The organism is Amycolatopsis halotolerans (assembly GCF_042647905.1).
GTDB lineage: Bacteria > Actinomycetota > Actinomycetes > Mycobacteriales > Pseudonocardiaceae > Amycolatopsis > Amycolatopsis halotolerans.
The window spans coordinates 56410-111256 of sequence record NZ_JBHRWI010000013.1; the positions used below are offsets into that span (position 1 = coordinate 56410).

Here is a 54847-nt window from a genome sequence, read left to right on the forward strand (position 1 = left end):
GGCGCGGGGCAGCGCGGGCCAATGGGGCACCGAGCCGTGGAGCAAGATCCCGAAGCGGGTCGAGCGGGTGCGCGAGTACGCGGCCGATCCCGAGTTCCGGATGGCGGAGGTCGATGGAAAGCCCGCCGGAGCGCTGATCCTCGGCCAAGCGATGCCGTACGCGCCGCAGGTCGACGAGCCCGAACTGTACGTGCGGCTGCTGATCACTTCGCGCCAGTTCACCGGGCACCGGGTCGGCTCGCGGCTGCTGCGGCACGCGATGGACGAGGCGAAGCGGCGCGGGATCGACCTCGTGCGCGTCGACTGCTGGGCGGGCGGCGACGGCGATCTGCCGCGCTATTACGAGAGCCAGGGTTTCAAGCCGACCGAGCAGTTCACTGTCGACGGCTGGCTCGGCCAGGTCCTCGAGCAACGGGTTGGGGGATAGCGGCAGGGCCGGACCCGGAGGACGATATTGGCTAGATGTCAATAGACCGAGGAGTCCGCCATGGCCAGGCAGTCGCTCTCCGGAAAGGTCGTCGTCGTCACGGGCGGCGCGCAGGGCATCGGGGCGGCGACGGCCGCCGCGCTGCACCGGCGCGGCGCCCGGCTCGTGCTCGGCGACCTCGACCGGGTCCGGGCCGAGAAAACCGCTGGTGAGCTCGGTCCGGACGTGGTCGCGTCGCCGCTGGACGTCACGGACACGGCCGCCTTCACCGCGTTCCTGGACGACGTCGAAAGCACTGTCGGGCTGATCGACGTGCTGATCAACAACGCCGGGATCATGCCGCTCTCGCCGCTGGACGAGGAGGACGACGCGTCCACGCGGCGGCTGCTGGAGATCAACGTGCACGCGGTCGTGCACGGCACGCGCGAGGCCGTCAAGCGGATGAAGCCGCGCGGGCGCGGGCACATCGTGAACGTGGCGTCGATGGCCGGAAAGTCCGGATTCGCCGGTGCGGCCACATATTGCGCTACGAAACACGCGGTGGTCGGGCTGTCCGAAGCGGTGCATCTGGAGCTGCGCAGTACCGGCGTCGAGGTGTCGTGCGTGATGCCCGCGGTGGTGCGCACGGAACTCGCGTCGGGGCTGGGCGAAGCGCGGTTCATCAAATCGGTCGGGCCGGAAGACGTCGCGGCGGCGATCGTCGACGCGCTGGAGCGGCCGAAGTTCGACGTATTCGTACCGAAATCGCTTGATCTGACCGGCCGGATCACGCGGTTGTTCCCGCGCGCGTTCGGCGAATGGCTGGTGCGCGCGCTCGGCGGCGATCAGCTGCTGGCGTCCGCCGCGCATTCGCCCGAGCGCGCCGAGTACGAGGGCCGGGCCGCCCGCAGCGCGCCGTCGGCCGTCCCGCCTGGTGGGAGCGTCTGACGGGGACGTGCGCTTGCCGGGTGCTTGCGGGAGTGGCGTGTTGATGCCGCGCCCGCGCGCACGGCAAGATGCCCGGCAGACGACGAGTTCCAGGAGGCGCTGAATGGTTTCCCCACCGGCCCGGTTGGCTGCCGCGGCGGCCAATGTCGTGGGCAAGGTTTTCCAGGGTGGGGTCGCCGATCTGCGGCCGATGCCGAGGGTCTTGATCGACCAGGGGCCCAACCGGTCGGTGTACCGGATGACGCACGGCGCGTCCGAGGTCTCCGGCCCGCCGGTGCTGCTGGTGCCGCCGCTGGCCGCGCCCGCGCTGTGCTTCGACCTGCGCCGCGGCTGCAGCCTCATCGAGCACCTGGTGGAGGGCGGACGGCCGACCTACCTGGTGGACTACGGCATGGTCGCGTTCTCCGACCGCCGCCTCGGCATCGAGCACTGGATCGACGAGGTGCTGCCGAGGGCGATCCGGAAGGTCAGCGAGGACGCCGGCGGACAGGGCGTGCACCTGGTGTCGTGGTCGCTCGGCGGGATTTTCTCCATGCTCGTCAGCGCGGACCAGCCGGAGCTGCCGATCGAATCGATCACCGCGGTCGGCTCGCCGGTCGATTTCACCGCGATCCCGATCGTCGCGCCGTTCCGCCCGCTCGTGGACCTGACCGGCGGGCACCTGCTCACCCCGGTGTACCGGGTGTTCGGCGGCGCACCGTCCTATTTGGTCACCCGGGTGTTCCGGGCCACCGGGATCTCCAAGGAGATCACGAAACCGCTGGCGATCCTGAAAAACCTCGACGACCGCGACTACCTCGCGCAGATCGAGGCGGTGGACCACTTCATGGGCAACATGTACGCCTACCCCGGGCGGACGTTCGGCCAGCTGTACCACCGCTTGTTCCGCACCAACGACCTCGCCGAGGGCACCGTCGACCTGAACGGGCGCAAGATCAGCCTGTCCGACGTGAAGACGCCGATGCTGGTGGTGGCGGGCGAAAACGACACCATCGCGCCGCGGGCGTCGGTGGAACGCGTGGTGCAGCTGCTGGAAAACGCGCCGGAGGTCCGGTTCCGGACCGCGCCCGGCGGGCACCTCGGCGTGCTCACCGGCCGTCGCGCCCGGGGCACGACCTGGCGGTACCTCGACGAATTCCTGGACGACCGGTCAGCTGGCTGAAGGCTGCTGCGGGAAGAACCACGTCCGCACGTCGCGGGTGAGCAGCGCGCGGAGCGCGAGCCCGGCGAAAATCAGCGGCAGAATGCCGGGCAGGCCCTTGCTGAGCAGCGTGACCAGGCTGTTCAGCACCAACAGGCCTTCGATGACCGCGGCGGTCACGTAGGCCCATTGCTGGCGCTTCGGCAATACGACCGCGCACACCGCGAGCGCGATGGCGGTCGCGTAGGTGATCACGATGTAGAGCTGGGTGAGGCTGATCAGGTCGACCAGCGAAACGCCGGCCATCCCGGCCAGCAGCAGCGGCCCGATCGCGCTCAGCGCGACCTGGATCCACATGAAGATGCGGGCCTGTTTGAGGTCGGCCGGCGCCACCGGAGCGGTCATGCCGGGCAGATTAGGGCATTTACGCGGCTTTGCGCGCGGATTCCGGGCAGCGGAGATCAATCCGATATGCGCGCGAAGTCGGTAATAAACCGGCGGTACCGTGGGCCGGTGATCGCTGCATACGTGACGTCGCTCGGCGACAGTTCCGAGATCAAGGTCGGTCAGCTTCCAGACCCCGAGCCGGGGCCGCGCGAAGTGCTGGTGAAAGTGTCCGCGGTGACGGTGAACCACGTCGACACCTTCATCCGTTCCGGCGCGTATCCCACCGAGGTTTCTTTCCCATTCGTCATCGGCCGGGACTTGGTGGGCACGGTTGTTTCCTCGCCGGTGAACCGCTTCACGCCCGGCGACCGCGTGTGGTGCAACAGCCTCGGCCACGACGGTCGGCAGGGTTCGTTCGCGGAGTACTGCGCGGTTCCCGAGGACCGGCTGTATCTCTTGCCGGACGGGGTTTCCGACGACGCTGTCGCCGTACTGCACACCGCCGCCACTGCGTATCTGGGCCTTTTCGAGCACGCCGACGCCGGTTACGGCGAGACGATTGCCGTGCTCGGCGCGGGCGGCGGTGTCGGCAGCGCGGTCGTCCAACTTGCTTCGACCGCTGGCCTGCGCGTCATCGCGACCGCTCGCGCCGACGACGCGGAATGGTGCCGGGAATGCGGTGCCGACGAGGTTTTCGACTACGCCGATCCCGACCTCTATCGCAAACTCCCGGCGGTGGATCTTTTGTGGGACAACGCAGGCAGCCATGATCTGATCTCGGCAGTGCCGCTCTTGTCCCGTGGCGGCCGCATCGTCGCGATGGCTGGAATGCAATCGACCCCGACGCTGCCGATCGGCGAGTTGTACACGCGTGACGCGAGCATTCGCGGTTTCGCCATCAGCAACGCCGGTGTCTCCGCGCTGGGTTCCGCTGCCCGGGTCATCAACCGGGCCCTGTCCACCGGAATCCTTCGCCCTCGCGTCGGCACTCGCCTGCCCCTGTCGTCGGCCGCCGAAGCGCACCGATTGCAGGAATCAGGCGAGGCGCGAGGCCGGATTGTGCTGGAGGTTTAGCCGACTGTGAGGACGACCTTGCCCTGGAGATGACCGCCGTCGAGCAGCCGATGCGCGTCGGCGACGCGCTCGAACGGGAACGTCTCCTGCACGTGGACCCGGAGCTTGCCCTGCTCGACGAGCCCGACGAGTTGCCGCAGCGCGACCGGATCCGGATCGACCCCGATCCCGCTGAACCGCATTCCCGCCGCCTCGAACTTCGCGATCAGCGCGGTGTCTTCGTCGGCGACCGCCGTCACCAGGTGCCCGCCTGGCCGGAGTACTCCGAGGGACCGCTCGACGGTGTCGCCGCCGAGAGTGTCGAGCACAACGTCGATTTCGCTGACCACTTCACTGAAGTCGACCTTCTTATAGTCGATGACTTCATCGGCGCCAAGCCCCTCGACGAACTCCCGCTTGCTCTCGCTGGCCGTGGCAATTACGTGCGCACCAAGGGCTTTCGCGATCTGGATCGCGACGTGCCCGACTCCGCCACCGCCGCCGTGAATCAGAACGCGGTCGCCTGCGCTCACTCCGCCAAGGTCGACCAGCCCCTGCCACGCCGTCAGCCCGACGATCGGCAAAGCGGCGGCCTCGACGTGCGAAAGCTTCTCCGGCTTGCGGACCAGATGCAACGCCGGCGCCGCCACTGCTTCGGCATACGCGTTGGCCGCGCGGGGAAACAGCGGCATCCCGAATACTTCGTCGCCGGGCCGGAACCGCCAGGTCAACGCCTCTTCGACCACGCCGCTGACATCCCAGCCGAGCACGAACGGCGGCTGGCCGAGCAGGGGGAATTCGCCGTCCCGCAGCCGTGCTTCCAACGGATTCAGCCCAATCGCCTTGACGCGCACGAGGACTTCGGTCGGCAACGGGCGGGGTTCGGGCACGTCCGCGATCGTGAGCACTTCGGGACCGCCGAGTTTCTGCTGGGTGATGACTCGCATGACTCTCCTGGTTTCTGGAGGGGTACGAAAACCAGGCTAGGATCCCGATAGGTACCAGCAGGTACCTTGGACTCCATGAGCGGTTCCCGCGGCATCTTCCTCGCCGATTGCCCGGCGCGGCTGGCAGTAGAGCTGATCGCCGACAAGTGGACGGTGGTCGTGCTCGCCGGTCTCAGCAAGGGGCCGGTCCGGCATGGGGACCTGGTTGACCTGATCGGCGGGATCTCCCGGAAGGTGCTCACTCAGACGCTGCGTCGGCTAGAAGCGCACGGACTCGTCCGGCGCCAGGCGTATGCCGAGGCTCCGCCGCGGGTGGAGTACGAGCTGACGCCGCTGGGAGCGACGCTGATCGAGCCGATCCACACCCTGACGGAGTGGGCCCGCGCGAATGGGGACGCGGTTCTGGATGCGTTGGATTCTGCCGCCCAAAACGATTGAACGAGATCTCTTGGCTGCGCATTCACTGGTGAATAGCTGCTGAAACTGCACTATTCGTAATCAGTGGTGCTGTTGTCGTTGTCACGATTCGGGTTCAGAACGGCGACGGCTGACGACAGTGCGCAACAGCGGCTCGCCCGCGAGCGATCCGCATGTCACCGCAGGCGGCAGAGGGGCTGCGCAACTCGATCAAACGGACAATAACTATGAGCGTTCCAGAAGATCGCAGTGTTGTCGAGTTCGAAGAACCGGATCACCGGGACGGCCGGTTGAGACGGCGGATGGAGCTGGAGTTCATCGACAGCGGGCTCGACAGCTCGTCGCTTGAGAAGCAGTCCGTCGACGACCTCCGTGCGTCGCTGGACCGGCTTGACGCCTTTATTGTCCGGCAGCAGAAGAAACTAGAGCTGCACGAGGAAGCGCTGGCGACGGAAAGCGGGTCGAAAGGGCGTGCGGACGCCCTCCGCAAGGTGAACGCCCATCGCAGTGCCTTGAAGATCTCTCTGGAGCGACGTGAGCAGATCCTCGAGCTGATCAACGGGCTGACCGTCGGGCAGGAGATCGGCAAGCTGAGAAACGCGGTGTCCGGGGTAGACGACGCCGGAACCAAAGGGGAATTCCACCGGCTGCTCGGCGAATTCGAAAGCAAGACCGGTCAGATCGACGGCGAGCTGAAGGAAACCAGCCGGAAGATCGCCGAAGTCGAAGTCGAGGCGGCGGCGATGGCCACCGACATCGACAAGTACGAGCGGAAAGCCAAGGTGTGGCAGAACTTCCTGGCGAAGGAATCCGTCGCGACCTATGTCGGAGCCGCGATTCTGCTGATCATGTGTCTGGCGGTGGTGGCCGCGATGTTCGCCGCGGTGGAGATCAACCAGGTGCTGTCGAGCGCGTTCCTGCTGGTTCTGGGGTACTTCTTCGGGCAATCCACCGGGAAGAGAAAAGTGGACTGAGAAAGACCGCTCGGCCCGCCTTCGCGAAAGCGGGCCGAGCGGCTGGATTACTTGAGTTGAGCGCTGGTCTTCCCCAGCACCCGCCGAGCCACGATCAACTGCTGGATCTGCTGCGTCCCCTCAAAGATGTCCAGGATCTTGGCATCCCGGGACCACTTCTCCAGCAGCGATTCCTCCGTATACCCATACGCCCCGGCAAGCTCGACGCACTTCAACGTCACATCGACCACGGTCCGGCCAGCCTTCGCCTTCGCCATGGAAGCCTGCAGCGAGTTCGGCTCACGGTTGTCCGCCATCCACGCCGACTCCAGTGTCAGCAGGTAAGCCGCCTCGTAGTCCGCTTCCAGTTGAAGGAAAGTTGCGGCGGCAGCGTGCTGCGTCAAAGCCGGGCGGTCGTAGTCGATGACAACCCCGGCTTCGGTCAGGACGCGGCGGGTTTCGTCCAACGCCGCGCGTGCGACGCCGATCGCCATGGCGGCCACCAGCGGGCGGGTGTTGTCGAAGGTCTGCATGACCCCGGCGAAACCCTTGGCGGTGTCGATTTCCGGCGTGCCCAAGAGGTTTTCGCGCGGAACCCGGCAGTTCTCGAAGCGCAGCACGGCGGTGTCGGACGCGCGGATGCCCAGCTTGTGCTCCACGCGCACGACCTCGAAGCCCGGCGTGCCCTTCTCCACCACGAAAGACTTGATCGCGGCGCGGCCCTTCGTGCGGTCCAGCGTCGCCCAGACCACCACGGCGTCCGCGCGCTGGCCGGACGTCACGAAGATCTTTTCGCCGTTCAGGATGTAGTCGTCGCCGTCCTCGGTGGCCGTCGTGGTGATGGCGGCCGAGTCCGAACCGCAGCCGGGTTCGGTGATCGCCATCGCGGCCCACAGGCCCTTGAAGCGCTCAAGCTGCTCGTCGGTCGCGACGGAGCCGATCGCGGCGTTGCCGAGGCCCTGGCGCGGCATGGACAGCAGCAGGCCGACGTCGCCCCAGCACATCTCAATGGTGCCGAGCACCACGTTCAGGTTGGCGCCGTTGCGGTTTCCCTTGGGTCCACTGTCCTTTTCGGACCGGCGCACGCCAGCCGCGCCGGCCCCGCCCTCGCCGGAGGAGTTCAGGCCGTCCAGCAGTGCGGCGAACATGTCCAATTCGGACGGATAGGTGTGCTCGGCGCGGTCGTACTTGCGCGAGATCGGCCGGAACACCTCGGCCGCGGCCTGGTACGCCTGGTTGATCAGGGCGCCGGCCTTCTTCGGAGCTTCCAGGTTGATCATGAGTTGCCTTTCGGAGCAAGAAAAAGGATCAGAGGAGGACGGCGCCTTCCATCACGCCGATCGCCCGCAGGTCGCGGTACCAGCGCTCCACCGGGTGCTCCTTCACGAACCCGTGCCCGCCCAGCAACTGCACGCCGGCGTTGCCGATCTGCATGCCCTTGTCCGTCGCGAGCTTCCGGGCGAGCGCCGCTTCCCGCGCGTATTCCTTGCCCTGCTCGGCCCGCGAAGCCGCGCGCAATGTGACCAGGCGCAGGCCTTCCAGTTCGATCGCGATGTCCGCCACCGAGAACGCGACCGCCTGCCGGTGGCTGATCGGCTCGCCGAACGCGGTGCGCTCGTTCACGTAAGGCACGACGTAGTCCAGCACGGCCTTGCCGACACCGGCGGCGAGCGCCGCCCAGCCGAGCCGGGAAAGCCTTACGACCTCAGTGAAAACGTCCGCCTTGCCGCCGCCGAGCAGCGCGCCCGCGGGCAGCGAAACCTTCTCCAGATGCAGCTTTCCGGTCGCCGCGCCGCGCAGGCCCATCGCGGGTTCGGACTCGATCGTCACGCCCGCGTTGGACGATTCGACCAGGAACAGCGCCGGTCCGCGGCCTTCCAGATCGGCCGAGACGAGGAACAGCTCGGCCTCCGCCGCGCGCGGGACGAGCGACTTCACGCCGTCGAGCTGGTAGCCCTTCGGGGTGCGCTTCGCCTTGGTGGCGGGCTTGAACGGGTCGAACAGCGGAGTCCGCTCCAGGAGCGCGAGCGCTGCGGCGGGCACCTGCTCGCCGGTGAACGCGGGCACGTAATCGGCTTGCTGCTGCTCGTCGCCCCACGCGACCAGCGCGGTGCTCACCGCCGACGGGGCCAGCACGGCTACCGCGAGCCCGAGGTCGCCGTGCGCGAGCGCCTCCGCGACCAGCGCGTTCGTGACGACCGAACGCTCCGTGCCCGCGCCGCCCAGCTCCTCCGGGATGCCGACGAGGCTGATCCCCAGCTCGGCCGCGCGGCTCAGCAGACCCTCCGGCGCGGCGAGCTTCTCGTCGGCGTCCGCGGCGGCCGGGCGCAGCTGCTCGGCGGCGAACTCGCCGACCGTCTCGACGATGAGCTTCTGGTCCTCGTCCGGCGTCAGATCGAACAGCCCGCGGTCGTCCGGCCTCGCCAGCCGCGCCGGCTTGCCCAGCCGCTGGACCGAGGTGAACGACCTGGTCGCCGCCCCCGCCGCGCGGAAACCGCTCCGGGTTCCCGTCTTGACCAGGTTCTGCACCGGTCCGCGCAGCCCGACCCGGTCGATCGCCTTGCTCCCGGCCAACCGGGTGAGCGCGGCCAGCCCGAGGCCCATCGCGTCTCGTTTCCTTGGCGCAGCCATGCAGCATCTCCCTCGCGTTACCTACTCACGAGTAGGTTAACGCGGCGACGCGGAATCCGCCAGTGCGGCCCGGCTCACTCGACCACCGGCCGCCTGGCCAGCGACGTGCGTTCGAACGCGATGAGCAGCAGGACCGAGGCCGTGACGATCAGCAGCAGCAAGGCCGCGGGCACGTGTCCGAGCAGCGGCGTGAGCGCGAGCAGCGCGGCGGCGAGCACGAGCCGCTGCCGGTTCCAGGTGCCGAGGTTGCGTCGCCGAAGCGAGCTGAGCGCGACTAGATAAAGCGCGAGCCCGCCGGTCAGCGACCACAGCGCGACGCCGTGCAGCGCGTCCGTCGGACTGTGGTGCACGCTGTCGGACAGCGTGAGGAACGTCTTCTTCAGTCCGAGCGAGATGAGCACGATGCCGGCGATGAGCGGCAGGTGCAGATAGGTGTAGGAGTCGGTCGCGATCTTGGCGCGCGCGATGCCCTCGGCGCGGGCGAGCCGTCGCTCGGCGACGTGCGCGACCAGGTCGAAGTACGTCCACCACATCCCGGCGGCGAGCGCGATCCCGCAGATCGACGACCCGGCGATGAGCCAGGTGATCGGCACGTGCCCGATCCCGATGCCGATCGCCACGACCGATTCGCCCAGCGCGATGATCACGATCAGCCCGAACCGCTCGGCGAAGTGCGCGGGCGAGTGCACCCGCCAGCCCGTCGGTCCGGAGAGATAGACGTTGACGTAGTCCACCAGCAGCGCGACCACCCACAGCACCGGCTGCCACGCCCCGCCCACGACGTCGGCGACGGCCAGCAAGGCCAGGCTCGGGATGAGCCCGCGCAACATCCGCAGCAGCACCTGGCGCAGTTCGGCGTCGTGCCGCGCGGCCCCGAGGTAGGCGACGATGTGCAGCAGCCGCACGACGCCGTAACAAGCGACGAACAGCAACGGCCCGTCGAGCCCGCCCGGTTCGTTGGTGAGTGCCTGCGGCACCGCGAGCGCGACGAGGAACATCACCGCCATCGCGCCGAACATCGCCAGCCGCGCGATGCCGTGGTCGACGTGGATCGTGGTGCCGAGCCACGCGTAACTGCACCAGCACCACCACAGCACCATCAGCACCAGCAGCCCCTCGCCGACGCCGAGCAGGCTCAGGTGCCCAGACATCAGCTCGGTCGTCTGCGTGATGGCGTAGACGAAGACCAGGTCGAAGAAAAGCTCGAGGGTCGTGACGCGGTGGCCTTCGTCCGCGCGAACCAGATGCAACCGTCTCGTGGGCACGGCAGATGCTTACACGTCCGGGGGAGCGGCAGGGACGGTTTCGCGCAGAGCGTGCGCGGGGTGCGGAGCGCCCCAATGCCACATTGGGTGCGTCAGATGCACCCAATGTGGCGTTCGGTGCGTCAGATGCACCCAATGCCACATTGGGGCGTTCGGCAGCGCGCAAACCTCAGCTGAGTCCGAGGACCGCGTGCAGCACTGCCGTCAGCTCAGCTTGCAGATGCGGCCTGCTTTTGATCCGCCCGGTGCGGCTCAGGTCGTTCGCGATAGTCAGCGCCGCGTGCACCCGGATCTTCGCCTCGCGCGCCGGAAGCTCCGGAAACACCGCGCACAGCAGCGAAACCCACTGATCGACATAGTCACGCTGGACCCGCCGCAGATCAGCTTTGTCCCGCTCCGGCATGGTCACCCGGTCCGCAGTGAACGACACCAGCAGTTCCGGGGTGCGCAGCAGAATGTGCACATACGACGCGGCAAGCCGTCCCAGTGCGGACCGCTCGTCGGGTGCCTGCAGCGCTTGCTCGGCGGCCAGCGCGAGGCGGTCCGCCGCGCGGTGTCCGATCGCGACCATCAGCGCGCCCTTGCTGGGGAAGTGCCGGTACACGCTGGGCCCGGCGATGCCCGCCGCCGCGCCGATGTCTTCCATGCTCACCGTGTGGAAGCCGCGTTCGGCGAAAAGCCCGGTCGCGGCGCTCAGCACCTGCTCGCGGCGGGACGGCGTGCCGAGGCTGCTCGCGACCGGTGCCGCAGGCTCGGCGGGGACTGGCAGCGAGACGTTGAGCACCTTCAACGCCAGCTCGACCAGCAGCGGAACGAAGCGTTTGCGCGCCACCGACGTGTGGTGCACCGCGACGCTCCCGAACACCGACAGCGCGGCCCAGCACAGCAGCTCAGCCTCGTCCACCGACAGCTCCGGACGCAGCGTGAGCAGGGCTTTCGTCCACGCGTCGAGCACCGCGCCGGACCGGCGGCGGATCTCACGGCGCTGCTCGCGCGGCAGATGCGGACCTTCCCAGCGCCACAGCGCGGCGATCTCCCGGCGCTCGACCGCCTGCGTCGCGAGGCCGGTGAGCAGGGCGTCCAACTGCTCCAGCGGCGGCGCGGAATCGGCGAGCGCGGCCGCGGTGGCCGATTCCATGTCGTCGATCCCGGCGAGCACGACGTAGGCGAGGATCGCCTGCTTGTCGGCGAAATGCCGGTACAGCGCGGGCCCGGTCACGCCCGCCGCAGCGGCGATGTCGATGACCGCGACGCCGTGGAACCCCCGCGCGCGAAACAGCTCGGCCGCGACGGCGGCCAGCTGGGCCTTGCGGTCGCGAGGCCGCGCGCTGCGGGAGGGAGACGTACTCATGGTGAACTGACCATAGCGTGAATCGAAACTACGGCAACCCATTGACACCATGGGGTTCATCGGGCTTATGTTAATGGCCATTAGCACCTACTGGCCGGTATAGTCGGCGGCGAGATACACCGCAGTGTCCAACCACGCCGCTTCGCGGAGGAGTGTTCAGTGAGTAGCGAGGCCTACATCTACGAGGCGTTGCGCACGCCCCGGGGCAAGAACAAGGGCGGTGCCCTGCACGGCACCAAGCCGGTCGACCTGGTGGTCGGCCTCATCCAGGAGCTGAAGGTCCGCCACCCGAACCTCGATCCGCAGGCGATCGACGACATCGTGCTCGGCGTCGTGTCCCCGGTGGGCGAGCAGGGCGCGGACATCGCGCGCACCGCCGCGCTCGTCGCGGGCCTGCCGCAGACGGTCGCGGGCGTGCAGCTCAACCGGTTCTGCGCGTCCGGGCTCGAGGCCACGAACGTCGCGGCGCAGAAGGTCCGCTCCGGCTGGGACCAGTTGATCATCGCGGGCGGCGTCGAGTCGATGTCGCGGGTGCCGATGGGTTCGGACGGCGGCGCGCTGTTCATGGACCCGGCCACCGCGTACGACCAGTACATCGCCCCGCAGGGCATCGGCGCGGACCTCATCGCGACGATGGAGGGCTTCTCCCGCGAGGACGTGGACGCGTTCGCGGTCCGCTCGCAGGAGAAGGCCGAGGCGGCCTGGTCCGGCGGCTACTTCGCGAAGTCCGTGGTGCCGGTGAAGGACATGAACGGCGTCACGATCCTCGACCACGACGAGCACCGCCGTCCGGGGTCCACTGTGGAGGGTCTGGCGAAGCTCAAGCCGGCCTTCACCACGATCGGCGAGATGGGCGGCTTCGACGCCGTCGCGCTCCAGAAGTACCACCAGGTCGAGAAGATCGACCACGTGCACACCGGCGGCAACTCGTCGGGCATCGTCGACGGTTCGGCGATCGTCCTGGTCGGTTCCGAGCAGGCGGGCAAGACCTTCGGCCTCACGCCGCGGGCGCGCATCGTCGCCACCGCCTCGATCGGCTCCGAGCCCACCATCATGCTGACCGGTCCGACGCCGGCCACCGAAAAGGTCCTGAAGACCGCGGGCCTGACCCCGGACGACATCGACCTGTGGGAGCTCAACGAGGCGTTCGCGTCCGTCGTGCTCAAGTGGCAGAAGGACTTCGACCTGCCGGACGAGAAGATCAACGTCAACGGCGGCGCGATCGCCATGGGCCACCCGCTCGGCGCCACCGGCGCGATGCTGGTCGGCACCGTCGTGGACGAGCTGGAACGCCGCGAGGCGCGCCGGGCCCTGGTGACCCTGTGCATCGGCGGCGGCATGGGCGTCGCGACCATCATCGAGCGGGTGTGAGGACCTGATGACCGAGAGCAAGACCATCCGCTGGGACAAGGATTCCGACGGCATCGTCACGCTGACCCTGGACGACCCGGACCAGTCGGCCAACACGATGAACCAGGCCTTCCGCGAATCGCTCGCCGCGACCGTGGACCGGCTCGAGGCGGAGAAGGACGACATCGCCGGCGTCGTGCTCACCTCGGCGAAGAAGACCTTCTTCGCCGGCGGCGACCTGCGCGACCTGATCCAGGCGCAGCCGGAGCACGCGGCCGAGATCACCGCGTCCAGCACCGCGATGAAGGGCCAGATGCGCCGGCTCGAGCAGCTGGGCAAGCCGGTCGTCGCGGCCATCAACGGCGCGGCGCTCGGCGGCGGTCTCGAGATCGCGCTGGCGACGCACCACCGCATCGCGGCCGACGCCAAGGGCAGCCAGATCGGCCTGCCCGAGGTCACCCTGGGCCTGCTGCCCGGCGGCGGCGGCGTGGTCCGCACCGTGCGGCTGCTCGGCATCCAGAGCGCGCTGCTGAACGTGCTGCTGCAGGGCCAGCGGCTCAAGCCGCGCAAGGCGCTGGAGCTGGGCCTGGTGCACGAGGTCGTGGACACCGTCGACGAGCTGGTGCCCGCCGCGAAGGCGTGGATCAAGGCCAACCCCGAGGGCGGCGTGCAGCCGTGGGACGTCAAGGGATACAAGATCCCGGGCGGCACCCCGTCGAACCCGAGCTTCGCGGCGAACCTGCCCGCGTTCCCGGCGAACCTGCGCAAGCAGCTCAAGGGCGCGCCGATGCCCGCGCCGCGCGCGATCCTCGCCGCCGCGATCGAGGGTTCGCAGGTCGACTTCGACACCGCGATCCAGGTCGAGACGCGCTACTTCGTCAGCCTCGCCATCGGGCAGGTTTCGAAGAACATGACCAAGGCGTTCTTCTTCGACCTGCAGTCGATCAACTCCGGCGGTTCGCGTCCGGACGGGTTCGAGAAGTACACCGCCAAGAAGGTCGGCGTGCTCGGCGCCGGGATGATGGGCGCCGCGATCGCGTACGTGTCCGCGAAGGCGGGCATCGACGTCGTGCTCAAGGACGTCTCACAGGAGGCGGCCGACAAGGGCAAGGGCTACGCGGTCAAGCTCGAGGAGAAGGCGCTCTCGCGCGGCAAGACCACGCAGGAGAAGTCGGACGCGCTGCTGGCGCGGATCAAGCCGACCGCCGACCCGGCCGACTTCGCGGGCGTCGACTTCGTGATCGAGGCCGTGTTCGAGAGCGTCGAGCTGAAGCACAAGGTGTTCGGCGAGATCGAGAGCATCGTCAACGCCGACGCGGTGCTGGGCTCCAACACCTCGACCCTGCCGATCACCGCGCTGGCCGAGGGCGTGCAGCGGACCGAGGACTTCATCGGGATCCACTTCTTCTCGCCGGTGGACAAGATGCCGCTGGTCGAGATCATCTGCGGGGAGAAGACGTCGCCGGCCACGCTGGCGAAGGTCTTCGACTACACCCTGCAGATCCGCAAGACCCCGATCGTCGTCAACGACAGCCGCGGCTTCTTCACCTCGCGGGTCATCGGCACCTTCATCAACGAGGCCGTGGCCGCGCTGGGCGAGGGCGTCGAGCCGGCGTCGATCGAGCAGGCGGGTTCGCAGGCCGGGTACCCGGCGCCGCCGCTGCAGCTGATGGACGAGCTGACCCTGACGCTGCCGCGCAAGATCCGCGCGGAAACCCGCGCCGCGATCGAGGCCGAGGGCGGCACCTGGACGCCGCACGCGTCCGAGGCCGTCATCGACACGATGCTCGACAAGTACGACCGCAAGGGCCGCTCCACCGGAGCGGGCTTCTACGAGTACGACGAGAACGGCAAGCGCACCGGGCTGTGGCCGGGCCTGCGCGAGGCGTTCGGCTCGGGTTCGGCGGACGTGCCGTTCGAGGACCTCAAGGAGCGCATGCTCTTCGCCGAGGCGCTGGAAACGGTGAAGTGCTTCGACGAGGGCGTCCTGACCACGGTCGCGGACGCCAACATCGGGTCCATCTTCGGCATCGGCTTCCCGGCCTGGACCGGCGGCGTGATCCAGTACATCAACCAGTACGAGGGCGGCCTGCAGGGCTTTGCGGACCGGGCCCGCGAACTGGCGGCGCGGTACGGCAGCCACTTCGAGCCGCCGCAGTCGCTGGTGGAGAAGGCCGCCAAGGGCGAGATTTACGAATAAGGCCTGATCTTGTGGCAGCGGGGCCGTTCCGGGGATTTTCCCGGAGCGGCCCCGTTTTTCGTGCGTGCCGGGCGTGGGACGATCCCCCTGGGCTCCGGAGGTGATGATGACAGCGGAACAGCTGCCGGTCTTGGACGAACACCGGGTCGTCGTGCGGGCGGACGCCGAGGCGACCTGGCGGGCGATCAACCAGGTCGTCGAGCGCGTCTCCGGCCGATTGGCGACTGGCTACGCCTGGGCGGTCGGCGCCGCCGACTGGAAAGCGACCGGCCCTCGTCCGCTCGCTGAAGGCTCGACCGTCCCTGGCTTCCGGGTCGTCGAGGCCGAACCGCACGAGCTGCTCGCCCTCGCCGGACGGCATCGGTTTTCCGAGTACCGCCTTACTTTCCGGCTCGAAGCTGTCTCGGATGGACAGACCCTCGTCCGTGCCGAGAGCCGAGCCCGGTTTCCTGGAATATTCGGGTCCGGCTACCGCTTGCTAGTCATCGGAAGCGGTGGGCACGCGGTCGGCATGCGGAGGTTGCTGGGAACGATCGCGCGCCTCGCGAACAATTAATTCCCGGTTCCGGAATCGATCTACGATTTTCGTAGCAAGACGGGAAATTGATCTACGCCCGCCCGGGAATCCGTCGCTCAGCGCAACCGCGCGTCCAGCGAACGGCTGAACCGGCCGCCACCCGAACGGCCGCAAGCCGACCGCGTCAAACCGGGAAACCGTTGCCATGACGGGACAATTCCGGGACCCCTCCCGCGCGGCGCGTGGGATACTTCGGCATGGACCAGACGGTGGCCGTCGCTGGGGAACAACTCGCGTTCGCTGGGGCAGATCGGCTTGTCAAACTCATCGGGGCGCTTTATCAGCGGCCCCGCATCGGCGACCGGCCGCGGGAATTGCGGGGCGACGGGGAATGGCGGCCCGGTTATCACCGGGAACGCGCGGGGCGGCGCGGGCTGCCCATGGTGTGCCTCGTCGGCGACGCGCGCGAGGGGGCGCTCGAGGAGCTGGGCTCGCGGTTGCAGAACGCGAAACCGGCGGGCACGGTGCGGTCCGTCTATCTCTCGCTCGCTGATCGGCCGGACGTCGACCCGCCGGGCAAGGCGACCGAGGCGACCGTCGAGGTGGTGCGCGACATTCTGTGGCGCGTTCGCAACACCCTCGTCCGCAGCTCTCGCACGCGGGAAAGCCGGTTGCGGTTCCGGCTGTTCACGCTGGTCGACCAGCTCATGGCGAAGCGGTTCCCGGACGGCGAAACCGATACCGAGGCCATCCTGCTGCGCGAACTGCAGGAGAACGGCCTGCTGGTGCGCTTCCGCTCGGCCATCGACAACGTCAGCCGCGAGCTGGTGCCGCAGCATCCGGCGTGGCGGTTTCCGTTGCTGCTGCTGCGCTGGCTGACGATCGGCTTCTTCCGGATCGCCGTCACCGGGCGCGTGCCGGGGCTGTCCGGACGGTACCGCTGGTTCCTGCGCCAGCCGCATCTCGCGCCGGAGATGTCCGGCAGCTTCGTCCGCTTCGCGATGCGGCTCACCGACGGCGAATGGCAGCACGAATCGCCCCAGTACGTCGCGCGGCTGCTGGTCAACGCGTTCCTGGAGGACCTGCGCCGCGAGTACCGGCTGCGGCCGTGGCAGTTCTGGCGGCGGCGCCGGATGACGTATCCGGTGCTGCTGCTCGACGAGGTCGGCCCGGCCAACGGCGGCTACCGGCTGCTTGAGCTGATCAACGAGGTCCGCAACCAGGTCGGCCTCTTCGACCCGTTGCTCGTGGTGAGCGCGAGCCAGGCGCCGCCGCCGGACGCCGCGCCGAGCGAGGACCGGCCGAAGTACCACGCCGCCGATGCCGCCGACGCGTACCGGGTGTGGCAGAACCGGCTCAGCGCCGACCGGCGTGCCCGCCGCCCGACCGCGTGGTACCTGCCGATCGGCCTCGACGCGCCGCACAGCGAAACCGAAAAAACCGAGGTGCGCAAGCGAATGCTGGCGCTGGGCGAACACTACGACCTGTCCGGCGGACGCGCCCGGGCGGCGTGGTGGACGACGCGCTGGGTCCGGGCCGGGGTGCCCGCGGTGGTGCTCGTGCTGGTCGCCGGATTCGCCGTCGTGCGCTATCAGTCCGTTTTGGACAGTCACTGCGGTACTTCGAGCGAATGGCTGACCCGGGTGGACGACCAGTGCGTCGGCGTGTCCGACGGCACTTTCACGCTGTTCTCCCCGGTCGACAAGGAGGGGACGATCCAGCAGGTCGAAGCGGTGGTCGCGGACCAGAACCGGCGGGCCGAGGAACTGCACCAGCAGCATCCGGAACGGCCGTACATCACGCTGGTCGACCTGGAGGCGCTGACGTCGTCGAACGGCACTGCCGAAGGGCTCACCGCGGAACGGGAATCGCTGGAGGGCTTCGCCGTCGCACAGTCGCGGCAACTCGACGCGACCGCCGCGGCCGAGCCGATCGTGCGCATGCTGATCGCCAACGGCGGCAAGGGAATGCTGCAGGGAGCCGCGGTCGCGAAGACGCTGCTGGAAATGGCGAAACAGGATCCCAGCATCGTCGGAGTAGTCGGGCTCGACATGAGCAGCGCGCCGACGTCCGAAACGATCCGCGCGCTGGGCGACGCGGGCATTCCCGTGGTCGCCGCGACGCTCACCGCCGACCAGCTCGCGGACCAGAACCCGATCTACTTCCAGGTCGCGCCGCAGAACCGCCGGGAAGCCGCGGTGGCCGCGGCGTTCGCCGCCCAGCGTCCCGGCCCTCGGTCGCTGCGCGTGTACTACCCCGACGACGACACTGATTTCTACAGCGCGAACCTCCGCGACGATGTGCTGGCAGCCTTCAAGCAAAAGGGTTTCACCGTCGAAGCACGCGCGTTCGACGGTGACGGCGTGCCACCCGGGACCGCGCACGTGCGGTACGGCTACCGGAATGTCGGCAACGCAGGGGCTGCCGGGCGGGACAGCTGTTCCTACGACGGCTTCGCGTTCTTCGCCGGCCGAGGCGTGCCCGACTTCGGAGCGTTCATGGCCGGAGCCGCGCAATGCGGCAGCACGGCGACGATCATCGGCGACGACGACGTCTCCCGCTATGTCGCGGATACTGTTGCGAGGGAACGCAATCGCGCGCTGCCGTACTACTACCTCGCGCTCGCGAGCGCACCGGCCACGCCCGCGAAAGGCCTCGCGCGGGACTTCTACGCCACGCTCAACGCCAAGTTCGCCTTCGAGCACACCGAAAAAGGCCGATCGTTCGACGGCCACGCCGCGCTGTCCTACGACGCCGCCCTGGTGATGATCACCGCGACCGCGTACCTGCGGGAGACGTCGTCGAACATCCCGGTGACGCCCGGCGCGGTGTGGCGCGAGATCGCCGCGATCCACACCTCGCGGCCGGACGCGAACCAGACCAACAAATACATCGAGGGCGTCAGCGGAACCATCGACTACGGCGGCGACATCGGCAGGCACGTCCCGCAGGACAAGCCGCTCGCGGTGCTGCAGGTCCAGGGCGGCGAGGTCGATCCGGCGCTGCAGGGCTTCTGCGGGAAGGCAGTGGTCCGTCCGCCGGACTCGTGGTGTCCGGCGGACGGCTGAGTCGCTGTAACAGTTTCCCTCGGAATCTCGACCTCCTCATTTGTCTGGATTGCGAGGAGGTGCCGCATGCTGCGGAAACTGGGGATGGCTTTGGCCGCGGGCGTTCTGGTCGCCGGATGCGGAGCGGCACCGACCGGCGACGCACCGTCGGCCGTCACGAGCGAGTATTCGCCGCCGACTACGACCTATAGCGCGCCGGAAACCTCGGCAACGCTGACGGCACCGTCGACGTCGATCGCGCCCCCGGTGACCACGCCGCCGGTAGCTCCGCCGACCACGGTGGCCAAGCCGAAAACGGCACCGAAGACCCAGGCCGCGCCGCTGGTCACCGCGCCCAAGGAACAGCCAGCACCGGACCCCGCGCCCGCCGAGTGCGGTGCCGACTACTACCGCAACTCCTCCGGAAACTGCGTCCACCGCCCGGACTCGAACCCCTCCGGCGCGACCGCGCAGTGCAAGGACGGTAGTTACAGCTACAGCCAGCACCGTTCCGGTACCTGCTCCGGCCACGGCGGCGTCAAACAGTGGCTGTGACCCAAGCAAGCGCTGGGCCGAACGGACCAGTCCGCTAAGTCGGATCGATCACGAATCGACCGTTCCTTCCGCCCCGACCGGTAGCGTGCGAATCCGGTACGGCATACGGAACGGGGGACGTGGTGGCACGGGCAGGCGCGCGGCCGATCATCGTGGTGCTCGCCTCGTGCGGGTTGGTCGCTTCGTTCATGCAGACGCTGGTCATCCCGTTGATCCCGGCGTTCCCGAGACTGCTGAACACGACGCCGACGGACGCGTCCTGGGTCGTCACCGTCACGCTGCTGGCCGCGGCGGTGTGCACGCCGGTCGCTGGGCGGCTCGGCGATCTTTACGGCAAGCGCCGCGTGCTGCTCGTGAGTCTCGCCGTGCTGATCGCCGGGTCCGTGGTTTCGGCGCTGACCAGTTCGCTCGCGCTGATGATCGTCGGCCGCGGGCTGCAGGGCTGCGCGATGGGCGTCATTCCGCTCGGCATCAGCATCATGCGCGACGAACTTCCGCCGGAACGCGTCAGCGGCGCGATTTCGCTGATGAGCGCGACGCTCGGGGTCGGCGGCGCGATCGGGTTGCCGGTCGCGGCGATCGTGGCCGAGCACGCGGACTGGCACGTGCTTTTCTGGGGCGCGGCCGGGCTCGGGCTCGGTTGTGCGCTGCTGATCCTGCGATTTGTTCCGGAATCGCCGGTCCGCACTCCCGCGCCGTTCGATTTCCTTGGCACGCTCGGGTTGATCGTCGGGCTCACGAGCCTGTTGCTGCCGATCGTGAAGGGCGGCCAATGGGGTTGGGGCAGCCCGGCGACGCTCGGGTTCGCCGCGACCGCCGTCGTTGTTCTCGCGGCTTGGGGCTGGTATCAGCTGCGCCGTCGTGACCCGCTGGTCGATCTGCGCGTTTCGGCGCGACGGCCGGTGCTGTTCACGAACCTCGCGTCGGTGCTCGTCGGCTTCGCGATGTACGCGATGTCGTTGTCGTTCCCGCAGTTGCTGCAGGCACCTTCGGCGACCGGCTACGGCCTCGGCCTCAGCATGGTGGAAGCCGGGCTATGCCTCGCGCCGAACGGCCTGGTGATGATGGCGCTGTCCCCGGTTTCCGCGCGGCTTACCAACCGCTACGGCGCCCGCGTCACGCTCATGACCGGCGCGACCGTGATTGCGGTCGGCTATGTCTTCGCGATTTTCCTGATGGCCAACGCGGTCGAGCTGATGATCGCGTCGGTGATCATCGGCGCGGGCGTCGGAATCGCTTACGCCGCGATGCCCGCGCTGATCATGAGCGCGGTGCCGGTCACCGAAACGGCGTCGGCGAACGGGCTCAACTCGCTCATGCGTTCCGTCGGCACCTCGACCTCCAGCGCCGTGATGGCCACGATGCTGGCCCACCTGACGATCACCGTCGGCTCGTTCACCGTGCCGTCGCTCGCCGGTTTCCGCGCCACGTTCGCGGTCGCCGCCGTCGCGGCGGTGGCCGGGCTGGCGTTGACCGCGGTGGTGCCGCGGTTCCGTGCCGCCAGCCCGGAACTCGCCCGGGTCTAGAGCCTCACGAGTATCAGAGCAGCGGCGGAACAGTCACGTCGATCAGGTGCGGCCCCGGCTCGCCCACCGCGCGCCGGAACTGCTCAGCCAGCTCCTCCGCCGTCGTGGCCCGGGTCGCCGGAACGCCCATGCCCTCGGCGATCTTCGCGAAATCCAGGTCCGGACGGCCGATGTCCAGCAGGTCCTTCGCACGCGGGCCGTCGCCGGACGCACCGACGCGCTGCAGTTCCATCCGCAGGATCGCGTACGCGTTGTTGTTGAGCACCACCGTGGTCACGTCGAGGTTCTCGCGCGCTTGCGTCCACAGCGCGGAGATCGTGTACATCGCGCTGCCGTCGGATTCGAGGTTGATCACCGGTCGCTTCGGAGCCGCGATCGCCGCGCCGACGGCCACCGGCATGCCGTAGCCGATCGCGCCGCCGGTCAGGGTCAGCACGTCGTGCCGCGGCGCGCCCGCCGTCGCGGCGGGGAGCATGAGGCCGGACGTGTTCGCCTCGTCCACGATGATCGCGTTCTCCGGCAGCAGCGCGCCGATCACGTCGACCCAGTTCTGCACGGTGATCGGACCGCTCGGCAGCTCCGGCCGTCCGGCGGCCTGCAGGACCGGCTCGGTGTCCGCGGCGACCAACGCGGCGACCGCTTCCAGCGCGGCGGCGACGTCCTGGCCGACCGTCGAAAGGACGTGGACTTCCGCGCCTTCCGGGGTCAGCTCGCTCGGCATGCCGGGGTAGGCGAAGAACGACACCGGCGCCCGCGTGCCCGCGACGATCAGGTGCTTGATCCCGTCCAGCTGGTACTTGGCCTGTTCGGCGAGATAGCCCAGCCGTTCGATGTTCGGCAGACCGGCGCCGCGCTCCAGCCGCGCCGGGAAGGTTTCGGCGAGCGCCTTCGCTCCGGTCGCGGCGGCGATCCGGCTGGTCGCGCGCAAACCGGCTTCGTGACAAGCGGATCCGCCGATCAGCAACGCCACCGACTCGCCGCTGCGCAGCACGTCCGCGATCTTCTGGACGGTCGTCGCGTCGACCGTCTGCGGCACGCGCGGCGGGATCGGCTCGCACGTTTCGCCGCCCTCGCCCCACGACGCGTCGGCGGGAAGGATCAGCGTCGCGACCCGGCCCGGTGCGTCCTGCGCCGCCGCGACCGCCGCCGCGGCGTCCGCACCGACGTCCTTCGTGTGCCCGGACCGGCGCACCCAGCCCTCGAGCGAGCCCGCGATGGCGTCGATGTCCGACTCCAGCGGGGCGTCGTACTGCTTGTGATAGGTAGCGTGGTCGCCGATCACGTTGACCACCGGCGTGTGCGCGCGGCGCGCGTTGTGCAGGTTCGCCAGGCCGTTCCCCAGACCCGGGCCGAGGTGCAGCAGCGTCGCGGCGGGCTTGCCGGCGACCCGCGCGTACCCGTCCGCGGCACCGGTCACGACGCCCTCGAACAGCGCGAGCACGCCGCGCATTTCCGGCACCGAATCGAGCGCGGCGACGAAATGCATCTCCGAGGTGCCGGGGTTGGAGAAGCACACGTCGACCCCGCTGTCGACGAGCGTGCGGATGAGGGACTGGGCGCCGTTGAGCGTGCTCACTGTGCTCACTTTCCGGTTTGCGCGAACAGGACGCCGGGGTTCAGGATCCCGGCCGGGTCGAAGCTGTCCTTGACGCGGTGCAGCAGATCGAGCTTCACCGGGTCTTCCAGCTTGGCGTAGTACTTCGTCTTGGTGCGGCCGAGTCCGTGCTCGCCGGAGATCGCGCCGCCGAGTTCGTAGGCGTAGCCGAAAATGTCGGTCAGCAGCTGCGAGCGGGTGTCCGGGTCCTTGCAGAAGATCGCCAGGTGGACGTTGCCGTCACCGGCGTGCCCGCAGCCGATCGCGCCGCCGCCGGTCGCCATCGCCAGCTCGCGGGCTTTGGCCAGGAACTGCGGCATCGCGGTGCGCGGCACCACCACGTCGATCACGTCGTCCGCGCCCGCGGCTTTGGCGTTCCAGAAGGCTTTTTCGCGAGCCTCGATGAGCTTGCGCGCGGCTCCGCCTTCGAGCACGTACGCGTCGGTCGCGCCGAGTTCGACCAGCAGTTCGCCGAGTGCCTCGACGTCCTCGCCGAGTCGGTCGGCCACCCGGTTTTCCAGCGCCACGGCCAGATACGCCTGGGTCCGGTCGCGGATTTCGGCCGGTACACCCAGTTCGAGCTTGTCGTTGTAGACCATCGCGGCCATCGTCATGTTGTCGATGTACTCGAGGATCTGCGGCGCGAGACCGCTCGCGGCGATCTTCGGCACCGCCGCCATCACCTGTTCGAAATCGTCGAACGGGGCGAGCACGGTCGCGCCGTGCGGCAGCCGCGGCTGCAGTTTCACGATCACCTCGGTCACCAGCGCGAGGGTGCCTTCCGAGCCGATGATCAGCTGGGTGAGGTCGTAACCGCTGGAAATTTTCGACATCCGGCCGCCGACGCGGGTGATCTCGCCGGTCGCGAGCACCGCCTGCAGCCCCGAGACGTTGCCGCGCGTGATGCCGTAGCGGATCGCGCGCATGCCGCCGGCGTTGGTGCCGACGGTGCCGCCGACGCTCGCGCTCAGTTCGCCGGGATAAACGGGGTAGGTGAGGCCGTGCTCGGCGGTCTTCGCGTCGAGTTCGGCCAGCGTGACGCCCGGCTGGACCACGGCGACGTGGTTGCCGGTGTCGATCTCGAGCACCGAGTTCATCCGCTCGAACGAGACGACCAACCCGCCCTCGACCGGCCGCGCCCCGGCGGACAGCCCGCTGCCGGACCCGCGTGCGGTCACCGGGATGCCCTCGGCGGAGGCGATCTTCAGCAGCGCGGAGACCTCTTCGGTGGTCGCCGGCTTCGCGACGTACGCCGGTTTCTGGCCGGGCGTGCTGAGTGCCTCGTCGTGCGCGTAATCGTCGGAAATCGCGTCACCGGTCAGCAGGTTCCCAGCTCCGACGGCACCTGCCAGCTGTGTTGCGATCTCGCTCATGCCACTCCCTCGTGCGCGCGTACGTCAAGGCCGAAGCCTAGCCGTTCTGTCACCGGGCTGGCCATGAATAGTTTTCACGTTAGCCGACGGAGGGCGGGCACGAAAAAGGCCACGCCGCGGCGTGGCCAGGGGGAGAACCCAAGCAGGGACCGGCCCGCGCCAACAGGCCGGCCCCTGGGTTAATCCTCGGTGCCGGTCAGACGAGCCAGCCGAGCACGTGCGCCAGGTGCGCGAGCAGACCCGAGATCAGGTCGTGGCCGTGGTGCACGTGCTGGGTGAACATCTGCATTGAGGGGCTCCTTGTTCGGATTGTTCTTCCTTGGTGCTCTCGCGAGGAGCCAACGCAGATTTCCACCGGCGCGCTCGCGGTGTCAAAACGCGGTTTTCCCTGTGCTGGCAAGGAATCGGCGGCCGAAGAATCTTCCCATGTTAAACATGTAAGGCTTTCGGGTTTGTCGCCGGGGGTGCACTGTGGACTCTTCGCCACGGTTCGTAGCGAACGCCGGGTCCGATCACCCTGGGTAGCAGACGCGCACTGCGGCAACCGGGCGGCGTCGCCCCTCGAACCGGTGAATGCGAAGCCACGATTGGTGAGTTGCCGAGGTTCACACCGCCGGGTGATCATCGGGCCTGGATCCCTTGTCCGGCAGGGGATTCCAGGCCGCTTTCATGATCGCGGAGGGTTAACCCGGCTTCACTCTGGCGGAACAATCTGGCCCGATGGGGTTTCTCGGCAGCGGGTGCGGGTGCGGAGTCGGCGGTGCGCGAGGGTGCTGCCCTGCCGGTGGATCCGGTGTGCGGCGGAAGTACGTGAGGGGAACCCTCACGGAATCAGATTCCGTGAGGGTTCCCCTCACGTACTTCCTCGGGGCCCGGTGGCCCGCCTCGCCAACCGGTGCTGGGCACTGCCCTGGCGAGCCATGCGCCACCGAAGGTTGCGTGCCAATCCGGGGGCTCGTGAGTGTTCATCCCGATTGGAACCGGGATGAACACGCACGAGCCCACCGGACCCGTCAGTCCGCCCGGGCGAACGACAGCGTCTCGCCCTCCACGCCGCGCAGCCACAGATCCTGCGCGGCCGCGGCCATCTCGGACAGGCCTTCCTCGATCGTCGCGAACACGTTGCCGGGCACCCAGCCCGCGTCGCCGTTGATCAGGAGGTTGTTGCGGCCGTAGAAAATCGCGAGATCCGTGGCACCCTGGTCGCTGTGGGCCTCGCTGCCGTCGTCGTAGCCGTACGCCGGATTGCCGATTTCCCATGCCTCGAATCCGAAGTAGACCACGTCGCCGGGAATCGGCGTGATGGTCGGATTCTCGCGGCCTGGCTTCGGCTCGGCGAAGGGCGGTACGAGCGTGTAGACCTCGTTGCGCGCGTACTTCGCGTGATAGGCCGAACCGCTCTGCGGCAGTGCGTCCCACACCGCCTTACAGGTGCGCGGTGCTTCGTCGTCGAGCAGCCGTGCGCGGCAGGTGACGCCGCGCTTGTCGAGGCTGATGGTGATGTAGCGCGCCATGCCTCAGCTCCCCGTGACCGACGAGACGACCTCGCCCCAGATACGCAGGGCGTCGTCGACCTGCTCCGCGTTGACGACCAACGGTGGCACCATGCGCACGACGTTCGAGTACGCACCACAGGTAAGCAACAGCAGCCCGCTCTTGGCAGCCGCCTGCTGCGCGGCCTGCGCAGTAGCCGTGTCCGGTTCGCCGTCCGCAGTGGTGAACTCGGTGCCCACGAGGAGCCCGAGACCGCGTACGTCGCCGATAGCCGGCGTCTTGTCCGCAACGACGCGCGCGCCTTCGAGAAGCTGACGCCCGCGCTCCGCGGCGTTCTCGACCAAGCCTTCGTCCTGAATGACATCGAGCGTCGCGATAGCCGCCGCACACGACACCGCGTTGCCGCCGTACGTGCCGCCTTGCGAACCCGGATACGCCTTCGCCATCAGCTCTTCCGAAGCGGCGATGCCCGACAGCGGGAAGCCGCTGGCGAGACCCTTCGCGATCAGCACGACGTCCGGGTGGACGTCGAAGTGGTCGTGGCCCCAGAACTTGCCGGTGCGGCCGAAGCCCGCCTGCACCTCGTCGAGCACCAGCAGGATGCCGTGCCGGTCGGCGCGTTCGCGCAGCCCGGCCATGAACGCGGTGTTCGCGGGAACGTAGCCGCCTTCGCCGAGCATCGGCTCGATGAAGAACGCGGCCGTCTCGTTCGGCGCGGAGACGGTCTGGAAGAGGTAGTCGAGCTCGCGCAGGGCGAACTTCGTGGCCGTTTCCTCGTCCCAGCCGTAGTGGTAGGCGTACGGGAACGGCGCGACGTGCACGCCGGACATCAGCGGCGAGATGCCCGCGCTGAACCGCGTGCCGGAGGTGGTCATGGTCGCCGCGGCGACCGTGCGGCCGTGGAAACCGCCCTGGAACACGATGACGTTCGGCCGCTTCGTCGCTTGCCGCGCCAGCCGCAGCGCGGCCTCCACGGCCTCGCTGCCGGAGTTCGCGTAGAAGAGCGAATCGAGCCCGGACGGCAGCACTTCGCCGAGCTTGCGGGTCAGTTCGAGCAGCGGCTTGTGCATGACGGTCGTGTACTGGCCGTGCACGAGCTTGCCGATCTGTTCGCGCGCGGCTTCGACCACGCGCGGGTGACAGTGCCCGGTGCTGGTCACCCCGATGCCCGCGGTGAAGTCGAGATGACGTTTCCCGTCCACGTCGTAGAGGTAAACCCCTTCACCGTGGTCGACGACGACGGGCGTTGCCTGCTTGAGCAGCGGGGACAGCTGGGCCATGCGGCGCCCTCCTGGGATGCGGGTGGAGACGGTTGTCGATTGTTGACAATATCCATAGCATGAGTTCGGGACAACAGGAACAGGAGCGAGCTGGATGAGCGGGATCACCGAGAACGGCGTCGTGGGCGCGGTCGGCAAGGAACTCTTCATCGGCGGCAAGTGGGTCGCCGCGCGCAGCGGGAAGACCTTCGACGTGCAGGACCCCTCCACCGGAGAGGTCCTGTGCCAGGTCGCGGACGCCGGGCCGGAAGACGGTCTCGCGGCGCTCGACGCGGCGGTCGCGGCACAGTCCGGCTGGGCGGCAGTGGCGCCCCGGGAGCGCGGCGAGATCCTGCACCGCGCGTACGAGAAGCTCATCGAACGCCGGGACGAGCTGGCGCTGCTGATGACCCTCGAGATGGGCAAGCCGGTCGCCGAGGCCGCCGGCGAAATCACTTACGCCGCCGAGTTCTTCCGCTGGTTCGCCGAGGAAGCGGTGCGGATCGACGGCGGCTACGCGGTGGCCCCGAACGGCTCGGGCCGGTTCCTGATCACGCGCCAGCCGGTGGGTCCGACACTGCTCATCACGCCGTGGAACTTCCCGATGGCGATGGGCACACGCAAGATCGGCCCGGCCGTCGCCGCGGGCTGCACGATGGTGATCAAGCCCGCCGCGCAGACGCCGCTGTCGATGCTCGCGCTCACCCAGATCCTCGCCGACGCCGGGCTGCCCGAGGGCGTGCTGAACGTCGTCACCACCAAGGACGCGGGCGGCGTGATGGAGCCGCTGATCCGCGACGGACGCGCGCGCAAGCTGTCCTTCACGGGGTCGACCGGGGTCGGGCGCAAACTGCTGGAGCAGTGCGCGGAGAAGGTGCTGCGCACGTCGATGGAACTGGGCGGCAACGCGCCGTTCGTCGTGTTCGACGACGCGGACCTGGACGCCGCGGTCGAAGGCGCGATGCAGGCCAAGATGCGGAACATCGGCGAGGCATGCACCGCGGCGAACCGGTTCTACGTGCAGCGCGGCGTGGCCGAGGAGTTCTCTCGCAAGCTCACCGAGCGGATGCAGGCGCTGCCGATGGGCCGCGGCACCGACGAGGGCGTCGTGGTCGGTCCGCTCATCGACGAGGCCGCGGTGAAGAAGGTGACCGAGCTGGTCAAGGACGCCACGGACAAGGGCGCTCGGGTGCTCACCGGCGGCTCGCGGGTCGACGGTCCGGGGCACTTCTACCCGGCGACCGTGCTCACCGACGTGCCGGTCGACGCTCGGCTGGCCAGCGAGGAAATCTTCGGCCCGGTCGCGCCGATCACGCCGTTCGACACCGAGGACGAGGCGGTCGAGAAGGCCAACGACACCGAATTCGGCCTGGTGTCCTACCTGTTCACCAGCGACCTGAAGCGCGCGCTGCGGGTGTCGGAACGCTTGGAGGCCGGGATGATCGGCCTCAACCAGGGCATCGTGTCCAACCCGGCGGCTCCGTTCGGCGGCGTCAAGCAGTCCGGTCTCGGCCGCGAGGGCGGCACGGTCGGCATCGACGAGTTCCTGGAGACCAAGTACATCGCGGTGAGCCTGTGACACACCGGATTGCGAGCATCCCGGGCGACGGGATCGGGGTCGACGTCACGATCGAAGCGCGCCGGGTCCTCGACGCGGCGGCGGCGAAGTACGGCTTCTCCTTGGAATGGACCGAATTCGACTGGAGCTGCGAGCGGTACGCGAAGACCGGCGCGATGATGCCCGAGGACGGTGTCGCGCAGCTCTCGGGCTTCGACGGCATCCTGCTCGGCGCGGTCGGATTCCCCGGCGTGGCGGACCACGTTTCGTTGTGGGGCCTGCTGATTCCGTTGCGGCGGGCGTTCCAGCAGTACGTCAACCTGCGGCCGGTCCGGCTGCTGCCGGGGACGTCCTCGGTGCTGGCCGGGCGGAAGGCCGACGAGCTGGAAATGGTGATCGTCCGGGAGAACTCCGAGGGCGAGTACTCGGAGATCGGCGGACGGCACAACGCCGGGCGGCCGGACGAGTTCGTGCTGCAGGAGTCGGTGTTCACGCGGGTCGGGGTGGAACGGATCATCCGGTACGCCTTCGATCTCGCGCGCACGCGTTCGCGGCACGTCACCTCGGCGACCAAGTCCAACGGGCTGATCCACTCGATGCCTTACTGGGACGAGATTTTCGCCGAGGTCGCCGCGCGGTACCCGGACGTCCGCGCGGAACAGTGCCATGTGGACGCTCTCGCCGCGCGGATGGTGCAGGCTCCCGACCGGCTCGACGTGGTGGTGGCGTCGAACCTGTTCGGCGACATCCTGAGCGATCTCGCGGCCGCGATCACCGGCGGGCTGGGCATGGCGCCGTCCGGAAACATCAACCCATCAGGTGACTTTCCGTCGATGTTCGAGGCCGTCCACGGCAGTGCCCCGGACATCGCCGGACAGGGCATCGCGAACCCGGTCGCGCAAATCCTCGCCGGGGCGATGCTGCTCGACCACCTCGGGGAAACCGTTGCCGCGCAAGCGATCCGCGCCTCGGTCGACGAGGTGCTGACCGCGGGCGAAACGCTCACCCCCGACCTCGGCGGAACCGCTACCACAACCTCGCTCGGCGCCGCGGTGGCTGATTCGCTCCGCTGATTTTTCGTCGGTGCCGCGAGGTTCACTCTTCCCTGACCCGGTCGGCGGGTCCCCGAGGGGAGGAGGGCACCGATGTGCCAGATGTGCGAGGAGCCGGAAAGAGCCGAGGAGCAGTACCTGATCGAGGTGCTGGACCGGATCCGGGAATACGGATGGTGCGTCCAGGGCGTGCGGGGGCCAGGCTCCCGGCCGCCCTGGGCGTACACCGCGGGCCTGACCGTGCGAGGCCTGCCGGAACTGGCCGTCACGGGATTGTCGTTGCACGAAGCGGCATACGTGCTCAACGCCGGGGCCGAACACATCCTGCACACCGGCCCGCCGGAACCTGGCGAGCAGTGGCTGCTGCCCCGGCTGCCCGCGCTGGAAGTCGTGAAGCTCAGCGCCCCCGCGACGCATCTGCACATCGCGGTTTGCTGTTATGGCACCGGAATCGAAGCCATGCAGCTGGTCTACGCCGATCCCGCGGGCCGGTTCCCGTGGTCGCCGCAGTACAACTTCGGCCTCGGCGGACAGCCCGTGCTGGGGGTGCGTCGTGCCTGAGTTTTTCTTGCTGCGCCAGGGTTTTTCGTACTTTCGCCCGGTAGCATCGGATCATGCCCGAACTGCTGGCCCCCACCGTCCGATTGCATCGCGCCTGGCTGGAAGCACACGCCGAATGGGGCCCAGGGTTGCACGAGGACGGCTTCGGCCTCTCGGCGTCGGACGTGGTCGATTCTCCCGCTGGCTTCGCCGCCTGGGTGGATTCCTTGACGCAGGACCGCGCTCTGTACCGCTGGCTAGTCGAGGACGGCCAAGTGCTCGGCGGGATCGCCTTGCGCTCCGGCCCGGCGGAGTACGTGTCGTGGGCCGGGCACATCGGCTTCGGCATCCGCCCGTCGGCGCGCGGCCGCGGTCTGGCTTCCTGGGCATTGCGCGAGATGCTGCCCGAGGCCCGGGAGCTGTCGCGGGTGCTCTTGGTGTGCGAGGGAGAGAACCTGGCGTCCGCCAAGACGATCGAACGCGCGGGCGGGGTGCTGGACGAAGTACGCCAGACCGGGCACGGACCGGTGCGGCGGTACTGGATCACGACCTGAGCTGTTCAGCTGGCGCGTTCCGTCACCGCGATGGCCTCGCGAAGCGTTTGCTGCGCCTGAGCGAGGTCCGCCGCCCGGCGGTCGAGTTCGGTGAGTTGGGTGCGCAGCGCGCCCAGCACTCCCGGGCACGGGCGCAGCGAACCGTCGGCCTCGGCGCACGGCAGCATCTGTTTGATCAGGCTGGTCGGCAGCCCGGCCGCCAGCAACGCGCGAATCTGCCGAACGGTCCGTTCGGCGGCGGGAGCGTAGTCGCGGTAACCGTTGGGCCGCCGGTCCGCGGTCAGCAGGCCGACACGCTCGTAGTACCGCAGGAGCCGTTCGCTCGTGCCGGTGCGCTCGGCGAGCTGCCCGATCCGCATCGTCCCTCCGCTGAGCTTGACCTTGGCATGGTGTCAACGTTCAACACTGGCTCCGGCGGCCGCATTCCGCGCGCCCAGGACAACCGGGGGTTTCCGTTGATCATCGACGCACACAGCCACGTCCACGACCCCGTGCACCAGCACCTCGCCCTGCTGGACGAGGCCGGGGCCGACCGCGCCGTGCTGTTCGCGACCAGGCCGCATCCCGAACGAGCCACGGATCTGGCTTCGTTCCGCCGGGAAATGAGCGTGCTGGACGCCGCGCTCAACGGTGCGTCCGGCGACGGCTATCAGTCCGCCTGGCAGGAACTCGACTCCGCGCTGGCCGCACATCCCGGCCGGTTCCTGGGCTTCCGCTCAGTCCGCCTGGACCGGTCCGGAGGCCAGCTGGCCGCGGAGGTCGATCAGGTCGCCAGGGGTTTCCACGGAATCGGCGAACTGACCCCGGCTCCTGGCGCGGCCGCCCGGATCGAACCGGTCCTGCGGGCAGCCACCGACCACAATGGACTCCCGGTCGTCGTGCACGGCTCTGCCCCGACCACCGAAGCCGATCTGTCCACGCTGGCGGAGCTGGCCCGCCGCTACCCGGCCGTGCCGCTGGTGATCAGCCAACTGGGCGGCGCGCATTGGCTCACCGCGATCGACCTGGCCCGCGAAACGCCGAACATCTACCTGGAACTGTCGACGGCCAGCATCGTCTTCGCCGTCCGGCTCGCGATCAACGAGCTCCCGGACCGCACGATGTTCGGTTCGGACGCGCCGTACGGCGACCCCGTCCTGTCCCGCGCGACGATCGAACGCGTGACCCCGCCCGGAGAACTGCGAGACCGCGTCCTCGGCGGCACGATGGGGGAGGTGCTGGGGCTGTGAACTTCGCACCCGGCAGAAAGGCACCCGCCATCGCAAGGCGCGCTGCCGCCCGGAATCTGGTGGCTCGTGCGTGTTCCTGCCTGTTGGCACCGGCATCGCCACTCATGAGGGCCGTGCTCCGCGCCTCACCCAGCCGCCGCGACCCCGTCCTTCAAGCTCCTCCCCGGAAGCAGCCGGCTGATCGCGTCCTCCATATGCGCGTCCAGCAAACGCAGCGCCGTCTCCTCGTCGCCCGACCGCAGGGCTTCGATGATCCGCGTGTGCTCCTCCAGCCGATCCTCCACGCCCTGATACGTGCTCTGCAGCAACGTCAGGCACATCCGCGTCTCGATCAGCAACGTCCGGGCCATCCGCATCAGCCGTTTGCTGCCGGAAGCGTTGATCAGCGCCTCGTGAAACCGGAGGTCCGCCTCGGACAACGCGGCCGGATCGTCCGCGGCGGCAGCCATGTCGGCGACGTTCTGCTCCAAGATGGCGGCCACCGCCTCGCGGTCGCCGCGGAAGGCGCACAACAGGGCGGCTCTTTCCACCGCGGAACGGGCGAGATAGATGTCGAACACGTCCGTCGGTTCGAGGTCGATCACGAACAGGCCCCGGTGGCGTTCGCTGCGCAGCAGGCCCTCGGACACGAGGTGCTGCATCGCCTCCCGCAGCGGGCCGCGCGAGACCTGGAAGCGGGCGGCCAGGTCGGTTTCGCCGAGCTGGGTGCCCGGCGGCAGCGCGCCGGTCATGATCGCGTCGCGCAGCTGGCGCGCGATCACCGCCGCGGTCGATTCCCGGCTCACCGGTTCTATGTCAGGCAGTGCGACCACGGGTCAGCCCCTCGTCCGGAACAACGCGCCCAGCGAACGCACCAGCCGGGTAGAGCCGGTCAGGCGCAGGCCTTCCCAGATGGTCACCTGGTTGGCGGTCAGCACCGGCTTGCCGAGCTTCTCCTCGATCGCGGTGATCTCGCCGAGCGTGCGCATCGCGGTGTCGGGCACCAGAACCGCGTCGGCGTCCGGGTGGTCGTGGCTTACCGCCAGGTCGACGACGGCCTCGGGCGCGAGCTTGCCTACCTCGGCGGCGGTGTCGATGTCGGCGCTCGACATCGAGAGCACCTCGACGCCTCCCGCGGCGAGGAAGTCCACGAACAGCCGCGCGACGTCGTCGGGGTAGCTCGCGGCCACCGCGACTCGTTGCACGCCAAGGGCTTTCGCCGCGTGCACGAAGGCGAACGACGTGCTCGACGCCGGGACCCCGGCAACCGCTCCGAGCTGGTCGGCCTGGTTGCGCGCGCCGTCCCAGCCGTACACGAAGCTGCCGGACGTGCAAGCCCACACCACCGCTTCCGGCTGGTGCTTCGCGAGCAGCCGGGCGCCTTCGGCGAGCCGGGCTTCGCTGCCGAGGTCGAGCAGCTCCGGCACCGCGTGCAGGTCGGTGCCGTAGATGTGCGCGACCGGCAGGCTGATGTCGCCGTCGGAGCCGCCGAGAAGCTGTTCCGCGAGCGGGTAGTCGTCCTCGGCCGCGTGGTCGGGGTAGATGAAGCCGATCGTGGTCACGAAACCTCCGGGATGCGCAAATTGTCGACAATATTAGCCGGACGGGTCAAGACACCTCCCGCAGCCACTGGCCGGGACCCACGATGGGCAGCCGCATCCGGCGCAGGCAGGCCCACATGGTCAGCTGGTTGGCGGTCAGCACGGGTTTGCCGAGCGCCTTCTCCAGCGGTTCGATCAGGTCGAACGTGGGGAGGTTGGTGCAGCTGACGAAAATCGCCTCGGCCTCGCGGTGGTCCGCGGCCAGGATCCGCTCGGCGATGGTGCGGTAGCTGACCTTCCAGATGCCGCCGCCCAGGCCGAGGTGGTCGCTGGACACGGTGTCCACGCCGACCTCGGCGAGGAAGTCGTGGAGTTTGCTGGTGAGATCGGCGTCGTACGGCGTGAGCACCGAGACCCGGCGCAGGTCGAGCTGGTGCAGCACCTCGACGAGGGCGCCGGAGGTGGTGACCGCGTCCGGCGCGCCCGCGTCGCAGATCGCCTTGGTGAGGGAGCGTTCGTAGTCGATGCCGTTCACGAAGCTGCCGGAGGTGCACAGGTACGCGACCACCTCGGGCTCCACGTGCAGCACGTCGCGCGTGGCGGTGGCGAGGTGCCGGCTGTCGCTCACCAGCTGGGCCATTTCCATGCTCACCGGGACTGGTTCGTACGGGGTGCGGGCGAGGTGCAGCGACACCTCCATCGGCACCCAGCGCCACAGTTCGCGCTCGAGCGCGAGGTCGAACGGCGCGATCACGCCGATGCCGCGCTGGGCTAGCGGGCCCTCGAACGCGAGGAAGTCCAGATCCAAGGTTCAGCCTCCGGAATACGCCTGTGCGGATGCCCGTCCGGTGCTCCGGGGGTGGTCCTCGGATTGTTGACAATCATACGAGCCACTTTTACCGTGTCAATCGTGATCGCCCCGGAAACCCCCGTACTGGCAGTGCTCTGCGGGGCAGACCAACCACCGGACATGGCCGCTATCGAAGACGCGGCGGTAGTTCGTTACACCGACGAGCGCGGCCTCGCCGGTGCGCTGGCCGGAGCCGACGCGCTTTTTGTCTACGATTTCCTTTCCGGTGCGGTTCCGGGGGCCTGGCCCGCGGCGGACCGGTTGCGGTGGCTGCACATCGCGAGCGCCGGCGTCGACCCGGTGCTGTTCCCGGGGCTGCGCGAGAGCGACGTCGTGCTCACGAACTCGCGCGGGGTGTTCGACGACGCCATCGCGGAGTACGTGCTCGGCGTCGTGCTGTCGTTCGCCAAGGACTTCGCGCGTTCGCTCGACCTGCAGCGCGCCGGCACGTGGAAGCACCGCGAGAGCGAGCGGATCGCCGGGCGGGAGGTGCTGGTGGTGGGCACCGGACCGATCGGAAAGGCCATCGCGCGGATGCTGCGCGCGGCCGGGATGCGCGTGTCCGGGGCGGGCCGGCGGGCCCGGGTCGGGGATCCGGATTTCGGCGTCGTGCGCGAATCCGCCGAACTGGCGCGGTATTTGCCCGAGTTCGACTACGTTGTCGCGGTCGCGCCGCTCACCGATCAGACCAAGGGCATGTTCGACGCCGCCGCGTTCGCCGCGATGAAACCGTCCGCGCGGTTCGTGAACGTGGGCCGCGGCGAACTGGTGGTCACGGCCGATCTGATCGCGGCCTTGCGGGCGGGCGAGATCGCCGGGGCCGCGCTCGACGTCTTCGAAACCGAGCCGCTGCCCGCCGAAAGTCCACTGTGGACCATGCCGGACGTCCTGCTGTCCCCGCACATGTCGGGCGACTTCATCGGCTGGCGGCGGACCCTGGTCGAGGTGTTCGCGGGGAACTTCCGGCGCTGGGTCGCCGGGGAACCGCTGTGGAACGTCGTGGACAAACGGCTCGGCTACGTGCCGTCCGAATCGCAGGGAGGCGCCGGATGGGCGACCGGGAACTGACCGCCAGCGAACTCGTCGCCGCCTACGCCACCGGCGAACTGTCGCCGGTCGAGGCGACGAAGAGCGCCCTGCGGAACATCGAGGACCGCGACGGCGAGATCAACGCCTACTGCCTCGTCGACGCCGACCGCGCGCTCGACCAGGCGAAAGCGGCCGAGGCCCGCTGGCGCGACGGGAATCCGATCGGCGCGCTCGACGGCGTCCCGGCGTCCATCAAGGACATCTTCCTCACCCAGGGCTGGCCGACGCTGCGCGGTTCCGCGAGCATCCCGGTGGACCAGCCGTGGGAGGTCGACAGCCCGGTGATGGCGCGGATGCGCGAGGCGGGCCTCGTCGTGCTGGGCAAGACGACCACGCCGGAGATCGCGTGGAAGGGCGTCACCGACAGCGCGCTCGCGGGCATCACGCGCAATCCGGTGAACCCGCGGATGACGGCGGGCGGGTCCAGCGGCGGCAGCGCGGCCGCGGTCGCGGCTGCGATGGGCGAGCTGTCCGTCGGCACCGACGGCGGCGGTTCGGTGCGGATTCCCGCGTCGTTCTGCGGGATCGTCGGCATGAAACCGACCCACGGCCGGATCCCGCTGTTCCCGGCGAGCCCGTTCGGCCCGCTCGCGCACGCCGGGCCGATGGCGCGCTGCGTGGACGACACGGCGCTGCTGCTGGACGTCCTCGCGCTGCCGGACCACCGCGACCCGACCGGGCTCGCGCCGCCGATCAGCGCCTACCGCGAGGCGGTGCGGCGCGACGTGCGCGGGCTGATCGCGGCGTACTCGCCGGCGCTCGGTTTTGTCGACGTGGACCCGGAAATCGCGGCGATCGTCCAGTCGGCGGTGCAGTCGCTCGCCGACGCCGGGCTGCAGGTCGAGCAGGCCGATCCCGGATTCGCCGACCCGAAGGACGCCTTCGACGTGCTGTGGTCGGCAGGCGCGGCGAAGTCGCTCGACGCGTTCCCGCCGGGCAGCGAGCCGCGGGTCGATCCGGGCCTGCGCCGCGTGTGGGAACGGGGCCACACCTACTCCGCGGGCGATTACCTCGACGCCACCGCGGAACGTGCCGCGCTCGGCATCCTGATGGGTGAGTTCCACACCCGTTACGACGTGCTGCTCACGCCGACCGTCCCGATCCCGCCGTTCGAGGCGGGCCACGACGTGCCGCCGGGCAGCGGGATGAGCGAATGGCCGGAGTGGACGCCGTTCACCTACCCGTTCAACATGACGCAGCAGCCGTCGATCAGCGTCCCGGCCGGGCGCACCGAATCGGGCCTTCCGGTGGGCCTGCAGATCGTCGGCCCCCGGCATTCGGACGACCTGGTGCTGGCGGTGGCGAAGCTGCTGGAGGAGGTCCGGCCCTGGGCCGCGCCGTGACGCTCGGCGGGCAGACGCAAGTCACGTTTTCCAGCCGAAAAGCTGTGGCAGGCTGTCGCGTATGACCGAGTTCACCGCGCCCATCGACGACCGCTGGTTCGAGGACTACCCCGAGGGATCGGTGTACGAGTTCGGCGACACGACCGTCACCGAAGCGGAGATCATCGAGTTCGCCGAAAAGTACGACCCGCAGAGCTTCCACGTCGACCCGGCGGCGGCGAAGGAGGGCCCGTTCGGCGGGCTGATCGCGAGCGGCTGGCACACGTCGAGCCTGATGATGCGGCTGTTCGCCGACCACTACCTCTCGTCGGTCGCGAGCCTCGGCAGCCCCGGCGTCGACGAGCTGCGCTGGCCGCGTCCGGTGCGGCCGGGGGACCGGCTGCGGATGCGGGCGACCGTCACCGAGGCGCGGCTGTCGAAGTCGAAGCCCGATCGCGGCCTCGTGCGCACCCGGATGGAACTGTTCAACGGCGACGACGACCTGGTGTTCAGCGCGAGCGCGGTCAACTTCCTGTCGGTACGGCCGGTGCCGCGGTCCGGTTCGTGAGCTGCCGGATCTCGCGGCTGCACAGCGCGAGCCCGGTCGAAACCAGGATCAGCACCCCGCACGCGACGAGCACCGGCTCGCGGCCGAAGTGCTGCACGAGGGGACCCGCCGCGATCTGCCCAATCGGCATCGCGGCGAGTGAACCCAGCATGTCGTAGGAGTACACGCGCGCGAGCTTGTCGGGCGGGATGTGTTCCTGCAGCGAAACGTCCCAGGCGACGCTGAACTGCTCCATCGCCAGCCCGGCCGCCAGCATCGCGATCAGCAGCGGGACGAGCGACGGCCACCAGCCGAGTGTCAGCACCGGCAGCGCTTCCACCGTCACCAGCAGCACCCCGACGAACAAGGCGTGCCGCGGCCGCCAATGCGCGGCGACGATCCCGCCGAGGAGCGCGCCCGCGGTCTGCATCGCCAGCGCCAGTCCCCATCCGGACCGCCCGAACGTCTCGTCCGCGACGACCGGCCCGATGACCACGAGCGTGCCGAGCCCGGCGGCGTTGACGAAGGCGAACTGCGCCACCACCACCCACACCCAGGCGCGGGACCGGAACTCGTGCCATCCGGCGACCAGATCGGCGATCGGCCGGGCGCCCGGAACCCGATCGGCGCGCGGCAGCCGGACGGCGTGATAGGCGAGCGCGGCGGCGAAGAACAGCAGCGCGTTCACCGCCAGCGCCCAGCCGGGTCCGGCCGCCGCCACCGCGACCCCGGCGACTCCGGCTCCGGCGATGCGCCCGCCGTTGACCAGCAGCCGCAGCAACGCGTTCGCCGGAGCCAGCAGGTCTCGCGGCACCGTCTGCGGGGTGATCGCCGCCGACGCGGGCAGCGACATCGCCGCGACCGCCCCGTTGACCACGCTCAGCGAGATCAGGAACGGGACCGAACCAAATCCACAAAGGACACTCGCGGCGATCAGCGCCTGGCTGAGCCCGGCCGCGATCTCGGTGCCCTGCAGGATCACCGCGCGCGGCAGCCGGTCCGCGAGCACGCCGCCGAAAAGCAGCAGCAGGATGCCCGCCAGCGACCGGACCCCGACGACGAGCCCGAGATCGACCGCCGACCCGGTGCGGTCGAGCACCGCGAACGCGAGCGCGACCGGAGCGACCGAGTTGCCGAAGGTGCCGAGCGTCCGCCCGGCGGCGAGGGCGCGGAAACTGCGGTGCCGCAACGGCTCCAGGAGGCTCACCTCGCGAGCATCCTCTGATTGTCAACCGAATAATCAGCAGTTGAGAACGCTCGGCGACGGCAAGCGAAGAGTGCTGTGCTCGACGCATGCGGACGACGACCCTTGGCCGCAACGGCCTCGAAGTCTCCCGGATCGCCTTCGGCACCGGCGGGTTCGGCGGTCAGTGGGGCGGCTTCGACGAGGACACCGCGATCGCGGCGATCCGGCGCGCACACGAACTAGGCATCACCCTCTTCGACACCGCCCGCGCTTACGGCACCGCCGAAGCGCTCCTGGGCAAAGCGTTGCGCAGCGAGCTCGACCACCGCCGCGACAGCGTCGTCATCGCCACCAAAGGCGGGACGAACCCCGGTTCCGAACGCATCCGCGATTCGCGTCGGGCATGGCTTGCCCAAGGAGTCGACGAGAGCCTGCGCGCGCTCGGCGTCGACCACCTCGACCTCTACCAGATCCATTGGCCCGACCCGCACACTCCTGCCGCCGAGGTCGCCGGGACGCTGCGGGAGTTCGTGGACGCGGGCAAGATCCGCCACGCCGGAGTGTCGAACTACGACTCCGCGCAGCTCAGCGCAGTGAACGAGACGGCATTGAACGAGCCGGTGGAAACCGTGCAGGTGCCCTACCATCTCTTCCGTCGCGGCGCGGAAACCGATCCGCTCCCGTACGCCCGCGCGCACAACATCGGCGTGCTCGCCTACAGTGCGCTCGGCAGCGGTCTGCTCACCGGCTCGCTGACCGCCGAGACCGTCTTCGACCCGTCGGATTGGCGGTCGCGTTCGTCCGCTTTCCGCGGGGACTCGTTGCGGCACAACCTGAAGATCGTCGATCAGCTCGCCGCTTTCGCCAAGGAGAGGGACGCGGAGGTGAGCCAGCTGGCCATCGCGTGGACGCTGGCGAAGGTCGACGTCGCCATCGTCGGCGCCCGCCGCCCAGCCAGCATCGAGAAGAGCGCGACCGGCCTTCAGCTCACCTCAGCGGACCTCGCCGAGATCGACCGCATCGTCGCGCCGGCCGTCCCGGTCGGCGGAGCCAGCCCGGAAGGCATCGACTGACCGGCTACCCCCGCGTCGCGAATTCCAGCTCGGCGAGCGCCGTGTCCAGATGCGTCAGGATCCGCTGCAGGTGCGGGACGCTGCGCCGGCACCCGGTGACACCGAAGTCGAGGTTGTCCCCGTTGCTGGTCAGCGTGATGTTCAGGGCCTGCCCGTCGAGCAGCACCGACGCCGGGTAAATGCCGTCGAGCGCCGCGCCGTTCCAGTACATCTGCTTGCGCGGGCCCGGGACGTTCGAGATCACCAGGTTGAACGGCGGCCGCGTGTTGCCGACGACGCCGGGGATCGGCGACGCGCCCAGCTGGGCCACGTTGATCCCGGACAGCAGCAGCGTCTGCAGCGGCGACAGCTGCGAGAACAGCTTCTTGCCGTTCGACATCGACTCGGAGATCGCGGCCAGCCGCTGCGCCGGGTCGGTCAGGTCGGTGGCCAGGTTGCACAGCAGCGCGCCGATGTTGTTGCCGGTCGCGTCGCCGGTGTCGCGGCGGCGCAGCGACACCGGGACCATCGCGACCAGCGGCGCGTCCGGCAGCGCGCTCTGTTCGATGAGGTAATCGCGCAGCGCGCCGGAGCACATGGCGAGCACGACGTCGTTGCGGGACACGCCCGCGGCGGTCGCGACCTCGCGCACCCGGTCGAGCGGCCAGGACTGCGCGGCGAACCGGCGCGCGCCGCCGATCGGCACGTTCAGCATCGTCTTCGGCGCCTGCATCGGCAGCGTGAGCCGGTGCTCGCGGAACGCCTCGCGAGCCACCTTCGCCGCGGCCGGCGCGATACCAGCGACCTGCTCGAACGTCTTGCCCACCAGGGCGAACGGCGACGCCGGGGCGCGGCCGTTGCGGTGCGCGGCGGGCTTCTCGCGCGAACCCCACGGCGGCGGGCAGTCCAGGTCGGCCGGGTCGTCCGACAGCGTTCCCTGCAGGTGCCGCAGCGCCGAAACGCCGTCCATCAGCGCGTGGTGGATCTTCGAGTACACCGCGAACCGGCCGTCGCGCAGTCCTTCGATGAGGTGTGTTTCCCACAGCGGCCGGTGCCGGTCGAGCAGCGTGCTGTGCCAGCGCGAGGTGAGTTCGAGCAGTTCGCGGATCCGGCCCGGCTGCGGCAGCGCGGAATGCCGGAAGTGGTAGTCGAGCTCCAGATCGGTGTCGCGCGACCAGCGCACGTGCCCGACGGTGTTCACCGGACGGCTCGGCCGCATCCGGAACACGCCGCGCATGTTGTCCGATTCCAGCAGGTTCCGGCGGAGGTCGCGCAGATAGTCCTCGCCCGCGCCCTCGGGTTTGCGGAACAGCTGGAGCCCGCCGACGTGCATCGGGTGTTCGCGGGTCTCGACCATCAGGAACATCGAGTCGGTCACCGGCATCAACGGCATTGCGCCACCCCTTTCCGCCGCCGTGGGGACCTCGGCGTCCCCGGCCCCCGGAGTGTACGCACGAAAAAGGCGGTGTCTCAGATCTCGCGGCCAGGTGGGGGACAACGGGGCGGCGCCGCGATGACAAACCCTGTCCGGTGACGTGTCTGCGGCTGCTTACCGGGGGCGGATACCATCGCTGGCGTGGCAGGACGGACTGGAGCTCAGCAGCTGGGGGACGCGCTCACGGCTCTCGGGACCGAGGTGGTGTTCGGCCTGCCGGGAGTCCACAACCTGCCGCTGTGGGAGGCGTTGGCGGGCACCGGGATCCGGCTCGTCAACGTCCGGCACGAACAGACCGCGGGATACGCCGCCGACGGTTATGCCCGCAGGACGGGAAAACTCGGCGTCGCGCTGGTGACCACCGGCCCCGGCGCGGCGAACACGCTCGGCGCGGTCGGCGAAGCGATGGCGTCGGCGGCCCCGGTGCTCGTGATCGCCACGGACATCCCGTCGACGCTGCGCCGTCCGGGTGTCGTGCGCGGGGTGCTGCACGAAACTTCCGACCAGCAGGCGATGTTCGCGCCGGTCACCAAGGCGGGGTTCACCGTGCACCGCGCTGATCAGATCGGCACGACGCTGCACCGCGCCGCCCGGCTCGCGCTGATGCCGCAAAGCGGCCCGGTGTATTTGGGCATTCCGACCGATTTCCTCCGGGAGACCACGCCGCCGCGCGAACCGCCCGCGCCGCCCGCCGAACGCGTGCTCGACCTGCCGGACCTGCCTCGTGCGTCGGAGCTGCTGGCGTCCGCGCGCCGTCCGCTGATCTGGGCGGGCGGCGGCGCGCTGCGCTCCGAAGCCGGGGAAGCGATCGGGCAGCTCGCGCAGCGGCTGGCCGCGCCGGTGCTCACCACGTTCGGCGCGCGCGGCCTGCTTCCGCTCGAACATCCTTGCCTGGCCCCGAATCCGGTGCACGCGCCGGAGGTCGGGCAGCTGTGGGACGAGGCCGACGTGGTGCTCGCGATCGGCACCGACTTCGACGGCCTGATGACGCAGAACTGGCAGATGCCCGCGCCGCCGAAGCTGATCGCGATCAACGTCGACGCGGGCGACGCGGCGAAGAACTACCGGCCGGACGTCACCCTGGTCGGCGACGCCCGCCGCGTCGTCGAATCCCTGCATCCGGAAACGCGCCCCGGCCTGGACGAGCTGACCGCTCGGCTGGCCGGCATCGGCCGCCGGGTGCGCAGGCGCATCCGCGACGAGGAACCGCAGGCCGCCGACTTTCTGTCCACTTTGGAGGAAGTGCTCCCGGCGGACGGGACGATCGTCACGGACATGTGCGTCGCCGGGTACTGGATCGGCGGCTTCCACCGGGTCCGCGCGCCGCGGCGGCTGGCGTACCCGATGGGCTGGGGCACGCTCGGCTACGGCTTCCCGGCGTCGCTCGGCGCGGGCGCGGCGGCCGAGGCGACCGGCGGCGGTCGCGTCCTGTGCGTCACCGGCGACGGCGGTTTCCTTTACGCGGTAGGGGATCTGGCGACGCTCGCCGAGGAACAGCTGCCGGTGACGGTCGTGGTCGTGGACGACGGCGGCTACGGCATGCTGCGTTTCGACCAGGACCAGGAAGGCCTGCCGCATCGCGGAGTCGACTGGGACAGCCCGGATTTCGTCGGGCTGGCCCGCTCGTTCGGCGTGCACGCGGACCGGGTGTCCGGCTTCGGCCGCGCGTTTCGCCGGCTGCTGAGCGAATTCGTGGAATCGGACGAGCCGAACGTGCTGGTGGTGCGCGCGAAGCTCAAGCCGCCGCTGAACACTTCGCCGCGGTGGTACCGGAAACGTCCGTGAGGGGAACCCTGAGGGACTCTGATTCCCTCAGGGTTCCCCTCACGGACGTCCACTGTGCCGCAGTGAGTCGACCATGCTCCGCAGGATCCGGAACGCGTCCGACTGTTCGGTCTCGCTCAGCCCGTCCAGCATCCTGACCTCGACGGACCGGACCGCGGCGCTCGCCTTCTCCAGGCTCCGCCGTCCGCGCGGCGTGAGCCGGGCGGGAAGAGCCTTTCCGACGGGTGCCTCCGCGGGCCTGGTCACGTAGCCGTCTCGCTCCAGGGCTTGGAGCAGCACGTTCATCGACTGCCGGGTCACGAACGTGCCCCGCGCGAGCTCGGAGTTCGACAGGCCCGGTCGTTGCGACAGCAGCTCGAGGCAGGAGTAGTGCGTCACCGTCATCCCGAGCGGGCGCAGCACCTCCTCCATCGCCGACCGCAGCGCGCTCGAGGTCTCTTTCAGCAGGTAGCCCAGTGACTTGTCCAGGTCGACTCCGTCGGCTTGACTCATGTCAGGATTCTGACATAGAGTGAGTCGTGTCAGGAACCTGACACGAAGAAAAGGAGCAGCACCTTGCCCGCCATCGGCCCCGACTTCATCTCGCTCCAGGCACGCGACCTGGACGTTTCGCAGGCTTTCTACGAGCGCTACCTCGGTCTCGTCCGCTCGCCGGCCGGACCTCCGCACGCCGTCGTCTTCGAGACGAAGCCGATCGCGTTCGCCCTCCGCGACGTCGTTCCCGGCACCGATCTCGCCTCCGCCGCGCGTCCCGGCATCGGCGCCGCGATCTGGCTGCTCGCCACCGACGTCCAGGCCATTCACGACGCTCTGGTCGCCGACGGGCACCCGATCGTCTCCGCGCCGATCGACGGCCCCTTCGGCCGGACGTTCACCTTCGCCGACCCCGACGGCTACCACGTCACCCTCCACGACCGTGGCTGACGCGAGCACCCTGGTTTTCGGGGCTACCGGAGCACTCGGCCAGCACGTCCTGGACGCGCTGGTCTCGCGGGGCGTGAGTCCCGAAACGATCACCGCGGCCGGGCGGAACCCGGTGCGCCTTGAGGAACTCGCTTCCGCCGGGTTCCGCACCGCGGCGGTGAATCTGTCGGATTCGGCCGCTGTCGCGGAACTGGTGGCTCGGCACTCGGACATCGTGCTGATCTCGGGACGCGACGAGAATCGCCTTGCCCAGCACGAGTCGGTCATCGAAGCCGCGAAGAACGCCCGGCACCTCTACTACACCAGCGGAGTCCGCGCCGACGACGAGCGCTTCGAGATCAACGCGGACCATCGCGCGACCGAGAAGGCGCTCATCGCTTCTGGCCTGACGTACACGATTCTGCGGAACACCTGGTACCTCGAGAACTATGTCCAGTCGCTGGCCGGTCCTCGCTTCACCGGCGTCCTCGCCGCGGCGACCGGTGACGCCGTCGTCGCGGCGGCCAGCCGAAAGGACCTGGCCGAGGCCTTGGCTGTCGTGGTCACCACCGATGGCCACGACAACGTCACCTACAACCTCTCCGGCGACACGGACTTCACCTACGCCGACATTGCCGAAGCGATGTCCGTCGTGCTGGAGCGAGAGGTCGTTTACCGACCGGTCGCCCCCGAAGAATTGCGGGCAATGCTCCGCAAAACGGGAATGGACGACGAGTTGGCCAGCTTCCTGGTCAGTCTGGACGAGACCATCGCTGCCGGGGTTTTCGCGCGGGTCGGCGACGATCTTTCCCGGCTCCTCGGCAGGCCGACGACCGGCCTCGTCGAAGGGCTGACCGCGAAGTGACCCCTTCCGGCCAGCGATTCTGGATCAACACGGTCACGCTCGACCACGTCGAGGCGGCCGCCGAGGGCGGCTTCACACAAGCGGATCACGGTGCGGGCAAACGCCTTCGTCAGCCGAGCCCGGGCGACGAGATGATTTTCTACTCGCCGCGTACGAGCTTGCAGGGCGGCAAACCCGTCCGCCAGTTCACCGCGTGGGCCACGATCACCGGCGAAAAGCCTTACCAGGCTTACGTAAGCGACGATTTCCAGCCATGGCGGCTCGCGGCTTCCTTCCACGCTTGCCAGCGCGTGGATGCGAAGCCGCTAGTCGACCAGTTGTCGTTCGTCGCCGACCCCACGCATTGGGGATTGCCGTTCCGCCGTGGCTTGTTTTCCATTCCACAGCAGGATTTCGCGACGATCCTCGCGCGCATGACCGCGTGAAGGCACCGTCTCAAGGTCGCACTGACGAGGCCTGGCCAGCATGGCCCTCTGCTCCCGCAGATGTCCGTGAAGGGCTCCTTGAGGGAATCTAATTCCTTCGAGGAGCCCTTCACGGACCTCCGCTGAGCGAGTCAGCTGTGCGAGTCCGCTTCCCAGCTGAGGAACGCGTCCAGCGTCGCTGACCGGTGCGCCCGCGCGCAGTGCTCGATCCATTCGGCACCGGAACCGGAGCGGATCAGATCGAGCAGCTGGTCGTGTTCGGCGACCGAGGCGAGCGCGCGGGCGGGGACGAACGAGAACGTCGAATCGCGGATCCTGGCGAGCTGGGACCAGCCCTTCTTGACCAGGTCGACCAGGCTCGGATTGGGGCAGCGGGTGTAGAGGATCTCGTGGAACTCGTGGTTGAGCCGGGTGAACTCGACCGGTTCGAGCTGGTCGAGACCGGCGCGCATCCGGTCGTTGAGCTCGCCCGCCTCGGCGAGGTCGTCGGCGGTCAGATGCGGCGCGGCGAGCGCGGTGGCCGCGCTTTCCACGATCGCGAGCATCTGCATCGTGTGCTCGTAGCCGACCGGGTCGATCGCCGCGACGGTCGCGCCGACGTTGCGCTCGAAGTGCACCAGCCCCTCGGCCTGCAGCAGCCGCACCGCTTCCCGCACCGGGACCGTGCTCACGTCGAATTCCTTGGCCAGTGAACCGAGGACCAGCCGGTGGCCCGCCGGGTACGCGCCCGCGGTGATGCGGGACTTGAGAACTTGGTACGTGTGCTGGCTCTTGCTGAGCCCGCCGGCCGCCTCGTGTGTTGTGGACATCCCTGTCGCCTCCCCTTCACAGCCCGCCGGGGCGGGGTGTCCAGGCCACGGTAACCGGTCCGTTCGCCGCGCTAAATAATATACATTCAATGCAGACGATGCGCCGAGTGAGAGAGATGCTTCTGCGGCCGCGGCTGGGCCATCCGGGCAAAAAGCCTGTTCAGTTACCTCATTGAGCCTTGTCGGGGTGGCGACTGATTATATACGATCTGCCACGGCCTGAAGCACCGTCAGCAGGGGAGGCGCGATGCCGCGCACGACCGGGATCAGCAGAGAGCACCGTCGCGTCGTCTTGGCGGCCATGGTCGGCACGACAATCGAATGGTTCGACTTCTTCATCTACGCGATCTGCGCCGGACTGGTCTTCGCGACGCAGTATTTCGCGGTGCTCGGCAAGGACGCGCTGATCGTGTCCTTCGCGACGGTCGGCATCAGCTTCTTCTTCCGCCCGGTCGGCGCGATCATCGCCGGACATCTCGGCGACCGCCTCGGCAGGCGCGCGATGCTGATCCTCACCCTGCTGCTGATGGGGATCTCGACGGTGCTGATCGGCCTGGTGCCGAACACCGCGTCGATCGGCGTGTGGGCGCCGATCATCCTGGTGCTGCTGCGCATCGTGCAGGGGCTTTCGGCAGGCGGCGAATGGGGCGGCGCGGCCCTGCTCGCGGTGGAGCACGCGCCCGCCGACCGGCGCGGGCTGTACGGCGCGTTCCCGCAGATCGGCGTGCCGATCGGGCTGCTGCTGGCCAACGGCGTCCTCGCGCTGGTCACCGCGCTGACGTCGCCGGAGCAGTTCCTGGCGTGGGGCTGGCGGATCCCGTTCCTGCTGAGCGTGGTGCTGATCGTCGCCGGACTGATGATCCGGTCGCGGGTCGCGGAAAGCCCGGTGTTCGAGGAGGTCCGCGAGAAGAAGGCGCGGTCGAGCATGCCGCTGGTGCAGTTGTTCCGGCACCACTGGAAGCTGGTCGTCGGGGGCGCGCTGCTGTTCGCGGCCAACAACGCCGTCGGGTACATGACCACCGGCGGATACGTGCAGTCGTACGCGACGAAGACACTGCACCTCGGCCGTTCGACCGTGCTGATCGCGGTGATGCTGTCCGCGGTCGCCTGGCTGGTGAGCACGCTGATCGGCGGCTGGCTCGCGGACCGGATCGGCCGCGTCCGCACGTACCAGATCGGGTTCGTCATCCAGCTGGTGTGGATGTTCCCGTTCTTCGCCCTGATCAACACGGCCAACGTCGGACTGCTTCTGGTGGCGCTGTTCCTCTTCTCGGTCGGGCTCGGGTTCACGTACGGCCCGCAATCGGCGCTGTACTCGGAGATGTACCCGACGACGGTCCGCTACAGCGGCGCGGCGATCTCGTACGCGATCGGCGCGGTGCTCGGCGGGGCGTTCGCGCCGACCATCGCCGAATCGCTGCAGACCAGCACGGGAACGGTCTACGCGGTCGGCGGCTACCTCGCCGTGATGACCGTGATCGGCCTGGTCACCAGCTTCTTCATCAAGGATCGGAAGGGCGTGTCACTGAGTTCCGCGCCCGCGAACGCACAGGCCACTACCGTCGAAAACGTCTGAGCAGGGGGGAGCGCGATGCGGACCCAGACCCGAAGCGACTACTGCGCGTGGCTCGACGCGGCCGCCAGGGACGCGCACGACGCGATCAACCGGATCCACGTCGAGGCTTACGCCGATCTGGTCCGCGCCGCCGAGCTGTACAAGGGCGAGCTGGCGTGCCGCCGCCCGGCGCGGCGGCCCGCCTCTAGTCTGCCCGGCCGGGGACAGCGCCATCGGAGCCATCGGGACGCCGGACGGCGGAGTTCCGCGATGGCGCGCGTCGAGGGGTCGCGGTTCGCCGATCCCCGGCCGGGCGGGTAGAAAGGGCGGCGGCGGCCGGTCGCCGCTCCCCGCGGCGCCGGCTGGTTGAGCCGACCCCGAGGAGGAGCAATGCCGGACCAGCAGCCGAACCCGCTGTGGCACCCGTTCGCGGACATGGGCGCGGTCGACGGGAACCGGTTCGTGGTGACCCGCGGCGAGGGGTCTTATGTCTGGGACGACGCGGGCCGTCGTTACTTCGACGCCTCCGCGTCGCTGTGGTACTCGAACCTCGGCCACGGCCGTCCCGAAATCACGCGCGCGGTCACTGAGCAGCTGGAGAAGCTCGACGCGTACAACCTGTTCGGCGGCGTCGCGAACGAACCGGCTTTGAAGCTGGCGTCGCGGCTGTCCGAGCTGGCGCCGGTGCCGGGGTCGAAGGTGTTCCTCGGCTCGGGCGGCGGCGACATGGTGGACACCGCGGTGAAGATCGCGCGGTCCTACTTCGTCCACACCGGACGCCCGGACAAGACCCACGTCATCAGCCGGACCCAGGGCTACCACGGCACCCACGGATTCGGCACCGCCGCGGCCGGGATCCCGGTGAACGCGGAAGGCTGGGGCCCGCCGGCCGCCGATTTCTCGCAGGTGCCGTATGACAACGCGGCGGCGCTGGAGGAGGAAATCCTCCGTGTGGGGCCCGAGCGAGTGGCCGCGTTCTTCTGCGAACCGGTCATCGGCGCGGGCGGCGTGCTGCTGCCGCCGGACGGGTACATCGAGGAAGTGGCGGCGATCTGCCGCAAGCACGAGGTGCTGTTCGTCGCGGACTGTGTGATCTGCGCGTGGGGAAGGCTTGGCACCTGGTACGGCATCGACCGCTGGTCGGTCCAGCCGGACCTGGTGACGACGGCGAAGGGCGTGACGAGCGGGACGATCCCGCTGGGCGTCCTGCTGGTCGCGCCGCACGTGGCGGAGCCGTTCTTCACCGGACGTCCGGGCGCTCCGATCCTTCGCCACGGCGCGACTTATGCCGGACACCCGGTCGCTTGCGCGGCGGCCAACGCGACGCTGGACATCTACGAGCGCGACGACATCATCCCGCGCGGCAAGGCACTGGAGAAGCCGCTCGCGGACGCGCTTTCCGGCGCGGTCGGCCACCCGGCGGTGGCGGAAGTCCGGGCCGGGCTGGGATTCCTGGCCGCGGTGGAACTCGCGCCGGACCTGCTGTCCGCGGACCCGGGCGCGCCCGGCCGGTTGCACAAGTTCCTGCTCGAGGAGGGCGTGATCGTGCGCTCGCTCGGCAAGGGGATGGCGGTGTCGCCGCCGCTGGTCGCCGAGGAGGCGGAGCTGGACCTGCTGGCGGCGGCTGTTCCGCGGGCGCTGGACCGGTTGCTGAAGAACTGACGACACTGCGGCGGCACCGAATTCCCGGTGCCGCCGCAGTCGTCTGTCTACATAGGACTACTTACAGGCGAGCGTTCCGGTGCGCAGCGCGTGGTTGTCGTCGTTGTCGTCGTCGGACCACACGACCTGCTTGCTCCCGTTCGCGCAGGTCGGCGAGATCGCGAAACCCTCGTTGTTGTAGTTCGACATCCCGGACGGGCGGTCGTACTGCGCGGTGACCGCGAACGCGCCCTTGGCGTTGACGTCGAGCGTGCTGGTGCGGCCCTTGCACGTGTTGTCGCATTCGGCCCACAGGTGGCCGGTCGACGGTTCGTACTCGAGGTCCATCACCGCCGGGAAGCCGCTGTCGATAGTGGCGACGCGGGTGTACTTGGTGCCGGACTGGTCGAGCGCGTACGCGTAGACCTTCCCGTTGGCCTCGAGCCCGACGAAGTACAGGCCGGTCCCGTGGTTCGGGTAGCTCGCCGGGTCGTAGGCGGCTTTCGTGTGCTCGTCCCGGAATTTGTGCGCGGTGAGCGCCGAGTCGGGCACCCAGGCGATGGCCTCGAGACCCTTGTTCGGCTCGACCGACGGCAGGTCCGAGGTGAGGTCCCACTCCCCGGTCGCGTTCAGCGACTTGCCCGACCCGGAGGTCGCGTACCGGAGCACGGCGGGCTTGCTCGTGTCGCCGTTGTCGTTGTCTCGCTCAGTCGAGGTGAAGACGCCGTCCGGGGTGAAGACGACCCCTTCGGCATCCGGGTCGCCGCTGCCGTCGGAGTAGTGCGTGGACTTGCCCTTGGCCCAGCCGTTGGCCGTGTCGGGCCGCCACTTGCCGCCGTCCTGGACGAGCCGGTACAGGGTGCTCGGGCCGTTCTTCACCGCCCACAGCACGGTGGGCGATTCGTACGACACGCCGCTGAGGTTGCTGCCGAAAACCCCGGAGTCGTCGGCGATGGCCACCTTCGACCCGCCGGGCCACGCCGTGGCTTTCGGGGTGGCCGCCGGCGCCGCGTGGGCCGCACCGGCCCCGACCGCGAGCGCGAGGACCGACAACGCGACGGTGACCCGGATTTTTCCACGCCGATGTGTTCCACGCTGGTGCGCAAGCAAGGAGCCGCTCCTTCTGTCCGTCTTGGCACGGGTGCAGGGCCGTGCCGAGGTGGTCGCTGCTGACAAGCGGCGGTCCCGCGTCGCGGGACTTACAGCAGTGGGTGATCGACAGTGGAGCACAAGGCGCGGCCAGTAGGCAACAAACAGCAGGTGAAGTTGTCCCGGTGATCGGCACGGCGGTCGCGCGCCGGGCCGATCACCGCGGGCGGCAACGGGAACCGGTCACCGCGCGACGGTCCGCCACACCGGCACGTTGACGACCGCCGCCGGCATGCCAGGAGCCCCGCTGTCCCCGGGAACGATCGTGAAGCGCCATTTGTCGACGCCGCCGCCCATGATTTCGGCATAGCGGCGCGCGCCGTCCGCGTTCGCGAAGCGGACCTGCTGACCACTGGCGAGGTGGGTGATCTTGACCGCCACACTGCCTCCTGGGATCGATCGAGGGGACGGGTTCTGCCTGGGTGCCGGCCCGCGGAGCTTCCCCCTCCGGGGCCGGCCCGACCAGTAGAACACGTGTTCGATTCGCGGGGCAATCCAGGTCCCCCTCCCGAGCGACCCCGGTTGGGCTTGCCGAAACTAGTTTAGATATCTAAACTAATTGCATGACGCAGACCCCGAACCTTCCGGCCCAGTCCAAGCCCAAGAAGCCGCTCAGGTTCAAGATCGGAGTCGCCTTCCTGGTGCTGTGCGGCCTGCTCTACCTGAGCATCGCGGTCACCCTCTTCCTGCCGCTGGACGGCGGAAGCAAGGCCGCCTTCGTCGGCGCCACCATCGTGGTCGCGGAAGCCTGCGGGCTCGTCGGGACCGCGGGCGTCGGCAAGGAGGTCGTCCGCAAGGTGAAGGCGCTGCTGGGCCTCAAAAAGCGCGGCCGTTCGCGGGGGAAGGAGAGCGTTCCGGGACAATGACCCTCGTGGCAGACGAGGAAACCCGGGCGCTGGCGGACCGGATCAACCAGCTGATCGTGGACATGTGGGCCGCCGTCGAACGGAAAGGCCCCCGCTACGACGAGTTCGAGTTGACCAATCAGCAGCACCTCATCCTCGGGCTGATCATCCGCGACCCGGACGTGACGCCGAAGCAGCTGGCCGAGAAAGTCGGCGTATCGAAGGGCGCGATCAGCCAGCACCTGGCCCGCCTGGAGCAGGACGGCTACCTCTCCCGGGAGAAAAGCCCCGCCGACGGGCGAGTGCAGGTGTTCCGGCTCCGCGACCACGGCGTCGCCTACCAGCGGGCCATGGAGCACTACGACCGCTACCTCGAGGACTCCTACGCCGCGAATCTCACCCCCGCGGAGATGGAACAGATCGCGGCCTCGCTGGAGAAACTGAAGCGGGCCTTCGAAAACTAGGCCGGGACGGCCAAGACCGCTTGTGCTACAAGGAAGGCCGCACCATCGCCACCCGGGGCCACCGGTCCAGCCCCCGCGCGATCTCCGTCCGCCGGATCTCCCGCAGCGCCGGGCCCTGCTCCTCGTCCGCCAGCACGCGGAACCCGAGCCGCTCGTAGTAGGGCGCGTTCCACGGCACGTCCGCGAACGTCGTCAGCGTCAGCCCGGCCAGCCCCCGCTCCGCTGCCCACGCGCCGACGGTCTCGATCAGCGCCCGTCCCAAGCCGCGGCGCGCGTGGCTCGGCAGCAGCGAAACCTGTTCCACGTGGCCGAAACCGTCGACTTCCTCGGCGAGCACGTACGCCGCGATCGTCCCGTCGTCGTCCCAGACCCAGCACCGGCCCGCCGACTGGAACACCGCGAGGTCCTCGACCGAAGGAGGTGCGTCGTCGGCGATCTCGGCCATGCCGACGGTCCGGAACGGTTCTCCGGCGGCACGTTCGAGGTCGGGCAGCACGGAAAGGTCGGCGGGAGCGGCGAGACGGATCACCGGCCCGATTTTACGGCTACACCGAGTATTCGGAAATCGCCTTTCCGATCTGCTCGGCGTAGCCGCGCAACGCCGTGATCGCCCGTTCGCGCTCCGTGTCGCCGACGCGCGTGGCCGGTCCGACGAGGCTCAGCACGCTCGGCCGGAGCCGGTCCGCGTCGACCGGCACCGAGCACGCCCACACGCCGTCCTCGATCTCGCCCCAGCTCTGCGCGTAACGGTTGGCCAGCGCGTGCTTGAGGGCGTCGCGCACCTCGGTGCCGCGTTCGTCGGCGATCCGGGCGGCCTGGCGTTCGCGTTCTCCGTCTGGCAGCAGGGCGAGCAGCATCTTCCCGGTCGCGCCGACGCCGAGCGGGATGGAATGCCCCGGCTGGAACGTGAACCGCATCGCGCGGTCGCATTCCACCCGGTCGCTGCACACCGCGAAATCGCCGAAGTGCTGGAACAGCAGGATCGTCTCGCCGAGTTCGCGCGCGGCTTCCTCCATCGTCGGCCGCGCGATCCGCGCCAGGTCGTTCGCGAGCCGGGCGGCGCGCGCGAGCGGCATCACGCGACTGGTGACGTGGTAGCGCCCGGACCGCGACTCTTCGAGCAACTGCAGTTCCTTCAGCAGTTGCACGTAGCGATAGGTGGTCGCGACCGGGCTGCCGATCACGCTGGCGAGTTCCGCCACACTGGCTTCCCAGCGCTGTTCAGTGAACGACAGCAGCAGCTGGAGCACTTTCCGGGAACTGTTGGCACCGGCCGTGCGGCGGAGCCCGGGTTCAGACATCCTGAAACCTCTTCGCGAGTTCACCGAATTCAGTCACGAACGCGTCGGTAAATTACCACAGTTCACGGTTTGTCCGGCACCGCGAGAAACGGTGTCAGCAATCCGGGCACGGCGGTGTCGGCGAGCGCGAGCCCGGCGCCCTGCTCGACGTCCAGCACGCGGTAATGCCCGCGTCCGGCGGCGATCGGCGCGGTGACGGTCACGAGCCCGGCCCGCCGCTGGAACAGCGACTGGTGCACGACGATCCCGGTCAGCCGGTCACGCCGGACCGCGACCGTCGCCCTGGACAGCGACCCGGAACGGGTCACCAGATACCGGCCGGTGATCGCGTGGCCGAGCGAGCGGTACCGGTCGAAGCCGACCAGGACGGCGAACGGCAGCAGCACGAGCGCGGCCTGCCACGGCCATTCCGGCAGCACATCGAGCCGGGCCAGCGCGAACAGCGCGGCCGACAGCGCCAGCACGGAGAAGACGGCGCGGGTGATCCGGCGAGTCAGCGCGCGCCGGGAATGCCGCGCGAGGGGGACATTCGCGAAGTCCTCGCCGAGCACCTCGCTGGCGATCTCCCGGGCCTTCGCGGCCGGAGCGGGCGGCAGCAGCAGGCCGCCGCCGCGGTCCGCGCCCTTGCCCTCGCGCAGTCCGGCCGCGACCGCGACGCACTTCGCGCCGCCGACCATCCGCAGCGGCAACGGTTCCTTGATCTCGACGCCGCGCAGCCGGTCTTCCTCGATCGACACCGACCGAGTCGTGACCAGCCCGCGCCGGATGTGCAGCGTGCCGCCCGGTTCGCGCGTCAGCCGAAAGTTCCAGAACGACAACACGTACCCGCCGACCGACAGCACCGACACCAGCAGGAACAGCCCGGCCGCCGCCAGCACCACGGTGAGCCACACCGGTTGTTCGAGCGCGCGGGCGGTGAGGTCGCGGACCGGCCCGAAACTCGTCGGATCGAAGTGCAGTTCGTGCGCGAAGTGGTAGACGGTGCCGAGAATCGCCGCGACCACGGCGAGTCCGGACAGCGTGAACGGGGCGAACCGCACCCAGCGCTTGTCGACCTCGGCGACGAGCGACTCCGGCGGTTGCGGCGCCTCGGATTCGGCCGGTTTCCGGTGCAGCAACAGGGTCCGCAGCCGCTGGGCTTCGGCGCGGGTGACCGCGTCGAGCACCAGCTGGTCCTTGCCCGGCCCTTTTCCGTGCTCGTGCCGTCCGGTGCCGATTCGTACTGCGGACAGCGAGAAAAGCCGATGTTTCGGTTCCGAAACCACGTCTACGGTACGGATTCGATCGCGCGGAATCGCGCGTTGCTTGCGCAGCAGCAATCCGGTGTGCCATTCGATCTGGGTCGCGGTGACGCGGTAGCGCGAGGTGAGGCAGTGCGAAATGCCGACGCCGATGGTCACCGCGGTGGCGGCGAGACCGATCCACTGCCAGTAATTTCCGTGGCCGAGCAACAGTGTGCCAACGAGTACCGGAAGCGACTTGACCAGGTCGAGAACCGGGCGGATCAACAACATCCGGCGGTCGAGACGATGCCAGGGCGCGTCGCCGGTGCCCTCGGCGGCGACCGGCGGGGACGGTGCCGTGGCGTTCACGTCGCGTCCCCGCGCGCGGCCTGGGTGGTGCGGGTCAGCTCGTCGGCGAGCGCGACCGCTACTTCGCGGTCGAGCCCGGAGATGCGCAACGGCCCGGCGGCCGACGCGGTCGTGACGGTGAGCCGGGCCAGCCCGAACAACTGCTCCAGCGGACCGCGTTCGACGTCCACCGTCTGGATCCGCGAGATCGGCGCGATCCGCCACTCCTGCTTCAGCCAGCCGGACTGGGTGTAGACCGCCTCGCCGGTGACTTCCCAGCGGTGCACGCGGTACCGCCACTGCGGCATGACCAGCAGGTGCAGCGGGGCCAGCACACAGGAGAGCACCAGCGTCACCGTGAGCCACGACGGCGGGTCGTCCGCGGTCGCGACCACCACCGCCTGCACGGCGAGCACGATCAGCCAGCCTGCCCCGGCCGACGCCGCCCAGTGGCCGATCGCCCGGCGGCTCACCCGGTGTTCGGGCGGGCGCAGCCGCAGTTGCAGCGTGGTGGATTCCTCGGTGTTCACCTGCTCAGGGTGCCCGACGGGACGCGTCGATGCCCACGACAAGTGTCACGATGCCCCGATCCGGGTGGTCGATGAGTGCGGGGCGTTACTATTTTCGCCGCGCGCGGGATGGATTCGCAGCCGGGCCGCGTTGTACCGCGTACGTCCGTGCAAGCGAGCAGCAGGAGGATCCGGTGGGACTCGATCCCGAGGAACTGTACGAGGTGGACTCGGACGTCCCCGACCTGGACGGAGCCGTGCTCCTGCACTTCTTCGAGGGCTTCATGGACGCGGGCTCGGCCGGGCAGCTGGTCACCGACCATCTCACCGGCGAGGTCGAGAACCGCGTCATCGCGCGCTTCGACGTCGACCGGCTCATCGACTACCGGTCGCGCCGCCCGACGATGGTCTACGCGGTCGACCACTGGGAGGAATACGAGGCCCCCGAACTGGTCGTGCGCCTGCTGCACGACGACGACGGGATCCCGTTCCTGCTGCTGTCCGGCCCGGAGCCGGACCGCGAATGGGAGCTGTTCGCCGCCGCCGTGCGGCAACTGGTGGAGCGCTGGGGCGTGCGGCTGACCGTGGGCTACCACGGGATCCCGATGGGAGCCCCGCACACGCGCCCGCTCGGCGTCACCGCGCACGCGACCCGCGAGCACCTGGTCGGCGAGCAC

At 69.1% G+C, this 54847-nt stretch carries 55 protein-coding genes (2 of these 55 running past the window's edge); 31 read left to right on the forward strand and 24 right to left on the reverse strand.

The window, feature by feature from the left end; all coding sequences use genetic code 11:
* The 3 genes from ACFORO_RS08995 to ACFORO_RS09005 all read left to right on the forward strand — a co-directional run.
* Window positions 1-427, forward strand: the 3' portion of a protein-coding gene (locus ACFORO_RS08995) for a GNAT family N-acetyltransferase (protein WP_377867840.1). 83 nt of this gene lie to the left of the window's left edge; only the last 427 of its 510 coding nucleotides appear in the window; its start codon lies beyond the left edge, outside the window; it ends in the stop codon at window positions 425-427.
* 60 nt (window positions 428-487) lie between these two features.
* A complete protein-coding gene (locus tag ACFORO_RS09000; RefSeq protein ID WP_377896518.1) occupies window positions 488-1354 on the forward strand; it encodes an SDR family oxidoreductase in 867 nt (288 codons plus the stop codon).
* 103 nt (window positions 1355-1457) lie between these two features.
* A complete protein-coding gene (locus ACFORO_RS09005) occupies window positions 1458-2516 on the forward strand; it encodes an alpha/beta hydrolase (RefSeq protein ID WP_354747372.1) in 1059 nt (352 codons plus the stop codon).
* On the opposite strand, the gene ACFORO_RS09010 is transcribed toward ACFORO_RS09005, so the two are convergent.
* Window positions 2505-2900: a hypothetical protein gene (locus ACFORO_RS09010; RefSeq protein WP_354747374.1), complete on the reverse strand. Its 396-nt coding sequence runs from the start codon at window positions 2898-2900 to the stop codon at window positions 2505-2507. The two genes, ACFORO_RS09005 and ACFORO_RS09010, sit on opposite strands and share 12 nt — an antisense overlap.
* A 108-nt stretch (window positions 2901-3008) precedes the next feature.
* On the opposite strand from ACFORO_RS09010, the gene ACFORO_RS09015 reads away from it, so the two are divergent.
* Window positions 3009-3956 (forward strand): NADPH:quinone reductase, encoded by a 948-nt coding sequence (locus tag ACFORO_RS09015; protein WP_377867838.1) that lies wholly within the window; start codon window positions 3009-3011, stop codon window positions 3954-3956.
* On the opposite strand, the gene ACFORO_RS09020 is transcribed toward ACFORO_RS09015, so the two are convergent.
* Window positions 3953-4882 (reverse strand): NADP-dependent oxidoreductase, encoded by a 930-nt coding sequence (locus ACFORO_RS09020; RefSeq protein ID WP_377867837.1) that lies wholly within the window; start codon window positions 4880-4882, stop codon window positions 3953-3955. The two genes, ACFORO_RS09015 and ACFORO_RS09020, sit on opposite strands and share 4 nt — an antisense overlap.
* 75 nt (window positions 4883-4957) lie before the next feature.
* On the opposite strand from ACFORO_RS09020, the gene ACFORO_RS09025 reads away from it, so the two are divergent.
* Together ACFORO_RS09025 and ACFORO_RS09030 are read left to right on the forward strand one after the other, a co-directional pair.
* Window positions 4958-5320 (forward strand): winged helix-turn-helix transcriptional regulator, encoded by a 363-nt coding sequence (locus ACFORO_RS09025; protein ID WP_377867836.1) that lies wholly within the window; start codon window positions 4958-4960, stop codon window positions 5318-5320.
* A gap of 206 nt (window positions 5321-5526) precedes the next feature.
* Complete coding sequence (locus ACFORO_RS09030; RefSeq protein ID WP_377867835.1) at window positions 5527-6273, forward strand: hypothetical protein; 747 nt, start codon at window positions 5527-5529, stop codon at window positions 6271-6273.
* A gap of 47 nt (window positions 6274-6320) precedes the next feature.
* Here the strand turns inward: ACFORO_RS09030 and ACFORO_RS09035 are convergent, their stop codons facing one another.
* The 4 genes from ACFORO_RS09035 to ACFORO_RS09050 all read right to left on the reverse strand — a co-directional run bounded on the left by ACFORO_RS09035 (window position 6321) and on the right by ACFORO_RS09050 (window position 11499).
* Window positions 6321-7532: an acyl-CoA dehydrogenase family protein gene (locus ACFORO_RS09035; protein ID WP_354747388.1), complete on the reverse strand. Its 1212-nt coding sequence runs from the start codon at window positions 7530-7532 to the stop codon at window positions 6321-6323.
* A gap of 28 nt (window positions 7533-7560) precedes the next feature.
* A complete protein-coding gene (locus tag ACFORO_RS09040; RefSeq protein ID WP_377867877.1) occupies window positions 7561-8856 on the reverse strand; it encodes an acyl-CoA dehydrogenase family protein in 1296 nt (431 codons plus the stop codon).
* A 101-nt stretch (window positions 8857-8957) separates the two neighbouring features.
* Window positions 8958-10148, reverse strand: a complete 1191-nt coding sequence (locus tag ACFORO_RS09045) for a low temperature requirement protein A (protein ID WP_377867833.1) — start codon at window positions 10146-10148, stop codon at window positions 8958-8960.
* Between the two features lie 169 nt (window positions 10149-10317).
* Window positions 10318-11499, reverse strand: a complete 1182-nt coding sequence (locus ACFORO_RS09050; protein ID WP_377867832.1) for a TetR/AcrR family transcriptional regulator — start codon at window positions 11497-11499, stop codon at window positions 10318-10320.
* 159 nt (window positions 11500-11658) lie between these two features.
* Between ACFORO_RS09050 and ACFORO_RS09055 the strand changes: the two genes are divergently transcribed.
* From ACFORO_RS09055 to ACFORO_RS09080, 6 genes are all read left to right on the forward strand, one after another.
* Window positions 11659-12870, forward strand: coding sequence for an acetyl-CoA C-acetyltransferase (locus ACFORO_RS09055; protein ID WP_116203333.1), 1212 nt, complete (start codon window positions 11659-11661; stop codon window positions 12868-12870).
* 7 nt (window positions 12871-12877) lie between these two features.
* Entirely contained in the window at window positions 12878-15049 is a 2172-nt protein-coding gene (locus tag ACFORO_RS09060) for a 3-hydroxyacyl-CoA dehydrogenase NAD-binding domain-containing protein (RefSeq protein WP_377867831.1), read from the forward strand.
* A gap of 106 nt (window positions 15050-15155) precedes the next feature.
* Window positions 15156-15605, forward strand: a complete 450-nt coding sequence (locus ACFORO_RS09065) for a hypothetical protein (RefSeq protein ID WP_377867830.1) — start codon at window positions 15156-15158, stop codon at window positions 15603-15605.
* Between the two features lie 218 nt (window positions 15606-15823).
* On the forward strand, window positions 15824-18634 hold the full coding sequence (locus tag ACFORO_RS09070) for a hypothetical protein (RefSeq protein ID WP_377896519.1): 2811 nt from the start codon (window positions 15824-15826) through the stop codon (window positions 18632-18634).
* A gap of 66 nt (window positions 18635-18700) precedes the next feature.
* Window positions 18701-19168, forward strand: coding sequence for a DUF3761 domain-containing protein (locus ACFORO_RS09075; RefSeq protein WP_377867828.1), 468 nt, complete (start codon window positions 18701-18703; stop codon window positions 19166-19168).
* A gap of 47 nt (window positions 19169-19215) precedes the next feature.
* Window positions 19216-20694: an MFS transporter gene (locus tag ACFORO_RS09080; RefSeq protein ID WP_377867876.1), complete on the forward strand. Its 1479-nt coding sequence runs from the start codon at window positions 19216-19218 to the stop codon at window positions 20692-20694.
* Window positions 20695-20707: 13 nt separating this feature from the next.
* Here the strand turns inward: ACFORO_RS09080 and ACFORO_RS09085 are convergent, their stop codons facing one another.
* From ACFORO_RS09085 to ACFORO_RS09100, 4 genes are all read right to left on the reverse strand, one after another.
* On the reverse strand, window positions 20708-22270 hold the full coding sequence (locus tag ACFORO_RS09085) for an acetolactate synthase large subunit (RefSeq protein ID WP_377867827.1): 1563 nt from the start codon (window positions 22268-22270) through the stop codon (window positions 20708-20710).
* Between the two features lie 5 nt (window positions 22271-22275).
* On the reverse strand, window positions 22276-23661 hold the full coding sequence (locus ACFORO_RS09090; RefSeq protein WP_377867826.1) for an FAD-binding oxidoreductase: 1386 nt from the start codon (window positions 23659-23661) through the stop codon (window positions 22276-22278).
* A 1013-nt stretch (window positions 23662-24674) separates the two neighbouring features.
* Window positions 24675-25175: a DUF3830 family protein gene (locus ACFORO_RS09095; RefSeq protein ID WP_067576183.1), complete on the reverse strand. Its 501-nt coding sequence runs from the start codon at window positions 25173-25175 to the stop codon at window positions 24675-24677.
* 3 nt (window positions 25176-25178) lie between these two features.
* A complete protein-coding gene (locus ACFORO_RS09100; protein ID WP_377867825.1) occupies window positions 25179-26435 on the reverse strand; it encodes an aspartate aminotransferase family protein in 1257 nt (418 codons plus the stop codon).
* Window positions 26436-26529: 94 nt separating this feature from the next.
* Here ACFORO_RS09100 and ACFORO_RS09105 point away from each other — a divergent pair, with 94 nt between their 5' ends.
* The 4 genes from ACFORO_RS09105 to ACFORO_RS09120 all read left to right on the forward strand — a co-directional run bounded on the left by ACFORO_RS09105 (window position 26530) and on the right by ACFORO_RS09120 (window position 30118).
* A complete protein-coding gene (locus ACFORO_RS09105; protein WP_354747409.1) occupies window positions 26530-27993 on the forward strand; it encodes an NAD-dependent succinate-semialdehyde dehydrogenase in 1464 nt (487 codons plus the stop codon).
* Window positions 27990-29045, forward strand: a complete 1056-nt coding sequence (locus tag ACFORO_RS09110; protein WP_354747411.1) for a tartrate dehydrogenase — start codon at window positions 27990-27992, stop codon at window positions 29043-29045. Before ACFORO_RS09105 ends, ACFORO_RS09110 begins: the two co-directional genes overlap by 4 nt.
* 72 nt (window positions 29046-29117) lie before the next feature.
* Window positions 29118-29585, forward strand: coding sequence for a DUF4262 domain-containing protein (locus tag ACFORO_RS09115; protein WP_377867824.1), 468 nt, complete (start codon window positions 29118-29120; stop codon window positions 29583-29585).
* Window positions 29586-29638: 53 nt separating this feature from the next.
* Window positions 29639-30118 (forward strand): GNAT family N-acetyltransferase, encoded by a 480-nt coding sequence (locus ACFORO_RS09120; RefSeq protein ID WP_377867823.1) that lies wholly within the window; start codon window positions 29639-29641, stop codon window positions 30116-30118.
* Between the two features lie 5 nt (window positions 30119-30123).
* On the opposite strand, the gene ACFORO_RS09125 is transcribed toward ACFORO_RS09120, so the two are convergent.
* The gene (locus ACFORO_RS09125) at window positions 30124-30477 is read right to left on the reverse strand and encodes a MerR family transcriptional regulator (RefSeq protein WP_377867822.1); all 354 of its coding nucleotides are present in this window, start codon (window positions 30475-30477) and stop codon (window positions 30124-30126) included.
* 30 nt (window positions 30478-30507) lie between these two features.
* On the opposite strand from ACFORO_RS09125, the gene ACFORO_RS09130 reads away from it, so the two are divergent.
* The gene (locus ACFORO_RS09130) at window positions 30508-31347 is read left to right on the forward strand and encodes an amidohydrolase family protein (RefSeq protein ID WP_377867821.1); all 840 of its coding nucleotides are present in this window, start codon (window positions 30508-30510) and stop codon (window positions 31345-31347) included.
* 125 nt (window positions 31348-31472) lie between these two features.
* Here ACFORO_RS09130 and ACFORO_RS09135 read toward each other — a convergent pair whose 3' ends face one another.
* From ACFORO_RS09135 to ACFORO_RS09145, 3 genes are read right to left on the reverse strand one after another with little or no spacing between them, the layout of a single operon-like run.
* Window positions 31473-32159 carry a GntR family transcriptional regulator gene (locus tag ACFORO_RS09135; RefSeq protein ID WP_377867820.1) on the reverse strand — a complete coding sequence of 229 codons (687 nt, stop codon included), beginning with the start codon at window positions 32157-32159 and terminating at the stop codon, window positions 31473-31475.
* 3 nt (window positions 32160-32162) lie between these two features.
* Window positions 32163-32888: a maleate cis-trans isomerase family protein gene (locus tag ACFORO_RS09140; RefSeq protein ID WP_377867819.1), complete on the reverse strand. Its 726-nt coding sequence runs from the start codon at window positions 32886-32888 to the stop codon at window positions 32163-32165.
* 46 nt (window positions 32889-32934) lie between these two features.
* Window positions 32935-33675, reverse strand: coding sequence for a maleate cis-trans isomerase family protein (locus ACFORO_RS09145; protein ID WP_377867818.1), 741 nt, complete (start codon window positions 33673-33675; stop codon window positions 32935-32937).
* 162 nt (window positions 33676-33837) lie between these two features.
* Here ACFORO_RS09145 and ACFORO_RS09150 point away from each other — a divergent pair, with 162 nt between their 5' ends.
* The 3 genes from ACFORO_RS09150 to ACFORO_RS09160 all read left to right on the forward strand — a co-directional run bounded on the left by ACFORO_RS09150 (window position 33838) and on the right by ACFORO_RS09160 (window position 36696).
* Window positions 33838-34785, forward strand: coding sequence for a D-2-hydroxyacid dehydrogenase (locus ACFORO_RS09150; protein ID WP_354747427.1), 948 nt, complete (start codon window positions 33838-33840; stop codon window positions 34783-34785).
* Window positions 34767-36149 carry an amidase gene (locus ACFORO_RS09155; RefSeq protein WP_377867817.1) on the forward strand — a complete coding sequence of 461 codons (1383 nt, stop codon included), beginning with the start codon at window positions 34767-34769 and terminating at the stop codon, window positions 36147-36149. Before ACFORO_RS09150 ends, ACFORO_RS09155 begins: the two co-directional genes overlap by 19 nt.
* Window positions 36150-36210: 61 nt before the next feature.
* The gene (locus ACFORO_RS09160) at window positions 36211-36696 is read left to right on the forward strand and encodes a MaoC family dehydratase (protein ID WP_377867816.1); all 486 of its coding nucleotides are present in this window, start codon (window positions 36211-36213) and stop codon (window positions 36694-36696) included.
* Here the strand turns inward: ACFORO_RS09160 and ACFORO_RS09165 are convergent.
* Window positions 36653-37882: an MFS transporter gene (locus ACFORO_RS09165; protein ID WP_377867815.1), complete on the reverse strand. Its 1230-nt coding sequence runs from the start codon at window positions 37880-37882 to the stop codon at window positions 36653-36655. The genes ACFORO_RS09160 and ACFORO_RS09165 overlap by 44 nt on opposite strands.
* An 86-nt stretch (window positions 37883-37968) precedes the next feature.
* On the opposite strand from ACFORO_RS09165, the gene ACFORO_RS09170 reads away from it, so the two are divergent.
* Window positions 37969-38934 carry an aldo/keto reductase gene (locus ACFORO_RS09170; protein WP_377867814.1) on the forward strand — a complete coding sequence of 322 codons (966 nt, stop codon included), beginning with the start codon at window positions 37969-37971 and terminating at the stop codon, window positions 38932-38934.
* Window positions 38935-38938: 4 nt separating this feature from the next.
* Here ACFORO_RS09170 and ACFORO_RS09175 read toward each other — a convergent pair whose 3' ends face one another.
* On the reverse strand, window positions 38939-40306 hold the full coding sequence (locus ACFORO_RS09175; RefSeq protein WP_354747435.1) for a WS/DGAT/MGAT family O-acyltransferase: 1368 nt from the start codon (window positions 40304-40306) through the stop codon (window positions 38939-38941).
* Window positions 40307-40489: 183 nt separating this feature from the next.
* On the opposite strand from ACFORO_RS09175, the gene ACFORO_RS09180 reads away from it, so the two are divergent.
* On the forward strand, window positions 40490-42133 hold the full coding sequence (locus ACFORO_RS09180; RefSeq protein ID WP_354747437.1) for a thiamine pyrophosphate-binding protein: 1644 nt from the start codon (window positions 40490-40492) through the stop codon (window positions 42131-42133).
* A 39-nt stretch (window positions 42134-42172) separates the two neighbouring features.
* Here ACFORO_RS09180 and ACFORO_RS09185 read toward each other — a convergent pair whose 3' ends face one another.
* Complete coding sequence (locus tag ACFORO_RS09185; RefSeq protein ID WP_377867813.1) at window positions 42173-42625, reverse strand: MarR family winged helix-turn-helix transcriptional regulator; 453 nt, start codon at window positions 42623-42625, stop codon at window positions 42173-42175.
* A 63-nt stretch (window positions 42626-42688) separates the two neighbouring features.
* On the opposite strand from ACFORO_RS09185, the gene ACFORO_RS09190 reads away from it, so the two are divergent.
* Genes ACFORO_RS09190 through ACFORO_RS09200 form a run of 3 tightly spaced genes read left to right on the forward strand, consistent with a single transcriptional unit; the run spans window position 42689 to window position 44326 of the window.
* Window positions 42689-43057 carry a VOC family protein gene (locus ACFORO_RS09190; protein WP_377867812.1) on the forward strand — a complete coding sequence of 123 codons (369 nt, stop codon included), beginning with the start codon at window positions 42689-42691 and terminating at the stop codon, window positions 43055-43057.
* Complete coding sequence (locus tag ACFORO_RS09195; protein WP_377867811.1) at window positions 43050-43901, forward strand: NAD(P)H-binding protein; 852 nt, start codon at window positions 43050-43052, stop codon at window positions 43899-43901. Before ACFORO_RS09190 ends, ACFORO_RS09195 begins: the two co-directional genes overlap by 8 nt.
* On the forward strand, window positions 43898-44326 hold the full coding sequence (locus ACFORO_RS09200) for an EVE domain-containing protein (protein WP_377867810.1): 429 nt from the start codon (window positions 43898-43900) through the stop codon (window positions 44324-44326). Before ACFORO_RS09195 ends, ACFORO_RS09200 begins: the two co-directional genes overlap by 4 nt.
* A gap of 131 nt (window positions 44327-44457) precedes the next feature.
* Here ACFORO_RS09200 and ACFORO_RS09205 read toward each other — a convergent pair whose 3' ends face one another.
* A complete protein-coding gene (locus tag ACFORO_RS09205) occupies window positions 44458-45135 on the reverse strand; it encodes a GntR family transcriptional regulator (protein ID WP_377867809.1) in 678 nt (225 codons plus the stop codon).
* A 247-nt stretch (window positions 45136-45382) separates the two neighbouring features.
* Here ACFORO_RS09205 and ACFORO_RS09210 point away from each other — a divergent pair, with 247 nt between their 5' ends.
* The 3 genes from ACFORO_RS09210 to ACFORO_RS09220 all read left to right on the forward strand — a co-directional run bounded on the left by ACFORO_RS09210 (window position 45383) and on the right by ACFORO_RS09220 (window position 48352).
* Window positions 45383-46711 (forward strand): MFS transporter, encoded by a 1329-nt coding sequence (locus tag ACFORO_RS09210; RefSeq protein WP_354750897.1) that lies wholly within the window; start codon window positions 45383-45385, stop codon window positions 46709-46711.
* Between the two features lie 15 nt (window positions 46712-46726).
* The gene (locus tag ACFORO_RS09215; RefSeq protein WP_354750896.1) at window positions 46727-47011 is read left to right on the forward strand and encodes a hypothetical protein; all 285 of its coding nucleotides are present in this window, start codon (window positions 46727-46729) and stop codon (window positions 47009-47011) included.
* Between the two features lie 69 nt (window positions 47012-47080).
* On the forward strand, window positions 47081-48352 hold the full coding sequence (locus tag ACFORO_RS09220; RefSeq protein ID WP_344271069.1) for an aminotransferase family protein: 1272 nt from the start codon (window positions 47081-47083) through the stop codon (window positions 48350-48352).
* Between the two features lie 57 nt (window positions 48353-48409).
* Here the strand turns inward: ACFORO_RS09220 and ACFORO_RS09225 are convergent, their stop codons facing one another.
* Both ACFORO_RS09225 and ACFORO_RS09230 read right to left on the reverse strand, forming a co-directional pair.
* The gene (locus ACFORO_RS09225) at window positions 48410-49441 is read right to left on the reverse strand and encodes an esterase-like activity of phytase family protein (RefSeq protein WP_377867808.1); all 1032 of its coding nucleotides are present in this window, start codon (window positions 49439-49441) and stop codon (window positions 48410-48412) included.
* Window positions 49442-49663: 222 nt separating this feature from the next.
* Complete coding sequence (locus ACFORO_RS09230; protein ID WP_037715481.1) at window positions 49664-49861, reverse strand: hypothetical protein; 198 nt, start codon at window positions 49859-49861, stop codon at window positions 49664-49666.
* A 182-nt stretch (window positions 49862-50043) separates the two neighbouring features.
* On the opposite strand from ACFORO_RS09230, the gene ACFORO_RS09235 reads away from it, so the two are divergent.
* Both ACFORO_RS09235 and ACFORO_RS09240 read left to right on the forward strand, forming a co-directional pair.
* Complete coding sequence (locus ACFORO_RS09235) at window positions 50044-50346, forward strand: transporter suffix domain-containing protein (RefSeq protein ID WP_377867807.1); 303 nt, start codon at window positions 50044-50046, stop codon at window positions 50344-50346.
* Entirely contained in the window at window positions 50343-50789 is a 447-nt protein-coding gene (locus ACFORO_RS09240) for a MarR family winged helix-turn-helix transcriptional regulator (RefSeq protein ID WP_354750892.1), read from the forward strand. Before ACFORO_RS09235 ends, ACFORO_RS09240 begins: the two co-directional genes overlap by 4 nt.
* 25 nt (window positions 50790-50814) lie before the next feature.
* On the opposite strand, the gene ACFORO_RS09245 is transcribed toward ACFORO_RS09240, so the two are convergent.
* The 4 genes from ACFORO_RS09245 to ACFORO_RS09260 form a co-directional block, all read right to left on the reverse strand.
* Complete coding sequence (locus tag ACFORO_RS09245; RefSeq protein ID WP_377867806.1) at window positions 50815-51318, reverse strand: GNAT family N-acetyltransferase; 504 nt, start codon at window positions 51316-51318, stop codon at window positions 50815-50817.
* 16 nt (window positions 51319-51334) lie between these two features.
* The gene (locus ACFORO_RS09250) at window positions 51335-52090 is read right to left on the reverse strand and encodes an IclR family transcriptional regulator (protein ID WP_370934404.1); all 756 of its coding nucleotides are present in this window, start codon (window positions 52088-52090) and stop codon (window positions 51335-51337) included.
* A 62-nt stretch (window positions 52091-52152) separates the two neighbouring features.
* The gene (locus tag ACFORO_RS09255) at window positions 52153-53604 is read right to left on the reverse strand and encodes a PH domain-containing protein (RefSeq protein WP_354750904.1); all 1452 of its coding nucleotides are present in this window, start codon (window positions 53602-53604) and stop codon (window positions 52153-52155) included.
* Window positions 53605-53678: 74 nt separating this feature from the next.
* Entirely contained in the window at window positions 53679-54233 is a 555-nt protein-coding gene (locus tag ACFORO_RS09260) for a PH domain-containing protein (RefSeq protein WP_446681572.1), read from the reverse strand.
* Between the two features lie 131 nt (window positions 54234-54364).
* Between ACFORO_RS09260 and ACFORO_RS09265 the strand changes: the two genes are divergently transcribed.
* On the forward strand, window positions 54365-54847 hold the 5' portion of the coding sequence (locus ACFORO_RS09265) for a proteasome assembly chaperone family protein (RefSeq protein WP_377867804.1). The gene runs 432 nt beyond the window's last position; 483 of the gene's 915 nt are visible here — the first part of the coding sequence; it begins with the start codon at window positions 54365-54367; its stop codon lies beyond the right edge, outside the window.

Bases quoted from the DNA above. Each gene is read 5' to 3' on its own strand.
- ACFORO_RS09000 (WP_377896518.1), top strand. From the start codon at position 488: ATGGCCAGGCAGTCGCTCTCCGGAAAGGTCGTCGTCGTCACGGGCGGC.
- ACFORO_RS09005 (WP_354747372.1), top strand. From the start codon at position 1,458: ATGGTTTCCCCACCGGCCCGGTTGGCTGCCGCGGCGGCCAATGTCGTG.
- ACFORO_RS09010 (WP_354747374.1), bottom strand. From the start codon at position 2,900: ATGACCGCTCCGGTGGCGCCGGCCGACCTCAAACAGGCCCGCATCTTC.
- ACFORO_RS09020 (WP_377867837.1), bottom strand. From the start codon at position 4,882: ATGCGAGTCATCACCCAGCAGAAACTCGGCGGTCCCGAAGTGCTCACG.
- ACFORO_RS09025 (WP_377867836.1), top strand. From the start codon at position 4,958: ATGAGCGGTTCCCGCGGCATCTTCCTCGCCGATTGCCCGGCGCGGCTG.
- ACFORO_RS09030 (WP_377867835.1), top strand. From the start codon at position 5,527: ATGAGCGTTCCAGAAGATCGCAGTGTTGTCGAGTTCGAAGAACCGGAT.
- ACFORO_RS09035 (WP_354747388.1), bottom strand. From the start codon at position 7,532: ATGATCAACCTGGAAGCTCCGAAGAAGGCCGGCGCCCTGATCAACCAG.
- ACFORO_RS09040 (WP_377867877.1), bottom strand. From the start codon at position 8,856: ATGGGCCTCGGGCTGGCCGCGCTCACCCGGTTGGCCGGGAGCAAGGCG.
- ACFORO_RS09050 (WP_377867832.1), bottom strand. From the start codon at position 11,499: ATGAGTACGTCTCCCTCCCGCAGCGCGCGGCCTCGCGACCGCAAGGCC.
- ACFORO_RS09060 (WP_377867831.1), top strand. From the start codon at position 12,878: ATGACCGAGAGCAAGACCATCCGCTGGGACAAGGATTCCGACGGCATC.
- ACFORO_RS09065 (WP_377867830.1), top strand. From the start codon at position 15,156: ATGACAGCGGAACAGCTGCCGGTCTTGGACGAACACCGGGTCGTCGTG.
- ACFORO_RS09070 (WP_377896519.1), top strand. From the start codon at position 15,824: ATGGACCAGACGGTGGCCGTCGCTGGGGAACAACTCGCGTTCGCTGGG.
- ACFORO_RS09075 (WP_377867828.1), top strand. From the start codon at position 18,701: ATGCTGCGGAAACTGGGGATGGCTTTGGCCGCGGGCGTTCTGGTCGCC.
- ACFORO_RS09090 (WP_377867826.1), bottom strand. From the start codon at position 23,661: ATGAGCGAGATCGCAACACAGCTGGCAGGTGCCGTCGGAGCTGGGAAC.
- ACFORO_RS09095 (WP_067576183.1), bottom strand. From the start codon at position 25,175: ATGGCGCGCTACATCACCATCAGCCTCGACAAGCGCGGCGTCACCTGC.
- ACFORO_RS09100 (WP_377867825.1), bottom strand. From the start codon at position 26,435: ATGGCCCAGCTGTCCCCGCTGCTCAAGCAGGCAACGCCCGTCGTCGTC.
- ACFORO_RS09105 (WP_354747409.1), top strand. From the start codon at position 26,530: ATGAGCGGGATCACCGAGAACGGCGTCGTGGGCGCGGTCGGCAAGGAA.
- ACFORO_RS09115 (WP_377867824.1), top strand. From the start codon at position 29,118: ATGTGCCAGATGTGCGAGGAGCCGGAAAGAGCCGAGGAGCAGTACCTG.
- ACFORO_RS09120 (WP_377867823.1), top strand. From the start codon at position 29,639: ATGCCCGAACTGCTGGCCCCCACCGTCCGATTGCATCGCGCCTGGCTG.
- ACFORO_RS09125 (WP_377867822.1), bottom strand. From the start codon at position 30,477: ATGCGGATCGGGCAGCTCGCCGAGCGCACCGGCACGAGCGAACGGCTC.
- ACFORO_RS09150 (WP_354747427.1), top strand. From the start codon at position 33,838: ATGGCCGCTATCGAAGACGCGGCGGTAGTTCGTTACACCGACGAGCGC.
- ACFORO_RS09155 (WP_377867817.1), top strand. From the start codon at position 34,767: ATGGGCGACCGGGAACTGACCGCCAGCGAACTCGTCGCCGCCTACGCC.
- ACFORO_RS09160 (WP_377867816.1), top strand. From the start codon at position 36,211: ATGACCGAGTTCACCGCGCCCATCGACGACCGCTGGTTCGAGGACTAC.
- ACFORO_RS09170 (WP_377867814.1), top strand. From the start codon at position 37,969: ATGCGGACGACGACCCTTGGCCGCAACGGCCTCGAAGTCTCCCGGATC.
- ACFORO_RS09175 (WP_354747435.1), bottom strand. From the start codon at position 40,306: ATGCCGTTGATGCCGGTGACCGACTCGATGTTCCTGATGGTCGAGACC.
- ACFORO_RS09185 (WP_377867813.1), bottom strand. From the start codon at position 42,625: ATGAGTCAAGCCGACGGAGTCGACCTGGACAAGTCACTGGGCTACCTG.
- ACFORO_RS09205 (WP_377867809.1), bottom strand. From the start codon at position 45,135: ATGTCCACAACACACGAGGCGGCCGGCGGGCTCAGCAAGAGCCAGCAC.
- ACFORO_RS09210 (WP_354750897.1), top strand. From the start codon at position 45,383: ATGCCGCGCACGACCGGGATCAGCAGAGAGCACCGTCGCGTCGTCTTG.
- ACFORO_RS09215 (WP_354750896.1), top strand. From the start codon at position 46,727: ATGCGGACCCAGACCCGAAGCGACTACTGCGCGTGGCTCGACGCGGCC.
- ACFORO_RS09220 (WP_344271069.1), top strand. From the start codon at position 47,081: ATGCCGGACCAGCAGCCGAACCCGCTGTGGCACCCGTTCGCGGACATG.
- ACFORO_RS09235 (WP_377867807.1), top strand. From the start codon at position 50,044: ATGACGCAGACCCCGAACCTTCCGGCCCAGTCCAAGCCCAAGAAGCCG.
- ACFORO_RS09240 (WP_354750892.1), top strand. From the start codon at position 50,343: ATGACCCTCGTGGCAGACGAGGAAACCCGGGCGCTGGCGGACCGGATC.
- ACFORO_RS09250 (WP_370934404.1), bottom strand. From the start codon at position 52,090: ATGTCTGAACCCGGGCTCCGCCGCACGGCCGGTGCCAACAGTTCCCGG.
- ACFORO_RS09255 (WP_354750904.1), bottom strand. From the start codon at position 53,604: ATGTTGTTGATCCGCCCGGTTCTCGACCTGGTCAAGTCGCTTCCGGTA.